Below are 57671 nucleotides of genomic sequence, written 5' to 3' on the forward strand. Positions count from 1 at the left end.
ACTCCCCAAGCACCGGCCGTCCCGCAAATCCCGGGAATGCCCCAGATCCCCGGGATCCCGCAGGCCCCGGCCGCGGCTCCGAAGACCCCGGCCACTCCCCAAGCACCGGCCGTCCCGCAAATCCCGGGAATGCCCCAGATCCCCGGAATCCCGCAGGCCCCGGCCGCGGCTCCGAAGACCCCGGCCACGCCCAAGACCCCGTAGTCCCCGCCTACTCCCCCAACCCCCGAACACCGAACCCGCTCGACCACCCCACCCCCAAGGACCCAAGGACCCCCATGAAGCTCTCCAAGACCGCCTCGCTCGTCGTCGGTTCCGCACTGTGCGGCTCGCTCCTGTTCGGCGCCGTCGGGCCCGCCGCGGCCGCCACCACCACCGCCGACCAGGACGAGCGCGCCGCCGCCGTCACCGCGCTCGTGTACGAGGACATCGACGCCCTGTACGAGGCCGTGAACCGGTACACCGCGAACCCGGGCGGCGAGGACACCGCCGTACAGGACGCCCTCGACAAGATCCTTGCCGACGCGCAGCTCGACCCGGAGGTGGCCGCCGCCCCCGAGCCGCCCAAGCCCGCGGACCAACTCGCCCAGGCCAAGGTCGAGTTGAAGACGTCCGTGGATTCCCTGCTCGACGCCACGTCCAAGGGTGACTGGAAGCTGGCGACGGGGGCGCTGCTCCAGGTGAGCAACACCGCGGTGAAGGTGCTGCTCGGCGTCAGCCTGCAGAACATCGTCGCGGACCTGGCGAAGGTGCTCGGCCTGGACAAGCTGCCCAAGCTGACGCCCACCCCGCAGACCCCGGCGACGCCCCAGGTGCCCGCCCTGCCGCAGATGCCGGCCATGCCGCAGCTTCCGCAACTGCCCCAGCTCCCCCAGCTGCCGGGCTTCCCGCAGGCGCCGGGCTTCCCCCAGCTGCCCGGGTTCCCGCAGGCCCCGGCGACCCCGCAGCTGCCGGGGCTCCCGAAGATCCCCGGCCTGTTCTGAGCGATCGCGCCCGCAGTCTGCCCCCGGAGCCCGTCGGCGCCGGGGGCAGTCGGCTGCCCGGGCTCAGACCTCCCGGAACGTGATCCCGCCCAGCGCGTCCGTGGCCGCCCGGTCGAGCAGCACCGCCGACTCGATCCCCGCCGGAAGGTCACCGCGCTCCGTCGACGTGACGAGCGCGCCGACCGCCCTGCGGTGCCGCGCGAACGCGTACCGCGACACTCCCCGGCCGCGCTCGCGCTGTCCCTCGACGGCCGTGTCCGGCGGGACGTCGAGCAGCAGCAGATGGACCGAGACGCCGCGCCGCCTGGCGGTGCGCGCGACCCAGCGCCGCACCCAGGCCTGGGTGCCGCAGTCGTGCACGACGACGCTGACGCCGGAGCGCATCGCCCGGCGCAGACCCAGGTAGTGGGAGACGCGGACCAGCGGGCGGTAGAGCGCGTACGGCAGGAAGCGCGGCACTCTCGCCGCCCAGCGCTCCCGGGTGTCCTGGGAGTCGATCCGCACGGCGGGGCCCACGGCGACGGCCCGCCGCATCAGCGTGGACTTGCCGCTGCCGGGCAGCCCCGAGAGCACCACGAGGTCACCCGCCGCGAACCCGATCCTGCGCGGCGTGCGTCCGCCGCGACCGCGCAGGTCCCGCACCGAGCGCTGCCGCGGGATCCGCACGCTGCCGAGCACCCCTGGGTACGCCGTCGCCACTGCCTTTTGCACCGTGATCGTCCTCCCCGCTCCGGTCACGCCACTCTTGCCCGCCAAGTGTAAAGAGAAGGTAATGCCCTGCGAGGGGTTTTCCCGTTCGGCGGGCATGCAATGATGTGCGCGCAAACTGCATACCGGCCGCTTGAATCCGCGCGGGAGAGTTCCGGACCCCACCAGCACGACGGGTACCCGGACGCCGAAGGAGCAAGTTCCTCCCTTGAATCTCTCAGGCCCCGTACCGCGCGGGCGAGGCAGATCTGAAAAGCGGGCCGCCCTGTGACGTACGGCGGCCCCACCCAAGGTGCAAGCCCCTCGGGGCGAACCTCTCAGGTTCCGATGACAGATGGGGAGGACTACCTCGCCATCTGCCATGCCCGGGAGCGCCAGCCATGACTCGTACGACAGCACTCGACGCCCTGCACCGTTCGCTCGGCGCGACGATGACCGACTTCGCCGGCTGGGACATGCCGCTGCGCTACGCCAGCGAGCGCGACGAGCACAACGCCGTACGTACGAAGGCCGGGCTCTTCGACCTGTCCCACATGGGTGAAATCACCGTCAGCGGCCCCGAGGCCGTCGACTTCCTGAACTTCTCGCTGGTCGGCAACATCGGCTCGGTCGGCGTCGGCCGCGCCCGCTACACGATGATCGTCGCCGAGGACGGCGGCATCCTGGACGACCTGATCGTCTACCGGCTCGGCGAGACGGAGTACATGGTCGTCGCCAACGCCTCCAACGCCCAGAACGTCCTGAACGAGCTGAGCAACCGCGCCGAGGAGTTCGACGCCGAGGTGCGCGACGACCGCGAGGCGTACGCACTGATCGCCGTGCAGGGCCCGAACTCCCCCGCCATCGTGAAGTCCGTCACGGACGCCGACCTGGACGGGCTCAAGTACTACGCGGGCCTGCCGGGCACCGTCGCGGGCGTCGAGGCGCTCATCGCCCGCACCGGCTACACCGGCGAGGACGGCTTCGAGCTGTTCGTCGCCCCCGCCGACGCGGAGAAGCTGTGGCAGGCGCTGACCGAGGCGGGCGCCGCGTACGGCCTCGTCCCCTGCGGTCTGTCCTGCCGTGACACGCTGCGCCTGGAGGCGGGCATGCCGCTGTACGGGCACGAGCTGACCACCGCGCTCACCCCCTTCGACGCCGGGCTCGGCCGGGTCGTCAAGTTCGACAAGACCTCGCACGGGGACGACTTCGTGGGCCACGACGCCCTCGTCGCCGCTGCCGGGCGCGCCGAGTCGAACCCGCCCCGCAAGCTCGTCGGCCTGATCGCCGAAGGCCGCCGCGTCCCGCGCGCCGGGATGCAGGTCGTGCGCGACGGCCAGGTGATCGGCGAGGTCACCTCCGGCGCCCCGTCCCCGACCCTGGGCAAGCCGATCGCCATGGCGTACGTCGACGCCGCGCACGCCGAGGCGGGCACCACCGGCGTCGGCGTGGACATCCGCGGCACGCACGAGCCGTACGAAGTCGTCGCCCTGCCGTTCTACAAGCGACAGAAGTAACAGTCGTAGCAGTCGTCAGCATCGGGTCCGCCCCGTCGTCACCCGGCACCGTCACCCGCCCCGTCACCAGCACCGTCCCGCGTACAGGAGAATTCGCATCATGAGCAACCCCCAGCAGCTGCGTTACAGCAAGGAGCACGAGTGGCTGTCGGCCGTCGAGGACGGCGTCGCCACGGTCGGCATCACGGAGCACGCGGCCAACGCGCTCGGTGACATCGTGTTCGTCCAGCTTCCCGAGGTCGGCGACACCATCACCGCGGGCGAGACCTGCGGCGAGCTGGAGTCCACCAAGTCGGTCTCCGACCTGTACTCCCCCGTCACCGGCGAGGTCACCGAGGCCAACCAGGACGTCGTCGACGACCCGTCCCTGGTCAACTCGGCCCCGTTCGAGGGCGGTTGGCTGTTCAAGGTCCGCATCGCCGAGGAGCCGAAGGACCTGCTGACCGCCGACGAGTACACCGAGTTCTCCGGGAGCTGACCCTCATGACCGAACAGACCGTACTGAACGAGTCCCTGCACGAGCTCGACCCCGAGGTCGCGGCCGCGGTCGACGCCGAGCTCAAGCGCCAGCAGTCGACCCTGGAAATGATCGCGTCGGAGAACTTCGCGCCGGTCGCCGTCATGGAGGCCCAGGGCTCCGTCCTCACCAACAAGTATGCCGAGGGCTACCCGGGCCGCCGCTACTACGGCGGCTGCGAGCACGTCGACGTCACCGAGCAGATCGCGATCGACCGCGTGAAGGCGCTCTTCGGCGCCGAGTACGCGAACGTGCAGCCGCACTCCGGCGCCTCCGCGAACCAGGCCGCCCTGTTCGCGATCGCCCAGCCCGGCGACACGATCCTCGGCCTCGACCTGGCGCACGGCGGCCACCTCACGCACGGCATGCGCCTGAACTTCTCCGGCAAGCAGTTCAACGTGGTTCCGTACCACGTGGACGACGCCGGCCTGGTCGACATGGCCGAGGTCGAGCGGCTCGCCAAGGAGCACCGGCCGAAGGTGATCATCGCCGGCTGGTCGGCGTACCCGCGCCACCTGGACTTCGCCGAGTTCCGTCGCATCGCCGACGAGGTCGAGGCGTACCTGTGGGTCGACATGGCGCACTTCGCGGGCCTCGTGGCCGCGGGCCTGCACCCGAACCCGGTGCCGCACGCCGACGTGGTCACCTCCACGACGCACAAGACGCTCGGCGGTCCGCGCGGCGGCATCATCCTCGCCCGCAACAAGGACTTCGCGAAGAAGCTGAACTCGGCGGTCTTCCCGGGCTTCCAGGGCGGTCCCCTGGAGCACGTGATCGCGGCCAAGGCCGTCTCCTTCAAGGTCGCCGCCTCGGAGGGCTTCAAGGAGCGCCAGGCCCGCACGATCGAGGGTGCCCGCATCCTCGCCGAGCGTCTGACCTCCGAGGACACCCGCGCCCACGGCGTCAACGTGCTCTCCGGCGGCACGGACGTGCACCTGGTCCTCGTCGACCTGCGCGAGAGCGAGCTCGACGGGCAGCAGGCCGAGGACCGCCTCCACGAGGTCGGCATCACGGTCAACCGCAACGCCGTCCCGAACGACCCGCGCCCCCCGATGACCACCTCGGGCCTGCGGATCGGCACGCCGGCGCTCGCCACCCGCGGCTTCGACGCCGAGGACTTCCGCGAGGTCTCGGACGTCATCGCCGAGGCGCTCAAGCCGTCCTACGACGCCGCCGCGCTCAAGGCCCGGGTGACCGCTCTCGCGGAGAAGCACCCGCTGTACCCCGGCCTGTAGCAATTCCGTACGCTTTGAGACGTACGAACTTTCGGGGCACCCCGCACACTGGGAAGTGAGCGGGGTGCCCCGTGTCACGCCACACCTCTCACGTCCCACCCGCTTGTCCCGGCAGACAACGGCGTCTACCACCACCATTGGAGTCCCACCGTGGCCATCTCGGTCTTCGACCTGTTCTCGATCGGCATCGGCCCGTCCAGCTCCCATACGGTCGGCCCCATGCGCGCGGCGCGGATGTTCGCGCGGCGCCTGAAGAACGAGGGCCTGCTGGCCCACACCGCCTCGATACGCGCGGAGCTGTACGGCTCGCTCGGCGCGACGGGCCACGGCCACGGCACCCCGAAGGCGGTGCTGCTCGGCCTGGAGGGCGAGTCGCCGCGCACCGTCGACGTGGAGCACGCCGACGAGCGGGTGGAGACGATCAAGGAGTCGGGACGCCTCAGCCTGCTCGGCGTGCACGAGATCCCGTTCTCCTTCGACGACGACCTGGTCCTGCACCGCCGCAAGGCCCTGCCGTACCACGCGAACGGCATGACCCTGTGGGCGTACGACGCCGAGGGCGCCGAGCTGCTGTCGAAGACGTACTACTCGGTGGGCGGCGGCTTCGTCGTCGACGAGACCGTGATTTCTCAGGAGGGCGCGGCCGGCGAGAGCCCGATCGTGCCGGACGACACCGTCCTGAAGTACCCCTTCCGCACCGGCGACGAGCTGCTGCGCCTCACCCGCGAGACCGGCCTGTCCATCCCGGCGCTGATGCTGGAGAACGAGAAGGCCTGGCGCACCGAGGACGAGATCCGCGCGGGCCTGCTGGAGCTCTGGCGCGTGATGCAGGCCTGCGTGTCCCGCGGCATGTCCCGCGAGGGCATCCTGCCGGGCGGCCTCAAGGTCCGCCGCCGGGCGGCGAGTTCGGCCCGCAAGCTGCGCGCCGAGGGCGAGCCGCTCGCCCACGCCATGGAGTGGATCACGCTCTACGCGATGGCCGTGAACGAGGAGAACGCGGCGGGCGGCCGCGTCGTCACCGCGCCGACGAACGGCGCGGCGGGCATCATCCCGGCGGTGCTCCACTACTACATGAACTTCGTGCCCGGCGGCTCCTCCCAGGAAAAGGAGGAGGGCGTGGTCCGCTTCCTCCTCTCCGCGGGCGCCATCGGCATGCTCTTCAAGGAGAACGCCTCGATCTCCGGCGCCGAGGTCGGCTGCCAGGGCGAGGTCGGCTCGGCCTGCTCGATGGCGGCGGGCGCCCTCGCCGAGGTCCTCGGCGGTTCCCCCGAGCAGGTGGAGAACGCGGCGGAGATCGGCATGGAGCACAACCTCGGCCTGACCTGCGACCCGGTCGGCGGCCTCGTGCAGATCCCCTGCATCGAGCGCAACGGCATGGCGGCGGTCAAGGCCGTCACGGCGGCGAAGATGGCGATGCGCGGCGACGGCTCGCACAAGGTGTCCCTCGACAAGGTCATCAAGACCATGAAGGACACCGGCGCGGACATGAGCGTGAAGTACAAGGAGACGGCGCGGGGCGGGCTCGCGGTGAACATCATCGAGTGCTGAGGGACTGCTTCACGGGCCCGTTCCTAGGGCCTGTCCCTCGGTGAGATCAGGCCCGTCTCGTACGCCAGGACGACGGCCTGGACGCGGTCGCGCAGGTCCAGTTTGGACAGGATGTGGCCGATGTGCGTCTTGACCGTGGTCGGGCTGAGGAACAGGCGCTCCGCGAGTTCGGTGTTGCTCAGGCCCGTCGCGAGCAGCCGGAGCACCTCGATCTCGCGCGGGGTCAGGCCCGACAGGTCGCGGTGCAGCGTGGCGGTGTCCGCCTCGGCGTGCTGGGCGAAGCGCTCGATCAGGCGGCGGGTGATCGCCGGCGCGAGCAGCGCGTCGCCGGAGCGGACCAGGCGGACGGCCGCCACCAGGTGCTCGGGGGTGACGTCCTTGAGCAGGAAGCCGCTGGCGCCCGCGGTGAGCGCGGCGTAGACGTAGTGGTCGAGGTCGTAGGTGGTCAGGATGATGACCCGGGTGCCGGCGTCCGGGCCGCCGCCCGCACCGGCCGGGTCGGCCAGGATCTGTCGCGTCGCCTCGATGCCGTCCAGCTGCGGCATGCGGATGTCCATGAGCACCACGTCGGGGCGGGTCCTGCGGACCGCGGCGACCGCCTCGGCCCCGTCGGCCGCCTCGGCCGTCACCTCGATCCCGTCGGCGGCGAGGATCATCCCGAATCCGGTGCGTACGAGCGCCTGGTCGTCGGCGATGACGGCGCGCAGGGGCGGTCTGCTCATGCGGTCCGCCAGGGGGCCCTGGCCGTGACGCGGTAGCCGCCGGTGAGGGTCGGTCCCGCGGTCAGTTCGCCCTGGTACACCGCGAGGCGCTCGCGCAGGCCGATGAGACCGCGGCCGCTGCCGTCCGCCGGCCCGGCCTCGCGCGCGCCGCCGGTGTCGGTCACCTCGATCTCCAGGCAGTCCTCGGTGTAGCCGATCAGGACGGCGGCGTCGGCGCCGGGCGCGTGCTTGATCGTGTTGGTCAGTGCTTCCTGGACGACGCGGTACGCCGTGAGGTCGACGCCGGGCGGCAGCGGATCCGGCGGCAGGGACACCGCGAGGCGCACCGGGGTCCCCGCGGCCCGCACCCGCTCGACCAGGGTGGGCAACAGGCCGAGTCCCGGCTGGGGTTCGAGGCCGTCGGGGCGCTCGTGGTCGGGGGCGGCGAGCAGGCCCATCACGTGGCGCAGGTCGGCCATGGCGGCACGGCCCGAGGCCTCGACCGCGAGCAGCGCCCCCTTGGACCGCTCGGGCGCCGCGTCCATCACCTTGCGGGCCGCGCCCGCCTGGATCACCATCACGCTCACATTGTGGGTGACGATGTCGTGGAGTTCGGCGGCGATGCGGGACCTCTCCTCGTCGACGGCGCGGCGGGTGGCCGCGTCCTGTTCCTGCTGGAGTCTCGCGAACCGGGCCCGGCTGGCCGCGAGTTGGCGCCGCCAGATCCGGACGAGCCCGGCCAGGACACCGACGACGAGCAGCACGACCGCCGGGCTCGACCAGCCCGGCAGGACGGGTTCCGTCTCCCGGAACGCGAACCCCGCGAGGACGGCGGCGACGAGCATCGCCACCATCGCCCAGGTGCGGTGACGGCTGTGGGTGACGGCGCTGTAGGCGCCGATGACGCAGGTCGCCACGTTCATCCAGGTCGCGTCGTCGACCATGGCCAGCGTCGCGCACATCACGACCGTGAACGCGGCCAGCGGGAACCTGCGCCGCACCGCAAGCGGCAGCGCCGACAGCACGATCAGCGGCCACAAGCGCGCCGCGGACTCGGACTCCTCCACCGTGATGACCGCCGGCGGCCGCGGGGGCGCCACCCCGCGCGGGGCCTGGACGTCGCTCGCGGTCTGGAACGGTCCGCTGTCGGGATAGCGCGCCGCCACGACCAGCGCGACGACGGTCAGGACGACCGCCAGCAGCACGTCGAGGAGCACCGCGCGGCGCGACAGGGGCGCGGGCCGCGGCTCCGGGCGTATCGCCTCGCGGAGTTGCTGCTGCCATCCGGGCCGGTCGTCCGTGTCCACCGGCTCATTGTGCGGTCCGCCCGCCCGGGCCCGCATCGGCCTGCGCGACAAGAGGGACGAGGCAGTTGCCCGTGAGGAGTACGTCGCAGGGATGACCCCGCGGCCGGATCGTCCGCGGGGAGGGCCCGAAGTCGGTGCCGTGGCCGACGCGGCCGGGGGGCGGCCGCCCCTACCTTCGCCGAAGTCGGCACGCGGCCATGCCTCTTCGACCGCCCGGCTCCCGCCCGCTCGACCTCCGCTCGACTCCGCTAAGAACGGACACCGCCATGACTCACGTGATCCAACTGGAAGCCGTGGCCAAGCGCTACGGGACCACCGGCGCGCCCGCACTCGGCCCGCTCACGCTCACCGTCCGGCAGGGCGAGGCGCTCGCCGTGACCGGGCCCTCCGGCAGCGGCAAGTCCACGCTGCTCAACCTCGTCGCCGGTCTCGACAAGCCGACCGAGGGCGCCGTGACGGTCGACGGGCAGCGCATCGACCAGCTGAGCGAGCACGCCCTGGCCCGGTTCCGGCGCGAACGCATCGGCATGGTCTTCCAGTTCTTCAATCTGCTCGACGACCTCACCGTCGCCGACAACATCCAGCTGCCCGCGCAGCTGACCGGGACCGCGCGGCGCACGGCGGCGGCCCGCGCCGGGGAGCTCATGGAAGTCCTCGGCATCGCCCGGCACGCCCGCGCCTACCCGGGCCGCCTGTCCGGCGGCGAGCGCCAACGGGTCGCCGTGGCAAGGGCGTTGGTCAACCGGCCCGCGCTGCTCCTCGCCGACGAACCGACCGGCGCCCTCGACACCGCCTCGGGCCACGACGTACGGGAACTGCTCGTGGACCTGCACCGCGGCGGCCAGACCATCGTCCTGGTCACGCACGACATGGCCCTGGCCAGGTCGTGCGCGAGCCGCACCATTCAGCTGGTCGACGGGCACCTCGCCCTCGACACCCCTGCGGAGGCCGTGCGATGAGCCTGTTCGGTACGGGCGCACTCACCCGCGTCGTGCGCTCCGGAGTGGCCAGGCGCCGGGTGCAGACGCTCGTCATCGCCGTGGCCACCATGATGGCCGTCGCCGCGGCCGTGGTCGCCGGGTCCCTCATCGTCGCCTCGAACGCGCCCTTCGACCACGCCTTCGCCAAGCAGCACGGGCCGCACCTCACCGCGCAGTTCGACCCGGCCAAGGTGACCCCGGCCCAGCTGAAGGAGACCGGGCGGCTCGACGGCGTCACCGCGAGCGCGGGGCCGTACCCCGCCATGAGCATCCGCCCGGTGGAGGAGCGGGGCGGACACCTCCCGGCGCTGACCCTGGTCGGGCGGGCGGGTCCGGGCGCCGACGTGGACGACCTGGACCTGAAGTCCGGCCGGTGGGCGAGGAAGCCGGGCGAGGTCGTGCTCTCCGCGTCGTTCACCGGACCCGGCATCCGGCTCGGCTCCACCCTGAGGGCCTCGGAGGCCGACGGCAGTGCGACCCTGACCGTCGTCGGCTTCGCGGTGTCGGCCGGCCGCACCGCCGACGCCTGGGCGACGCCCGCACAGGTCGACTCCCTTGCCACGAAGGACAGTCCGGTCACCAGCCAGATGCTCTACCGCTTCGGCTCCGCGGGCACGAAGGGGCAGCTCGCCGCCGACCGCAGGACGCTCGCCGCCGCCGTGCCGTCCGGGTCCCTGATGGGCACCCAGTCCTATCTGGACACCAAGCTCGCCGCCGACCGGGGCGCGGCGCCGATCATCCCGTTCCTGATCGCCTTCGGCGTGCTCGGCATCGTCATGTCGGTGATCATCGTCAGCAGCGTGATCAGCGGCACGGTCGGCACCAGCCTGCGCAGGATCGGCATCCTCAAGGCCATCGGCTTCACCCCGCGCGAGGTCGTACGGGCCTATCTGGCCCAGGCGTTGATCCCGGCCGGCGTCGGCATCGGGCTCGGCGTCCTCCTCGGCAACCTGCTGGCGATCCCGCTGCTCGCGGACACCGAGCAGGTGTACGGCGCCGCCTCGCTGACCGTGGCCTGGTGGGTGGACGTCGTCGTGCCGGCCCTCGCGCTGCTGATCGTCGCCGTCGCCGCACTGGTCCCCGCGCTGCGGGCCGGGCGGCTGCGGACGGTCGAGGCCATCGCGGTGGGCCGGGCACCCCGCACGGGGCGCGGGCAGTGGGCGCACCGCGCGGCCGGGCGGCTGCCGCTGCCCCGCGCCGTGACCTACGGCCTCGCCAGCCCCTTCGCCCATCCGGTCCGCGCGGCGGCGATGCTGCTCGCGGTGGCCTTCGGCACGGTCGCGGCGACCTTCGCGCTCGGCCTGACGTCCTCCCTGAACGCGGTCGGCGCCGCGCAGGACCCCGAGGACAGCGCCGCGGTCACCGCCATCACCGGCGTCCACGGCGTCGAACGCTCCGACGGGGGCGGCCCCGGTCCCGCGTCCGCCGACCCGGCGAAGATCGGCGCCGCCATCAAGGCGCAGTCGGGCACCGCCTCGTACTACGGCCTGACCCAGACCGACGCCACCGTGACCGGGCTCTCCGGCGCCGTCAGGGCCACCCTCTACCAGGGCAACTCACGATCGGGCCGTTACGAGATGATCTCCGGGGACTGGCTCACCGGCGCGGGCCAGGTCGTCGTACCCACCCATTTCCTGGACCGCACCGGAACCAGGATCGGCGACTCGGTCCGGGTGACCCTCGGCAAGGACACCGAGACCCTGCGGATCGTCGGCGAGGCCTTCGACACCGACAACGACGGCCTGTCGCTCCACGCGGACCTCGCGAGCTTCCCGGGGGCGAAGCCCGAGGTCTTCCAGATCGACGTGGAGCCGGGCGTCTCCGCGGCCGCGTACGCGCAGAAGCTGGCCGCGGTGGTGCGGCCGCTGGGCGGCGACGTCATCGCCAACTCCCCGTCGCAAACGGAGAACATGATCATTGTCCTGGACGCGATGGCGGTGCTGCTCACCCTCATGCTGGTGTCCGTGGCCGGCCTCGGCGTCCTCAACTCCGTCGTCCTCGACACCCGCGAGCGCGTCCACGACCTCGGCGTCTGCAAGGCGCTCGGCATGACACCGCGGCAGACCGTGGCCCTCGTACTCGCCTCGGTGACCGGGATCGGCGTACTCGGCGGGCTGATCGGACTGCCCGCCGGGTACGCCCTGCACGCGTTCGTCCTGCCGGTGATGGGACACGCGGCGGGCACCAACCTCCCGCCGTCGGTCCTCGACGTGTACGACGCTCCCGAGCTGGTGCTCCTCGGGTGCGCCGGACTCGTCATCGCCGTACTCGGCGCGATGCTCCCGGCAGGCTGGGCGGCCAAGGCCCGTACGGCGACGGCACTGCGCACCGAATAGCACCTGACAGCGCCTGACAGCACCGCCCGGCACGACCGGCTCACGGCCGCGGCCTCACAGGGTCGCGGTCGTGCCCTCCCCCGACCCGCTGCCCGCGAGCCACTCGTCCCAGCTCAGGTTGAAGGACGCGTACCCGTTGTCCGCCGGGGCCTTGGCGCGCGGGGAGCCGGTGATGGTGACCGGGTCGCCCTGCTTGACCTGGTCGTAGAACCACTTGGCGTCGCCGATGGACAGGTGCACGCAGCCGTGGGAGCCGCGGGCGGAGCCGCTGCCCGGGTTCGGGTCGCCGGTCGAGTAGTGCACGTACGTGCCGGACTGGGTGAGGTGGACGTCCCAGGGCAGCGTCAGGTCGTAGTAGTTGGCGCTGCCCTTGGTGCAGCTGATGCCGACGCTGCAGGAGGTCATGTGGACCTTCTCCTGCTTGTCGATGACGGCCATCGTGCCGTTCCACGTGGGGTATTCGGCGCTGCCCGCGTTGATCGACAGGTTGCGGACGAACTGCCCGTTCTTGGTGACCTTCAGGGTGTGTCCGGTGACGGACACGTCCGCGCGCACGTCGTCGCCGACCTTGAAGGAGTGGGTGTAACTGTGCGTGCCGTAGCGCCCGTTGCCGTTGCTGACGCCTTCCATGTCGGCGACGACCTTCACCTGCGTCCCCGACGGCCAGTACTCCTTGGGCCGCCAGTCGGCGCGCTTGTCGCCGAACCAGTGCCAGGCCCCCGCGACCGGCTTCGACGCGCTGACCTTCATGTGCTTCTCGACCGATGCGCGCGCCTTGGCCGCCACCGGGTTGGTGAAGACCACCGAGATCGGCATCGCGACGCCGACCGTCGCACCCGACTGCGGCATGATCGTCTCGAGGAGCATCGGCGGCCCCTTGGGCTTGGTCGGCGACGGCGAGGCACTCGCGCTCGGCTTGCCGCCTGCCTTCCCGTCGTCCGCCCCCTTCGCCCCGTTGTCACTGCTGCCGCCCCCGCCGCACGCACTAGCCCCCACCAGCACCGCGGCCGTCACCAATGCGATCCCTATGCCGCCGCCCTTGCGCCGTCCCACGACCTGCCCCACTCTCTGAACACCCCGCGCGCCTCCTGATGAGGCCCAACTCCCTGTCAGACAGCCCGGAGGCCGCTGGTAGTTGCACGGCTTCGTGTAAAGCGTCTTCCAAGACTGCGGCCGCGCAAACAACCGACTGCCGATTCCCGGGCGATCGTGGACCATGGGATTCCGACCTCGTCGCCCCACCGACCGGGAGGCCCGCATGATCCGCGGCATCGACGTCAGCGCGTACCAGTCGTCCACGTTCGACACGGACGGCCTGTCGTTCGTCTTCATCAAGGCCACGGAGGGGCGTTCGTACGTCAACCCACGCCTGACCGCCCAGACGAAGCACGCACGGGACGCCGGGTGCGTGGTCGGCTTCTACCACTTCCTGTGGCCGGGGAACCTCACGGCACAGGCCGAGTACTTCGTGAGCAAGGCCCCGGAGAAGGCGGGGGACCTGCTGGCCGTGGACTGGGAGACGACCGGGGAAGGCACGCGGGCGTCGAACGCGGAGAAGGACAGGTTCATCCGCGAGGTGAAGCGGCTGCGGCCGCAGCACCGGGTGGCCCTCTACACGAACCGCGATTTCTGGCTGAACGTGGACACGACGTCGTACGCCGGTGACGCTCTGTGGATCGCCGACTACGTGACCGCGGGCAAGCCCCGCATCAAGGCGAAGTGGCGCTTCCACCAGTACACCGACACCCCCCACGACAAGGACGTGGCCGACTTCGCGAGCGAGGATGCGCTGCGCGAGTGGGCCACGCCCTGACGGGAGTGGACGCGGCAGTCGCTCAGGCGCGCCACTCCGCCGTGCGCTCCGGCGACGCCTCGGCCAGGGCCTTGCGGACGGCGGTGGCGTCGGAGGCCAGGCCGTAGACCGGGGTGCCGGGCTGCTGGCGCCAGGAGTCGTCCTGGCCGCCGTTGTCCACGGCGTCGAAGCCGATCTCGTCGAGCAGGGCCGTGACGACCTGCTTGGCGGCCGTGTCGTCGCCGGAGATGGGCAGCGCCACGCGCTCGGGGTCGCCGGCCGGGCGCGGCTTGTCGAGGATGTCCTGGGCGTACGTGCCGTTGAACACCTTCACGACCTCGTGGCCGAGCTGCTGCTCGGTCCAGCGGCTCTCGGTCAGGCCGTCGTCCTCGATCCCGGCGATCTTCCCGTCGCGCTGCTGCGGGTAGTAGTTGCCGGTGTCGATGACGGCGACGTCTGCGGCCGCGGTGTCCAGGATGCCCTTGGGCAGGTTCGCCACGGCCTTGAGCGGGATGGTGACGACCACGACCTGCGCGTCGCGCACCGCGTCCTCGATGGTGGCGGGCGTGGCCCCCGTCTCCTCGGCGAGCGCGGTGAGGGTCTGGGGGCCGCGCGAGTTCGCGACGTGCACGTCGTGGCCGACGGCGGTGAAACGCCGGGTGAGGTTGCCGCCGATGTTGCCCGCGCCGATGATGCCGATCTTCATGTCGTGCCCTTCGAGAGGGATCCGGGAGGGATCCGCAGAGATACATGCATGTGCATGGAGTGCGAACCTCGAGGGGCCCGGGCCTATTCCTGGTGGCCGCCGAACGAGTGACGGCGCGGCGCTTCAGACAGTGACCACGATCTTTCCGGTGTGCGTGTTGGACTCCATGAGGCGGTGGGCGTCCTGGATGCGGTCGAGGCCGTCGAAGACCTCGGCGACCGGCGGGCGGAAGCCGCCGTCGCGCAGGCCCGCGTTCAGGAAGGCGGTGGAGCGGCGGCGGCCGTCCGGTGTGTCGGTGAGGGCCATGTTGGCGTACGTGTGGATGGTCTGGGGCCAGTTCATCGGGAAGGCGATGGCGCCGTTCAGCGAGCCGTAGATCACGATCGTGCCGTGTTCCCTCAACGCGGCGGCATGTTGCGGCAGTTCGGGCCCGCCGATCGCGTCGAAGAGGACGTCGGCACCGGGGCCGTCCGTGACCCGTCGGACCTCCGTCGCCACGTCGCCGCCGCCGTCCGTCACCACGACGTGCTCCGCACCCAGGGCGAGGAGCGCCTTCCGCTTGGCCTCGGTGCGGGTCGTCGCGATCGGCACCGCCCCGATGCGGCGGGCCACCTGGATCGCTGCGGTGCCGACGCCGCTGGAGGCTCCGGTGATCAGGACGTGGTCGCCGGGGCGCATCCCGGCCGTCTCGATCAGGCCGCCGTACGCGGTGGTGTACGTGAGCCAGGCCGCGGCCCCCGTGACCGCGTCGACCCCGTCGGGGCGGGGCAGGACCGCGGACTCGGGCAGCACGATCCGGTCGCCGTAGACGCCCTGCGCACCCATCTCGATGCCGGGGCCCGTCATCACGAGGTCGCCGGACGTGAAGGCGGTGACGTCGGCGCCGACGGCCTCGACGACGCCGGAGGCCTCGTAGCCGAGCCGGGATCCGGGGAGGGTCGGCTGGTAGTAGTAGCCGCCCGCGCGGAAGAGGGCCTCGGCCCGGTTGAGGCCCAACGCCTCGACCCGGATGAGGAGTTCGGTGGGGCCCGGGGCAAGCAGGGGCACGTCTTCGATGTGCAGGACGTCGGGGCCGCCGAGTTCGTGGAAGAGGACGGCGCGGGCGGTGCCGGGAAGCGCGGTGTTCGTCATGCGTCGACCGTATGGAAGGCGTCCGAGACGATCCATGCCTGCCAGTCTCGCTTTCATGTCCGTACGTCTCATCGCCCTCGACTCCCGCGCTACGGTGGGCTCATGGACGTACTCAGTGATGCGATCGCCGCGATGCGGCTCGGGCGGCCGCACTCTGCACTGCGGGACAAGTTCGCCCCGTGGGGCAATCGGTTCGACGCGCACGACGGCGCCGGGTTCCACGTGCTGCTGCGCGGCTCGGCATGGCTGCTGCCGGAGGGGGACGCGGCGCGGGCGACGGCGCTCGCCCCGGGCGACGTGGTGTTCCTCGCGCACGGGCGCGGGCACACACTGGTGAGTGAACTCGGCGTGGAACCGGAGGAGTTCAGGCTGAACTTGGACGGTACGTGGCCCGCCCCGCCGCCCCGGCCCCGCGTCGGCCCGACCCCCGACGCGGTGATGCTGTGCGGCGCGTACCTCCTTGACCGGGCGCGCGCCCACCCCCTGCTCGACGAATTGCCGGACGTGGTGCACCTGCCGGCGCGGGTCGGCACCCACCGTTCGCTGCGGGCGGCGGTCGAGTTGCTCGGCGAGGAGCTGGACGAGCCGCGCCCCGGCTCGGACACGATCGTCTCGGCACTCCTCGACACGCTGTTGCTGTACATCTTGCGGGCCTGGTGGCTGGGCCGGGACAGCCCGGGCGCGCACGCCTCCGGCTGGTCCTCCGCGCTCACCGAGCCCCCGCTCGCCGCCGCCCTCGCAGCGATCCACGCGGACCCCGCGCACCCGTGGACGGTGGCGGAACTGGCCGCGCTCGGGGGTCTGTCGCGGGCGGCGTTCGCGCGGCGGTTCGCGGCGGCGGTGGGGACGCCTCCGCTGGCGTATCTGACGTGGTGGCGGATGACGACGGCCGGGCGGCTGCTGCGCGAGGCGAACGTGCCGCTGCGCGTCATCGCCCAACGGGCGGGCTACACCTCGGAGTTCGCGTTCGCCAAGGCGTTCAAGCGGGAGTTCGGGGTGGCGCCGGGGCAGTACCGCAGGGCGGCCTGACGTCACGTCAGCACCGGGTGCGGTCGAGGGCGCGCCAGGCCGGGACCGGGACGAACTCCAGGCGTACGGAGTCGGAGCGCGGCAGGACGACGGCGACGCCGGTGGCGGGCGTCCAGCTCCTGGGCACGAGGACGTACTGGTTCGCCGACTGGAGGATCAGGACGAGTCCGTCGTAGCGGTAGCGGTACGCCGATGAGGCGCCGTCGCACCGCAGTTCGCGTACTCCGGGTTCGTCGAGGGAGAGGTCGCGTTCGCTGTAGAGGACGGCGGCGGGCTGGGACGCGAGGTGTGCCCCGTAGTGGACGGCGCGGCCGTGTCCCACGGATGCCGCGTAGTCGTTGGCGGCCCAGAAGAGGCTCAGGCCGAGCACGACGAAGAGGGCTCCCCATTCGGCGACGGCCGCCCATTCGCGCCGAAGGGGCGCGGGCGCCGGGGTGGTAGGCGCCGGTGCGGGGGGTTCCGGTGCGGCGTCCGAGGTGTCCGGGTCGGCGGGTGGCGCGGGTGGCGGCCGCGGCGGGTCCGGGGCAACGGTCGCGGCCAGCGCGCGGCGCAGGTTCAGGGCGTACGACATGAGGATCACGCCCGAGGCCAGGCTGAGCGGGTCGAGCACGACGTACGGGGTCAGGAACGTGTGCCCGAGCACACTCCAGAATCCGGCGAGGCCCAGCAGGAAGCCGACGCCGGCGAGCACCGGCACCGCCCGGCGCAGCACCTGTGGCCGGTAGCCCGCGGCGAGCCGGGTGCGGAGCACGTCGTGGCCCCAGAACGCCAGCAGGGCGGACGCGGCGATCACCATCATCGGCACGAACAGCGCGTCCAGGCTGCGCATCAGGTAGTCGACGGTGCCGAGGCCGAGCAGGGTCGAGTTCACGCCGTAGTACTCGAAGAACCAGTACGCGTGGTGCCAGCCGAAGTAGTAGAGCAGCGCGGTGACAAAGCTGGTCGGCGCGGCGACGGCCCCGAACAGCGCGCCCAGGCGGCGGATTTCGCTGGTGTCGGGCGTGCCCGGCCGGGGTGGCCGGGCCGGCGGGGTGGCGCCGGACGGCGGTTCGGAGGTCACGGTCCGGCGGGCGGGCAGGGCGCGCCGCCGACGACCTTGACGGTGGTGTCGTCCTCGATGCGGGTGCCCTGCGCGGGGCGGGTGAGGCCCGCGTAGCCGCAGGGGTCCACTCCGGCGATGGTCTCGTAGACGCGCTCCAGCGTGACGCAGAGTTGCCCGCCCGGGCACGCGGCCTCGAACTTCGCCTGGATGTCGGGCCAGACGCTGGGCTTGGCCGGGCCGAGGCCCGCGTCGTTGATCGGGCGGTTCTTCAGGTCGGCGCCGAGTTCCGGGACGACCGGGGGGCAGGGCTTGGCGCCGACGACCTCGATCCGGTCGCCCTTGTGCATCTCCTGACCCGCACCCGGGCGGGTGAAGCCGAGGTAGGCGCAGGGGCCCATGTCGGGGTCGGTCACGTCCTCGTAGACGCGGACGAGTTCGACGCAGAGCTTCTTCTGGGGGCACTGGTCCGCGAAGCCCTGCTGGATCTGCGTCCAGGCGTTGTTCTCGTCGTCCGTGTAGTCGAGGGGGCGTCCCTTCTGCTGGAAGTCGGGGATGTGCATGGGCGAGCCGGGCACACCGCCGCCTCCGCCGCCGTTGCCGCCACCGCCGTTGCCTCCGCCGCCGCTGGGGTAGCCGGGGGCGCCGCCGTTCCCGCCCCCATTTCCGCCGCCGTTCCCGCCGCCGTTCCCGCCGCCGTTCCCGCCGCCGTTCCCGCCCCCATTTCCGCCGCCGACCGTCGACCCTCCCCCGGAGCCCGATGTCGACCCTCCGGAGTTCGACGAGCCGCCCGAACCCGACGAGCCGCCTCCGCCGTTCGTCCCGCCGCCGGATCCCGTGCCTCCCCCGGACCCGCCGCCGCCCGAACTGCCGCCTCCCGTACCCCCGTTGTCGGACCCGCCCGTACCGGACCCGCCCGTACCGCCGGACACCGCTCCCCCGTCGCCCCCGTCGCCCCCGTCGTCAGCGCCGCCCGACGTCATGTGCTCGGACGAGCCCGTGGCGCCGCCCGAGCCGTCGGACGCGTCGGGGCCGCCCTTGGCGCACCCCGCCGCGGGCAGAGCCAGCACCAGGGCGACTCCGATTCCCGTGATCCATCCCCGTTCGGCCATGTCGCACCCGCTGCGTCGAATTCGCCCCCCGTGGGCGTGAGCAGATGGAGGATGGCACCGCGGGCGGCCCGGGTCGAGGGGCCGACCGGGGCAACGCGGCCGGGTCAATCGGCCTCCGGAACCCCCAACTTCCCCTGGATCGCCGCCAGTTCCTCCCGTGCGGCCCGCCCGGCTCCCTCGGCGTCCCCGGCCGCGACGGCCTCCACGAGCTGCGTGTGCGCCGCGTCCCCGTGATCGTCCTCCGCCTGCCGTACGTCGACGAGGCCGAGCAGGGCGATCAGGCCCTGCCGCAGCGCCGGGGCGAACTCCCCGAAGAGATCGGTCAGTACGGGATTGTGTGCCGCGGCGACGACCGCCGCGTGCAGCGCGATGTCGGCGTCCACGAAAGCGTCACCGAGTACGCGCGCGCCGTACAGGAAGCGACCGACGACAGCGGCCGCGAGGCGTCGGCGGACGAGCTGTACGCGCTGTTCCGTGACGCCTATCTGGACGCCGAGGGGCCCGTGGTGCTGCGGGAGTGGTCGACGCGGCAGGACGGCGTCGACGTGCACCACTTCAGCTGCGTACTCGAAATCGACGGCGGAGTACGGGAGTTGGAGGGCAAGGGCAATGGTCCGCTGGCGGCCTTCGCGGACGCCCTCGGGGCGGCGGGTGTCGACGTGGACATCCTGTCCTTCGCCCAGCACGGACTGACCGCGGGACCCGACAGCGAGGCCGTCGCCTACGTACACTGCCGCGTCGGCGCCGGACAGGCGTGGGGCGCGGGCCGGGACACCTCGGTCCTCACGGCGTCCGTACGGGCCGTGCTGTCCGCGGTGAACCGGGCCGCGCCCGGAGCCTGAGAGCCCGAGTGCTCAGGCCTTGTTGAGGTTGGCCCAGAACTCGTCGAAGGAGAGGACCTTGTCGCCGTTGGCGTCCTGCCGGGCGATGAGGGCCTCGGCCACCGACTCGGTGACGTTGAAGTCGCCCATCTGCGCCATCGCGCTCTTGTACTCGGCCGCCGTGATGAAACCGTCGCCGTCCGCGTCGAACCGCTCGAACGCCTTGCGTGCCGCCTCGATGTCCGCCACCGGGACCACCCCTCGTTTACGTACTGCTGTCTTGACGGGGGCCAGATTAGCTGGCCGGGTGAGCGCGCAGTGCGGCGAGTACCCAGGCGAACTCCTCACGGTGCTGGGACTGGACCGGAACGCCCTTGAGGACGGTGAGCAGCTCGCGGTAGCGGTTGACCTTGTTGTCCATCGTGGTCAGCAGGCGGTCCAGGACCGCGGGCCGGTCGGCGTCCGGGCCGAGCAGCTCGCGCAGCACGACGTCGGCCTGCGGGGACTCGGGGGCGATGCCGTCGCGCACCGCGTCACCGGCCACGGCGACGAGCTTCTGCAGGAACCGCATGGAGGCCCCGGCCGCCTCCTCGGGGGCCCTGTCGGCCGCGTTGTACTCGGAGGCCCGGCGCATCTTCGCCTTGAACTCCGGGTCCTGGAGCAGCTCGGCGAGCTCCACCCAGGCGTCGACCTGCTCGGGCGTCGGGTCGTCGGGCAGCCCGGCGCTCATGCCGCGCATCCGCTCCTGGATCACCGGATCGACGTTGTCCAGGCCGTGCAGCATCTCCTCGGCGAAATCGTCCATGATCCGCTTGCGTTCGGCGGCTGACTGGCGTGCCAGGTTGTTCATCAGAGCCATCTCCTCGGCGCTCGATTTCCTCTTCGCGACGGTCGACAGGACGGCCCGGTTGAGCCGGAGCACCTTGATCTGCGCGTCGAGCGCCGCGACGTGCGCGGCGGCGACGGCAGCGATGTCCGCCTCCCCGGCCAGCACCTTGCGCACGTCGTCCAGGCCGAACCCGAGCTCCCGCAGGGTGCGGATCAGCTCGAGGCGGGCCACGGACTCCGCGTCGTACAGCCGGTAGCCGCCGCCGCTGCGGGTCACGGGGTGCAGGACGCCCTCGTCTGACCAGTAGCGGATGGTGCGCACCGTGAGGCCGGTACGGCGGGCCAGCTGTCCGATCGTGAGCAGGGTCGGGCCGTCGTCGATCATGTCTGGGAGTCTGGGCCTTCCAGTGGGTGGAGACTCAAGCGAGGAGCCGAAGTGAATCTGCGGGACATTCTGGACGCCGTGGCCAAGGGAGTCTTCCCCGCGCCGGACGGAACGCTGACGGTCGTGCCGCAGACGAACGCCCGGGACGCCGGGATCCTCGCGTTCACCGCGCACACCGTGGTCGTCACGGACGAGCCCGAGGCGTGGGTGCGCGAGGCGCTGGCGGCGGTGGACTGCGACCCGTTCTCGGCGCCCATGAACGCCCGGTTCCTGACGGCGTTCATGGACCGTACGGGCCGTACGCACGAGACGATCGACCTGGTGACCGTGGCTCCCGCACTGGCCGGGCCGGCGCCGCTCGCGCTGCGCGAGATCCGGGACCGCGAGCATCCGCGGGTGGCGCGGGCGCTGTCGCACCGGGACGAGGTCCGGGTGTGGGAGGCGGACGGCGGGGTGCTGGCGATCGGCCGGGGGCTCGGCGGGCGCTGGGAGGCGTCGATCGAGGTGGACGAGTCCGTACGCCACCGGGGGCTCGGGCGGCAACTGGCCGTTGCCGCCCGGCATCTGGTGCCGTCGGAGCACGTCTGGGCCCAGCAGTCGCCCGGCAACGCGCGGAGCGTCCGGGTCTTCCAGGCGGCCGGGTACCGGGCCGTGGGGTCGGAGGCCTTGATGCTGGAGCTGTAGCCGGGCGGCCGAAGGGCTAGCGGAAGATGCCGGTGTGGCCGAGGGAGTAGCGGCCGGGCTGCGGGTACACCGCGAGGCCGTGCGGGCCCGTGCCCACCGGGATGCGGGCGATCTGGACGCCGGTGCGGGTGTCGATGGCGTAGACCTCGGAGTCGTAACGGCCGGACAGCCACAGGGTGTTGCCGTCCGCGGAGACGCCGCCCATGTCGGGGCTGCCGCCCTGGGGCAGCTTCCACTTCTTGGTCACGCGGTCCCGGGCGAAGTCGAAGACGGAGATGGTGCCCTCGCCGCGGTTGGAGACGTACATCTCCTTGGAGTCGCGGCTGACGTACAGGCCGTGCGTGCCCTTGCCGGTGGGCAGCAGGGTCGGCTTGGAGAAGGTGTCGCCGTCCAGGACCCACATGCCGTCGGCCATCATGTCGGCGACGTAGAACTTCTTGCCGTCCGGGGACATCTTCACGTCCTGCGGCATCGCCCCGTCGAAGGGCAGCTTCTGCTGCCCGACGACCTTCATCTTCGCCGTGTCGACCTTGAGCAGTTCGCCGCTGAACTCGCAGCTGACGATGAAGTAGCGGCCGTCGAGCGAGAAGTCGGCGTGGTTGACGCCGTAGCAGGTGACCGGCTCGGTGTGGTCGATCTTCATGGTGTGCGGGTCGCGGAAGACCAGTTCGCGGTCGAGCGAGGCCATCACGACGGCGTGCTTGCCGTCGGGCGTGAAGTAGAGGTTGTACGGGTCGTGGACGTCGACCGTCTTGCCCGTCCTGCCGGTCTTGGGGTCGATGGGCGTGAGGCTGTTGCCCTTGTCGTTGTTGACCCAGAGCGTCTTCATGTCCCAGGAGGGGACGACGTGTTGGGGCTCACGGCCGACCGGGATCGTCTCGATGACCTCGAACGTCTTGGGGTCGATGACGGAGACGGTGTCGGACTCGGTGTTGGGGACGTAGACCCGGGACGGGAAGTCCTTCACCACCGGGGACAGCTTGCCCGGGCGGTCAGCGGCGTAGACGTCCTTGGAGTCGAGGACCGGCGGCATGCCCGGCAGCCCGTACACGACCTTCTTCTCGGGCACGGCAGGCTTGACCGGCTTGACCGGCTTGGTGATGTCCGCCTGCTCGGCACCGCAGCCCGCGAGCGCGGCGACGACGGCGGTGGCGGCAGCGGCGAGCAGGACTCCGGTGCGGTGAGAGGTGCGGCGGGAGGTGCGGCGGGAGGTGATGTTCACGTGAGCAGCTCCGTGCAGGTCACCGCGGACAGGCCGCGGCGGTCGAGGTGGTCCAGGAGGGCGGGCAGGGCGGCGACCGTGTCCGCGTAGCCGAAGTGCAGGCTGACGACCGAGCCGGGGCGCACCGCGGAGGTGACGTTGTCGACGACCGCGGCCGGGCCCGGCGAGGTGAAGTCGAGCGAGTCGACGTCGTACGACAGGACGTGCGGATAGCCGGCGCGCTGCGCGAGGCGGGCGACGAGCGGTGTCGCGCTCTGGGTGCGGGAGGGCCGGAACCAGGTGCCGATGGACCCGGTGAGGCGGCGGATGCGGTCGGCGCAGCCGGTGATCTCGGCGTACGCGTCGGCCTCGGACATGGCGTTGATGTCGCGGTGGTGGAGGGTGTGGTTGCCCAGGTCGTGACCGCCGTCGAGGATGCGCCGGGCGGCGTCCGGGTGCTCGTCGAGCCAGCTGCCGACGGCGAGGACGGTGACGTGGGCGCGGGCCCGCTCGGCCTCTTCCAGGACCGCGTACGCGATCGCGGGATCGCCCTGGCCGTGGAAGGTGAGGGCGACGCGGTTCCCGGTGCGCGGCCCGTGGTCGATCTGCTCGGGCAGCCCCGGCAGGCGGCGGGGTGCGGGCGCGGCGCGCGCGGCGGCGGGTGGCGAGGTGGTGGGGTGCGCCTTGGGGGCGGGGGTGGTGGCGGCCTGCTCGTCCGTGGCGCAGCCGGTGGCGAGTGCGGCGGTGAGCCCGGCGCCGACACGCAGGGCCGAGCGGCGTCGGATCGGTTCTGCCTTGGTCACCCGCCTATTTAAGGGGGATCAGGGACAAAAGCCGCCTACCGACCCGGGTCCCTTAACGTTTACTGGATGTCAGGTGTACTTATTCTTCATTTACTAGGCCAGTGGGCCACGTCACCAACGATTCATTTGATCGCCCGTGGTGTTGTCTGCCATGATCGGTGCATCGACCCCCATTGACCCGGGCCAGGTCGTCACAGACGCCGCGGACTTCACCCCCCACCGTTCGCGGCGCATCACACGAAAGCCCCCGCGGCGCCGCACAACGGCGAGAACGGGGGCTTTCGTGCGTCTTCCCGCCATCAGCGGTCGGCGATCAGCGGTCAGCGGTCGGCGACCCGCATCTCGAACCAGGTCGTCTTGCCGCGCGGCAGCAGATCCACGCCCCAGCGGTCGGAGAGCTTGTCGACGAGGAAGAGGCCGCGGCCCGAGATGTCGAACTCCTGCACCGGCATCAGACACGGCAGCCCGCGGGAGGGGTCGCGCACCTCTACGCGGATCCAGCCGCGGCGGCGCAGCATGCGCAGGCCGAAGATGCGGGCGCCGGTGTGCCGGACCGCGTTGCCCACCAGCTCGGAGACGAGCAGGACGGCGTCCTCGGTCATCTTCGGGGACAGGCCCCACTGACGCAGGACGACCACCTGGGCGAGCCGCCGGGCGGTCGCCGCCGATTCCGGACGCGACGGCAGCGGCACCTCCGCCTCGGTCGGATTTCCGAACAACTCCAGCGCCCGCAGCGCGTATTCGTCCTCGACCGCGGGAGACCAGCGCGCCGCGGTCGCACTCCCGTGCCGCCGCGGTTGTTCGACACCCTCAAGCCCCGCCATGCCCCCATGATGGCCGTACCGAGGGGTCCGTGGGGCCGTTCCGGCTGAATAAGCCCCCCGGAACGCCTCATTCCGGGGGGCTGTTTTGGCATATGCCAGCGGCAGTTAAGGGTCTGGTACGCACCGCCTGACCTGCGATGACTTACCGTGCGCGACCGGCTCTTGATCGTCACGGACAAGGTTTGCTTAAGGTTGTCTTAAGGTCAGGATAATGCGCTCCAACGGGGGACGTGATCAACTCGCCTTGCCTCCAAGGGAGTTGACCGACTCGCCTGAGCCTCCGTCAGGCGAACGTCGCCTTGCCGGGACCTTCCTCCACAAAGCTGCGCATACCGGTCTCCCGGTCCGCCGTCGCGAACAGACCCGCGAACCAGTTCCGTTCGATGGTGAGCCCCGTCTCGAGGTCCGTCTCCAGGCCCGCGTCGACCGACTCCTTCGCGGCACGCAGCGCGATCGACGGGCCCTGCGCCAGCTTCGCGGCGTACGCGTGCGCGGCGGTGAACACCTCGTCCGCCGGGACCACCTGGTCGACCAGGCCGATGGTGAGCGCCTCGTCCGCCCGGACGTGGCGGCCCGTGAAGATCAGGTCCTTCGCCTTCGAGGGGCCCACCAGACGGGCCAGGCGCTGGGTGCCGCCCGCGCCGGGGATCAGGCCGAGCAGGATCTCCGGCTGGCCGAGCTTGGCGTTGTCGGCGGCGATCCGGATGTCGGCGCACAGGGCCAACTCGCAGCCGCCGCCCAGCGCGTAGCCGCTGACCGCGGCGATGACGGGCTTCGGGATGCGGGCCACTGCCGTGAAGGAGTCCTGCAGGGCGCGGGCCCGGACGACCATGGCCGCGTGGTCCATGGCCTGCATCTCCTTGATGTCCGCGCCGGCCGCGAACACCTTCTCGCTGCCGCGGACGACCACGGCCCGGATGTCGTCCCGGGCCGTGGCCTCCTGTGCCAGCTCCTTGATGCGGTCCTGGGTGGCGACATCCAGGGCGTTCATCGGGGGGCGGTCCAGGCGGATCGTCCCTACGGCGTCGGCTACTTCGAGGTGAACGGTCATGCTCCGCAGGTTAGCGGCCGTTCACCCCTGTCCCCCAGCCCCTACTTCTTCCACTGGTCCCAGGACATGTTCCAGCCGTTGTACCCGTTGTCCGGGGCCACCGTCTTGTCGTGCGAGTTCTTGACGATCACCACGTCGCCGATCATCGACCGGTCGAAGAACCACGCGGCCGAGACCTTGCTGTCGTAGCCGCCGCGGACGTCGCGCAGGCCGATGCAGCCGTGGCTGGCGTTGTAGTTGCCGAAGGCGTCGCCGCCCCAGTAGTTGCCGTGGATGAACGTGCCCGAGTTGGTCAGGCGCATGGCGTGCGGGACGTCCTTGATGTCGTACTCGCCGCCGTAGCCGACCGTCTCCCCGTTCATCCGGGTCACGGCGAGCTTCTCGCTGATGACCATCTGGCCGTTCCAGGTGTCGTAACCCGGCTTGCCCGTGGTGATGGGGATCTTCTTGTAGAACTTGCCGTCACGCATGACCGTCATCTCGTGGGTCTTCGAGTCGACCGTGGAGACCTGGCTGCGGCCGATGGTGAACTTCACCGTGCGGACCTGCTTGCCGTAGACGCCGGGGCGGCCCTCGACGCCGTCCAGGTTCAGCTTGACCGTGACCTTGGTGCCCGCGGCCCAGTACTTCTCGGGGCGGAAGTCCAGGCGGTCGTTGCCGAACCAGTGGCCCTCGACCGGGACGGACGGCTCCGTCGTGACGGTGATCGCCTTCTCGACGTCCTCGGGGTGCGTGATGCCCCGCGTGAAGCGGACCGAGAACGGCATGCCGACGCCGACCTTCGAGCCGTCCTCCGGGGTGAACGTGCCGACGAAGGTGTTCTTCGGGGTGAGCGTGGTGAAGCTGGTGTCCTTGGCCGACGCGCGACCGTCCTCGTCCTTGGCGACCGCGTGCACCTTGTACGTGGTCGACGCCGCCAGGTGGTGCGCGGGGGTCCAGCTGGTGCCGCCGGTGATCTCGCCCGCGACCGCGTTGCCCTTGGAGTCGGAGACCTTGACCTCCGTCAACTTGCCCTTGTCCGCGGTGATTTTGAGCGCCCCGCTGGTGGCCACGTCGCCCGCGCCGTCCTTCGGCGCGACGGTCACGACGGCCACCGACGGCTTGTTCGCATCGGCCGCGCTCGACTCCTTGCCGGAGCCGCCCTTGCCGTCGTGACCCGAGTCCGATCCACCCCCGCCGCACGCGGTGACCAGCAGCAGTGCCGCCCCCAGCAGAGCCGCCGATATCGGTCGTCGCCCGTTCAAGATGTTCTTCTCCCCTCGCACGGCCCCGGTCAGGGCCCGCACCCCCGCGCGCCCCGCGCGCACTGGCGAAAGATAACCACACGACCTGCGGAAACGGATCCCCGCTTATGTCACTGTTTGGTCCCAACGCCCCACCCCCCTGGGGTTTCCCCGCCTGCGACGGAGCCGGAACGGGGCTACGGCGTCTCGGCCGCGCCCTCCTTCCAAGCCTTCCAGTCCATGTTCCAGCCTCCGAGCCCGTTGTCAGGAGCCACTTTCTTGTCAGCGCTGCCCCGCACCTCGACGACGTCCCCGATGAGCGTGCGGTCGAAGAACCAGCCGGCCGGGGTGAGCGAACTGCCGCCCTTCACGTCGCGCAGACCGACGCAGCCGTGGCTCACGTTCGTGGACCCGAAGGCACTGCCCGACCAGTAGTTGCCGTGCAGGAACGTGCCGGAGTCGGTGAGCCGGATCGCGTGCGGCACGTCCGGGATGTCGTACTCGCCGCCGAAGCCGACGGTGCGGCTGTTCATCCGGGTCACGTCGAGCATCTCGGTGACGACCATCTTCCCGTTGTACGTCGTCGAGCGCGGCGCCCCGGCCGTGATCGGCAGGGTGTCCACCAACTCGCCGTCCCTGCGCACCTCCATGGTGTGCTCCGCCGCGTCGACCACGCTGACCTGGCTGCGGCCGACGGTGAAGGAGAACGTCTTGTACTGCAGCCCGTAGACGCCGGGGGCGGCCTCCACGTCGCGCAGCTTCAGGGCGACGGTCACCTTCGTGCCGGGCTTCCAGTACTTCTCGGGCCGGATGTCCAGACGGCTCTTGCCGAACCAGTGCGGGGCCACCTCGACGGGCGGCTGCGCGGTGACCTCGACGGCGCGCTCGACGGCGGCGCGGTTCTCGATGTCCCGGTTGAACTCCAGCTTCACGATCATGCCGGTGCCGACCGTGGCCCGGTTCTCCGGCGTCACGTAGCCGATGAACCGCTCGTCGGGCACGTACGTCGTGAAGGTGGTGTGACGGGCCATCCGGCGGCCGTGGCCGTCGACGGCAACCGCGTCGACCGTGTACTTCGCGGCGAGCGTCAGCCGGTCCGCGCCAGGGCCCGTGGGGCGCCAGAGCGTCCCGTCGTCCTCGAGCCGCCCGGGGACCGGCTCCTCCTGCGCGTCCTGGATCCGCACGACCTTGACGGACTCCAACCGCCCGTCGGGCACCTCGACTTGGAGCTTCCCCTCCGCCCGCACGTCCTTGCTCGCGTCGTCCGGTGTGACCCGGATCTGGTCCTCGGGCGAGCGTGGCTTGCCGAACACCCCGCCCGAGTCGCATCCGGCGAGCCCGCCGACCAGTCCTGCCCATGTCAGTACGGCGGCCAGTGTCGCCCCTGCGCGCCGCGCGCGCCTCACAGCTGTTCTCACGTCAGGGAAACGACGCCGCCCCCTCTGGGGAAACGTGAGTGCGACCCAAGCTCTGGGCAGAACAGTGAGGAGGGGACGGGGCAGGCCCCGGGGGACAGGGCGGCAGGGACGCCGTCGCCCCCGGCGCCCAGCCGGTCGTGGAGCCGCGGGAGGCTGACAGGTGTCGAGCGCACCCGAGCAGGAGGCCGTGCAGGCCGGCCAGGAGACGCGCGCCCCGGGCCGGACGGGGAACGGGCACGGGAGGCCGCCCGTCCGCCTGCCGGTGCCGTACGTCCAGGAACACGGGCCCGTCGCGCGGGCGGAGCCCCTGTGGCCCGGCGCGCCCATGCCGCTCGGTGCCCGGTTCCGGGTCGGCCCGGACGGGGTCGCGGGCACGAACTTCGCGCTGTGGGCGGGTGGCGCCGAGTCCGTCGAGCTGTGCCTGTTCGACGAGGAGGGGCGTGAACGGCGGGCGCCGCTCGCCGAGTTGACCCATGAGATCTGGCACGGCTTCGCGCCTGGCGTACTGCCCGGGCAGCGCTACGGCTTCAGGGTGCACGGCCGCTGGGACCCGTGGACGGGCGCCCGCTGGAACCCGGCGAAGCTGCTGCTCGACCCGTACGCGCGGGCGGTGGACGGGGAGTTCCGGCTGCCTCCGGAGGTCTACGGCCACGTACGGGACTGGCCGGAGCAGCACGTGGCCGACACCGTGCGCGACGACCGGGACTCGGCGCCGTACGTCCCGAAGGGCGTCGTGGTCCACGACGACGCACCCGACGACGAGTGGGTCGACGACCGGCGGCCGAAGACGCCGTGGGCGGACTCCGTCATCTACGAGCTGCACGTACGCGGCTTCACCCGGCAACACCCGGGTATCCCCGAGGAGTTGAGGGGTACGTACGCGGGCCTGGCGCACCCGGCGGCGATCGAGCACCTGACGCGGCTCGGCGTGACCGCGGTCGAACTGCTCCCCGTGCACCAATTCGCCCACGAGGACCACCTGTTGCGGCGCGGCCTGCAGAACTACTGGGGCTACAACTCGATCGGCTACTTCGCGCCGCACGCGGGCTACGCGGCGTCCGGCACGGCCGGGCAGCAGGTCGGCGAGTTCAAGCGGATGGTGCGGGCGCTGCACGACGCGGGCATCGAGGTCATCCTCGACGTGGTCTACAACCACACGGCGGAGGCCGGGGAGTTGGGCCCGATGCTGTCCCTGAAGGGCATCGACAACCGGGGCTACTACCGGCTCCAGGACGACGCGCGCCGGTACGCCGACTACACCGGCTGCGGCAACACGCTGCACGTGGTCCAGCCCCACGTCCTGCGCCTGATCACCGACTCACTGCGGTACTGGGTGACGGAGATGGGCGTCGACGGCTTCCGCTTCGACCTGGCGGCGGCGCTCGCCCGCTCCATGCACGACGTCGACATGCTGTCGCCGTTCCTCGCCGTCATCGCGCAGGACCCGGTGCTGCGGCGCGTGAAGCTGATCGCGGAGCCGTGGGACGTGGGGTCGGGCGGCTATCAGGTGGGGGCCTTCCCGCCCCTGTGGACGGAGTGGAACGACCGGTACCGCAATGCCGTACGGGACTTCTGGCGGGGCGCGCTGCCGGACGTGCGGGACCTGGGCTACCGGCTCTCCGGCTCCAGCGACCTGTACGCGTGGGGCGGGCGGCGGCCGTACGCCTCGGTCAACTTCATCACCGCGCACGACGGCTTCACGCTGCGCGACCTGGTGAGTTACGAGCGCAAGCACAACGAGGCCAACGGGGAGGGCAACCGGGACGGGACGAACGACAACCGGTCGTGGAACTGCGGGACCGAGGGCGAGAGCGACGATGCCGCCGTACTCGCCCTGCGCAAGCGGCAGTTGAGGAACCTGCTCACGACGCTGCTGCTGTCGACGGGCGTGCCGATGCTGGTCGCGGGCGACGAGTTCGGGCGCACGCAGCGCGGCAACAACAACGCGTACTGCCAGGACAACGAGATCAGCTGGGTCGACTGGGGGCTGTTGGAGGACCCCGGGTGGCGGGCGCTCTTCGACCTCACGTCACGGCTGATCGCACTGCGCCACGCCCACCCCGTGCTGCGCCGCCGTGCGTTCTTCTCGGGCCGGGCGCACTCGGCCGACGGGCTGCGGGACCTGGCCTGGTTCACGGCGCGCGGCACGGAGATGACGGAGCGGGACTGGTACGCCCCGGCGGCGACCCTCGGGATGTATCTGTCGGGCCGCGACATCCCCGGCCGGGACGCGCGGGGTCTGCCGGTGGAGGACGACAGCTTCCTGGCGGTGCTGCACGCGGGTGACCGGGCCGAGTCGTTCGTGCTGCCGGGTGAGCCGTGGGCCCGGTCGTACGAGGTGGTCGTCGACACGGGTGAGGAGGAACAGGAGGTCGCGCCGCCGGGGGTGGTCCATGCGGCGGGCTCCGCGGTGGTGGTGGGGGCGCGATCGGTGCTGTTGCTTCGCGTGCGGGGATAGCTACGCGTCTGCCGGGTGCGCTTTCGTCGACGGCCGCGGCCCGGTGGGGGCTGGTCGCGCGGTTCCCACCGGACCGCACCCGGCGACCGGACCGGCGAAGCTACGGCGAGAGCCGTCAAGGACGCGGCTCGCCCCTGTACGTGCCGAAGGACCACTTGTTGCCCTCGGGGTCGAGGATCGCGAACTCGCGGCTGCCGTACGGCTGGTCCTCGATCTCGCGGAGGATCTTGACGTCCGCGGCGACGAGGCGGGCGTACAACTCGTCGACCCGGTCGGTGACGACGTACGCGCCGAACGTGCCGGGCCGCAGGCACCACGTCGCGGGGTCGGCGTCCGGGTCGTGGGAGCCGAGCATGATGCCGCCGCCCTCGGGCCAGTCGAGCTGGGCGTGGGCGACGCGGCCCGCGTCCTCGTAGACGGCGGTGCGCAGGAAGCCGACCGTGCCGACGAGGAAGTCGATCAGGGCGGGGGCGTCGTCCGCCTGGAGGGACGGCCAGACGGCGGGTTCGCGGAGGGTGTTCTCGCTGGTGTTCTCGTGGGTGTTCATGGTGGTGATTCTTCGCCGTTCAGGTGGCCCCCGGCTTGGATGTTCCGGCACTCCTCGGCGAGCCACCCGGTCGGGCTCAGGCCCGTGTACTGCTGGAACGCGCGGACCAGGTGGGAGTGGTCGCAGTAGCCGTGGTCCGTGGCGATCCGGGCGAGGTGGGGCGGGGCCCCGGAGGTGACCGCGCGGACCAGCGCCGCCTTCGCGTGCTGGAAGCGCATCAGGTGCGCGGCCTGCATCGGGCTCAGGCCCGTCTCCGCGCGGAACAGGGTCGTCAGGCGGCGTTCGCTCAGTGCCACGTGCGCCGCGAGGCCCGGCAGGGAGCCCGCGCCGCGGTGCCGGGCCAGCCACGTCCAGGCCTCGGCGACCTCGGGACGTACGCCCGCGTAGGGATCGTCCACGTTCCGCAGGAGGTACCCGGACAGGCGGGTGAAGCGGGACTGCCAGTCGGCCGACTCGGCCAGTTCTTCGCGCAGGCGCGCCGCCTGCCGGCCCAGGACGGCCGTGCCGTCCGTGACCAGCTCGTCGCTCAGGGCCGCCGCGGGGACGCCGAGGACCGCACGGGCCGCCAACGGGTGCACGGCCAGCTGGACGCCCGCCTCGCGCTCGGGCTGCACGATGAAGGCGGGGCTGCGGTGCAGGCCGCCCACGACCACGTCGGTGCGCTGCGCGTCCGGGCCCTGCGCCTGCTCGGGGGTGGCGCCGCTGACGACCGGGCCGTCGAGGGTGAAGATCACCGTGAGGTACGGGGAGGGCAGGCCGCGGTGGAGCGCGGGCCGCTGCCCCTGCGAGCGGTAGCCGACCGCGGAGACGACGGGGCTGCCGGGGCGCGGCGTCGCGTGCACGAACTCGTACGAGCTGATGCTGCCCATGCCTCCAGTATGCAAAGGCGGACCTACCCGCGCGCGGGTGTCGCATGCCGGTCACCCGCGGTGAGTTCGATCATGGTGCGGGGCGCGAGCGCCCCCTAGCCTTGCGCGCCGTGACCCTCCTGAAGAAGAAGCCCCTCCTCGCCGGTGCCGTGGGCGCCGCCGCCCTCGCCACGCTCGCCACCACCGTGCTCTGGCCGCGCGCCGAGGCGACCGCGGCCGACGACCGGGGCGCGGGCGCACGCGCCGTGACCGCGGAGCTTGCGCACTGGCCGAAGGCGCAGGCCCGGCAGCTCGCCCGGGTCGTCACGGAGCACGAACACCGCGGCAACTACGCGGTGTTCGACGCGGACAACACCACGTACCGCAACGATCTGGAGGAGTCCCTGCTGCCGTTCATGGAGCAGAAGGGCGTCCTCACGCGGGAGACGATGGACCCGTCGCTGACGGTCGTGCCGTTCAAGGACACCGCGGACCACAAGGAGACCCTGACCGAGTACTACGCCCGGCTGTGCGAGATCGACGACCAGGTCTGCTATCCGTGGGCCGCGCAGATCTTCTCCGGCTTCACCCTGAAGCAACTCAAGGTCTACGTGGATGAGTTGATGGCCCACAAGGGGTCGCTGCCCGGTGGTGCCGAGCCGCCGCGGGTGTCGCCCGGGATGCAGGAGCTCTACCACGTGCTCGCCCGGCACGGGATCCGCGTGTACGTCATCAGCGCCGCGAGCGAGGACCTCGTACGGATGGTGCTCGCCGATCCGCGCTACGGGTACGACGTGCGGCCCGAGAACGTCATCGGCGTGGACGCCCTGCTCGAGGACCGCGCCACCGGCGACGTGACCAGCTCGCGCAAGGAGATCGCCGCCGGGACGTACGACCAGAAGGCTCTGGCGGGGCGGGAGTTGACGCCGACCCTGTGGGCGCCGCTGACCTGGTACGAGGGCAAGCCCGCGGCCATCAGCACGTACGTCGACGCCTGGAAGAAGCCGGTCATCGGCGCCGGGGACACGCCCAAGAGCGACGGGCCGATGCTCTTCCGGTCGGTGGACGTGGCGCGCGGCGGGGTGCGCGTGTGGGTCAACCGCAAGGACGGCTACATGAAGGAGATCGACCGGATGAAGGCCGACGGGGTGCGGCGGCAGAAGGAGCTGGGGCAGAAGGTGACGGCGGACAAGCGGTGGGTGACGGTCACGCCCGACGAGCTGGGCTGAGCCCGGCTAGCCGAGGATCTTGCGGTCGTACGCCACCGCCACCGCCGCCGCGCGGTCCTTCACGCCCAACTTGCCGTAGATGTGCGTGAGATGGGTCTTGACGGTCGCCTCGCTGATGAACAGCTCGCGGGCGATCTCCTTGTTCGAGGTGCCCTTGGCGACCAGGACGAGGACCTCGCGTTCGCGGGACGAGAGCGTCTCGTCGGCCTGGGCGGGGGTGCGGACCGCCGTGACCAGGCGGGAGGCGACCGCCGGGGAGAGGACCGTGCGGCCTTCGGCGGCGGCGCGTACGGCCGTGAAGAGTTCCTCGCGCGGGGCGTCCTTGAGGAGGTAGCCCGTGGCGCCCGCCTCGATCGCGGGCAGCGTGTCGGAGTCCGTGTCGTAGGTGGTGAGGACGAGGACCCGGGCGCGGGCGCCGAGGCGGGACAGCTCCTTGATGGCGTCGACGCCGCCGCCGCCCGGCATGCGCAGGTCCATGAGGACGACGTCCGGGTCGAGTTCGGCGGTGCGGGTGACGGCCTCCACCCCGTTCGCCGCCTCGCCGAGGACCGTGAAGCCCGCGGCGGACTCGAACATGCCACGGACCCCGTCGCGTACGACGGGGTGGTCGTCGACGATGAGCAGGGTGATGGTCGCGTCACTTGTCATGGGGCACCAACGGTACGCGAGCCGAGATCGCCGTGCCGCCGCCCGGTTCGGACTCGACGGTGACGTCGCCCGCGAGCCGCTCGGCGCGGGCCCGCATGCCGTCCAGGCCGAAGCCGGCGGTGCCGGTGCGGGCGGGCAGGGCGATCGGGTCGAAGCCGCGGCCGTCGTCGCGGACGTCCAGGGTGACCTCGCCCGCCATGAACGAGAGGGTGACGCCGAGGCGGGTGGCGGCCGCGTGCCGGGCCGCGTTCGACAGGGCCTCCTCGGCGATGCGCAGCAGCGTGGCCTCGATCTCGTCGTGCAGGGGTTCCGCGGTGCCGGTGACCGTGAACTCGGCGCGGACGCCCGTGCGTACGGCCCAGTCCGCGACCGTCTTCTTCAGCGCCTCAGGGAGGGTCGCGTCGGCCAGGGCGGCCGGCGCGAGGTTGTGCACGGAGCGGCGGGCCTCGCCGAGGCTGTGCCGGGCCAGGTCGCTGGCGCGGTCGAGATGGGTGCGGGCGGTCTCCAGCGTGGGGGCGTTCGCCACGACTTGGAGCTGCGCGATGATGCCGGTCAGGCCCTGCGCGATCGTGTCGTGGATCTCCGCGGCGAGCCGGCGGCGCTCGTCGGCGACGCCCGCTTCCCTTGCCTGGAGGAGGAGTTGGGCGTGCAGCGCCGCGTTCTCGTCCAGGGCCGCCTGGAGCGCGGCGTTGGTCTCCTCCAGCTCCCGGATGGTCCGGATGCGTGCGCGGGCCTGCTCTGCCTCCTTCTCCTGGAGCTGTCCGGTGACGATCACGAAGACCAGGTTGGCGACGAGAAGCCCGCCGAAGACGGCCCAGCCGAGCGGCCCGTGGGGCGGCAGGCCGCCGGACTGGGAGCCCGCCACGACGACGACGGACGCGATCAGGCCGGGCCGCACCAGGCGGCGCGGCAGCATCCGGTCGGCGTCGAAGTACCCGGCGGCCGCGTAGAAGGCGAAGAACGGGTTGATCCAGGAGACGACGAAGGCGACCGCCCAGCGCGCCGCGTAGCACAGGACACCCGCGGTGGACGGCCCCGGCCGGGTGCGCTCCCGCAGGCTCCACCACAGCTGCAGGACGAGGGCGGTGGCGACGAGGCCCCCGGTGACGTACCACTCGCCGCGGCCCATGCCGACCACTTCGGACGTGGCGGCCACCAGGACGAAGCCGACGCCGAGCAGGACGTAGGGACCGTAGCGGTGGACGATGTCCCAGGGGTCCTCGGCGGCGGGGTCGGCTCCGGCTTCGGTGGTCATGGGGTCAGTCTGCCCGTCCGCCCCGCGGGCCGCGTCGGCCATGGTCACTCCCAGCGGAACCAGCGCGACGCGGCGCCGGTCAGCACCACGGCCCACAGGGCGAGCACGCCCAGGTGTGCCCAGGAGGGCCAGTCGCCGGCCGCTGCCTCGTTCATGGCCTGGGCGGCGGCGCCGAACGGGGTCAGCTCGACGACGGTGGCGAGCGCGTGCGGCATCGCCTGGACCGGGACCCACACCCCGGCGCAGAACATGCTCGGGAAGAACACGGCGGAGCCGATGGCGCTCGCAACCTTCTGGGTGCGGGCCCGGGCGGCGACGAGGGCGCCGAGCGACAGCGCGACGACGATCGCCAGGACCAGCGCGAGGAGGTAGCCGAAGGCCTGCTGCGGCAGCCGCACGTCGAAGGCGATGCGCCCGATGGCCAGGGACAGCAGCGAGGAGGCGAGGGCGGCGACCCCGTGGATGACCATCTGCGCGCCGAGCAGCGCGGGCGGCCGTACCGGCGTCGTCGACATCCGGCGCAGGATGCCGCGCTCCCGGTATCCGGCGATGACCGGCGCCATCGCCTGCAGGCCCGCCACGATCAGCGGCAGCAGCACGGTGACGGGCACGTAGGCGTCGATGAGGCGCAGCCCCGCGGGCCCGGAGCCGGCGTCGCGGAACGCCGGGATCGAGCCGAGGATGACGAGCAGCAGCGGCGGGAAGACCATGATCCCGAACAGGGCGCCCGGCTCCCGCAGGAAGAGGCGGACCTCGGTCCGCAGGACGGCCGAGTGGGTGGCGGGCAGCCGTACGGGACGTACGGGGGCGGGTGCGGTGGCAGTGCTCATGACGGGCCGGCTCCTGTCGTGGCGTGGGCGGTCAGGTCGAGGAAGGCGTCGTCCAACGTGGCGTCGGCGACCCGGAGTTGGTGGGCGGTGACGTGGTTGCGGGCGAGCAGCGAGATGACGGCGTTGACGGTCTCGTCGCTGCCGGTCAGCGTGGTCCTGCCGTCCTTGTGCTCGGTGGAGGAGAGCCCGGGCAGGGCCGCGAGCTCGCGCTCGTCGAGCGGCGCGGACGGCGTGAACGAGATGACGGTGGCGCCCGCGGCCTGCCGGATGAGCCCGGCCGGGGTGTCGAGGGCGGCGACCCGTCCCCGGTCGATGACGGCGATGCGGTCGCACAGCCGCTGCGCCTCTTCCATGAAGTGCGTGACGAGCAGCACGGTCACGCCGCTGTCCCGTACGTCCTCGATGAGCTGCCAGGTGTCGCGCCTGGCACGCGGGTCGAGCCCGGTGGTCAGCTCGTCGAGGACGACGACGCGCGGGTTGCCGACGAGGGCGAGCGCGATGAACAGGCGCTGCTTCTGGCCGCCGCTGAGCTTGGCGAAGCGGGTACCGAGCTTCTCCTCGAGCCGCAGCCGCTCCGCGAGCGGCCGCCAGTCGAGCGGGTCCGGGTAGAAGGACGAGTACAGCTCCAGGGCCTCGCGGACGGTCAACTTGGCCTGGATCTCGCTCTCCTGGAGCTGGGCGCCGAGGATCCGGGTGACCTGCTCGTGATCGCGTACGGGGTCGAGGCCCGCGACCCTGACCCCTCCGGCGTCGGGCACCCGCAGGCCCTCGACGCACTCCACGGTGGTGGTCTTCCCGGCCCCGTTCGGCCCGAGGATCCCGAAGATCTCCCCCTCGCCGACGGTGAAGGAGACGCCGTCGACGACCGGCCGCCCGGCGTACGTCTTGCGCAGCCCGGCGACCTCGATGAGCGGTGCACTGGTGGTGGTCATGGATCCAGATTCGCCGTACGGACCCCGGCCGGGCATCGCCCATCGCGCTCGAAGCGGCATCAACCGATCGGTTGATGGGGCACTACGACCCCGGGGCGCGCCGGGCTCGCGCGGCGTCCGAAACCCAGTGGGCGTTGTCAGTGCCGATCCGTACGCTCACTCCTGATGGCGACTACACATGCACCCACCACGGACCCCGATCAGGCCGAGCAACAGGAGGCGCCCGAGCGGCAGTCGGCCGCGCGGACGCTGCTGCGGCTGTGGCCGTACGTACGTCCGGTGCGGGCCCGCTGGGCGGGCGCGGCCGTGGTGGCGGTGGTCGCCTCGTGCCTCGCCCTGGTGTTCCCGCTGGTCCTGAAGTGGATCGTGGACGGGCCCGTCACGGACCAGGACCCGGGCGGCGTGTGGCTCGGCGCCGGGGTGCTGCTCGCGCTCGGCGTCATGGAGGCGCTGCTGTTCGGGCTGCGGCGCTGGCTCGTGGCCCGGCCGCTCGCGGGCGTCGAGGCGGCGATGCGGGCCGATCTGTACCGGCATCTGCAGCGGCTTCCGGTCGCCTTCCACGACCGGTGGGCGTCGGGCCAGCTGCTGTCGCGCGCGACGACGGACCTGATGGTGGTCCGGATGTTCCTGGCCTTCCCGCTCACGTTCCTGATCGTGAACGGGGTGACGATCACGGCCGGTCTGACCGTGCTCGTCGTGCAGGACTGGAGCCTCGGCCTGGTGCTGCTCGCCCCGGCCGTGCCGCTGATCGCGGTCTGCTACCGCTTCGAGCACGGGTACGCGGAGGCGTCCCGGCGCGCGCAGGACCAGGTCGGCGATCTGACCACGGTCGTCGAGGAGTCGGTGCTCGGCATCCGCATCATCAAGGGGTTCGGACGGCATCGCAGTCAGGCCCGCGCGTTCCGTGACCTGTCGCGCACGCTGCGCGGCACGGAGCTGGTCAAGGCGCGGCTGCTCGCGGGCATCCTCGCGGTGATCACGCTGCTGCCGGAGGTGGCGCTCGGCGCGGCCCTGGTCATCGGCACGGTCCAGGTCGCGGACGGCGACCTGTCGGCGGGCACCCTGGTCGCGTTCCTGTCGACGGCCCTCGCCCTGCGCTGGCCCATCGAGTCGATCGGCTTCCTGCTGGCGATGAGCCAGGAGGCGGCGACGGCGACGCGGCGGTTCTTCGAGGTGATGGACGCCGAGGAGGAGGACCCGGGGGTGCGGCCTTCGGCGGGTGAAGGCGGCGGCGACGGGATGCGGTTCGAGGGGGTCGCGTTCCGCTACCCGGACGCGGCCGACGACTCGGTGCCCACCCTGGCCCGTATCGATCTGCACATACGCTCCGGCGAGACCATGGCCCTGGTCGGCGCGACCGGCAGCGGCAAGACCACGCTGACGGCGCTGGTGCCGCGCCTGTACGACGTGACGGCGGGCCGCATCACGCTCGACGGGCGGGACGTCACGGCGATGGAGCGCGAGGAGCTGCGCGCCCTGGTGTCGATGGCGTTCGAGGAGCCGACCTTGTTCTCGGCGACGGTCGAGGAGAACGTGCTGATGGGCGCGCCCGACGCGGACTGCGCCCAGGTGGAGCGGGCGCTCGACGTCGCGCAGGCCGACTTCGTGCGGCGGCTGCCGGACGGCCTCGGCACGGAGGTCGGCGAGCAGGGCCTGAGCCTGTCGGGCGGCCAGCGCCAGCGGCTCGCCCTGGCGCGCTCGGTCGTGGGCGAGCCGCGCTTCCTGGTCCTGGACGACCCGCTGTCCGCGCTCGACGTGCACACGGAGGCGGCGGTGGAGGCGGCCCTGCGCCGCGTCCTGGCCGACAGCACGGCGCTGGTGGTCGCGCACCGCCCGTCGACCGTGCTGCTCGCGGACCGGGTCGCGCTCCTGTCCGAGGGGCGCATCGCGGCGGTGGGCACGCACCACGAACTGCTGCGGACGAACGCGGAGTACCGGCATCTGATGTCGGGCGACACTGAAGACGCGCAGGACACGGCGGACGGCACAGGAGACGGCACGACCGACGGCACGGGGGAGACGGCGCAGGCATGACGACCACGGATCAGACCCAGACGGATCAGACCCAGACGGACCAGACGCAGACGAAGCAGCCGCCGCAGGCACAGGCGGCACCCGACCCGGCGGAAGAGGTCCAACTCCCCTCCCCCGGCGACCCGTTCGACCAGGACGACCTGCCCACGTCCAAGGGCGCGACGGGCACGCTGCTGCGCTCACTGCTGGCCCCGCACCGCCGCATGGCCGTCTTCACCGTCGTCGCGCTGCTGCTGCAGCAGGCGGCGGTGCAGTCCGGGCCGCTCATCGTCGCGTACGCCATCGACAGCGCGGTGCCCGCGTTCCGCGACCACTCCTACGGGCCGCTGGTCGCGGTCGGCGCCGGGTTCCTGATCACCGCCTGCGCCTCGGCGGCCTTCCAGTACCTGTACATCCAGTGCGCCGCCCGCGTCAGCCAGGACGTGCTGCTCGATCTGCGCGGCCGGATCTTCCGGCACGCGCAGGCGCTGAGCGTCGACTTCCACGACCGGTACACGTCGGGCCGGGTCATCTCCCGGGCCACGACGGACGTGGAGTCGCTGCGCGAGCTGCTCAGCGAGGGCCTGCAGGAACTGGTCAACGTCGTCCTCGCCTCGGTCTACATCACCGCGATGCTGCTCTGGCTCGACCTCGGCATCGGCGCGGTCGCGGCGCTCTCCTTCGCCCCGCTGTACGTCCTGATCCGGCAGTACCGGCGGCGGGCCGCGCGGGCGTACGGGGTGCGGTCGTCGGCGATCGCGGCGGTCATCGTCAAGTTCGTCGAGACGATGAACGGGATCCGGCCGGTGCGCGCGTTCCGCCGCGAACAGGCCAACGACGACGACTTCGCCGTACTGAACCGCCGGCACGAACGGTCCAACGGGGACGCCCTGTTGGAGATGGCCCGCTATGTGGTCGGCTCCCGGCTCACCGCGAACACGGCGGTCGCGGGCATGGTCCTGTGGGGTGCCTACCGGGTCGCGGGCGGCACCCTCGAGCTCGGTGTGCTGGCCGCGGCAATCCTGTTCATCCGGCGCCTGTACGACCCGATCGACCGGCTCGCGATGTTCCTCAACTCGTACGAGTCGGCGGCCGCGTCCCTGAAGAAGATCGCGGGCCTGCTGGAGCAGACCCCGACGGTCCCCGAGCCGGCGTCGCCGCGCCGGCTTCCCGAGCGCGACGGCGAACACCCGGGCAGGGACGTCGAGTTCGCGTCGGTCTCCTTCGGCTACCGCACGGGCGGCGAGGTGCTGCCGCGCTTCGACCTGCGTCTTCCGGCGGGCCAGACGGTGGCCGTCGTCGGCTCCACGGGCGCGGGCAAGTCGACCCTCGCGAAACTCCTCGCGCGTTTCTACGACCCCTCGCACGGCGCGGTGCTGCTCGACGGCGTCGATCTGCGCGAGCTGTCCAACGCGGAGCTGCGGCGCGGGGTGGTGATGGTGACGCAGGAAGCGTTCCTGTTCTCCGGGACGGTCGCGGAGAACATCGCGATCGGCCGCCCGGAGGCCACCCGCGAGGAGATCGAGCACGCCGCGAAGGCGATCGGCGCGCACGACTTCATCACCGCGCTGCCCGACGGCTACGACACGGACGTGCGCAAGCGGGGCGGCCGGATCTCGGCGGGCCAGCGCCAACTGGTCGCCTTCGCCCGGGCGTTGCTGGCCGACCCCGCGGTGCTGATCCTCGACGAGGCGACCAGCTCCCTCGACATCCCCGGCGAGCGGGCGGTGCAGCGGGCGATGCTCACGGTGCTGCGCGGCCGCACGGCCGTGGTGATCGCGCACCGCCTGTCGACGGTGGAGATCGCGGACCGGGTCCTGGTGATGGAGCACGGCCGGGTGGTGGAGGACGGCACCCCGGCCGAACTCATCGCGGGGACGGGCTCGTTCTCCGAGCTGCACCGGGCGTGGCGGGAGAGCGTGGTGGGGTGAGCACGATCGTGTCGAGCTTGCCGCGCAGCACGCGGATCCGCAGGAACAGGGCCCCGGCGGAGCCGCCGCCGCGCGGGCGTGCGACCGGTGAGACCACCACGCGCACGGTGCCGTCGACGCCGAGCGCGTGCAGCCGTCGCCGCACGGTGGCGGGCGCGATCCCCAGCACACCGGCGGCCCGCTCCGCGGTGACCCGCCCGTCGCACTGCAGCGCGGCCACCAACCGCTGATCCGTGGGACTCAGTACGGAATCCGCCAATTCACGGGCCATGAAGGCAAGTTACGCCTGGGACCAGAGGGTCGCGGCCCGGATCGCCCTCCGACTCGGCACGTACCGCCCGGGCCGCCACGCTCCGAGCGGCCCACCGGGCACCGAACTCGCAGGTGCTCCGCCTGCCGGGCAACCACTACGCCCCGTTCACGGAGGCACACGAGCGGGCGGCCCAGGCACAACTCACGTTCCTGCAAGCCAACTTGCTCGGAACCTCAAGCCCCACCTCGAAATCAAGCCCCTCTGGGGGCACCTCCCAGCGTTAGCCGGGGGAGAGCGAGGAGCGGGGTCCGGGGCAGAGCCCCGCGACCTCAGCCCCCAACTCCCCGCACTATCAAGCCCCAGAGACCATTTCCAGCCACACCCGTACTCCGGCCCCCCGAACAAACCACTCCCCACGAGCCCACCCCGCCCCGACCACCCCGCCGGACCCCCACGTTCCGGACACCCCCACCACCCCGCACCCCACCAAGTACCCCGAGGTAAACCCCCACACCACCCCCCGGACACGACAACACCCGCACCCCCCGGAGGGACCCCGCATATCGAACACAATCAACCGCGCACCGAACCATTTCCGGCCAACCTCCTGACGCGCTCCTGACAGACCCGCCCCCCACCTGCCACTCTTCCCATCGGCCGCCGCACAGCTGCCTCTCAGGAGCCGACCAGGCACCGAAAGGGCACCTTGCGCCGGGCCGTTCCACCTGCACCGGATTCATGCTCCAGATCTCGTGCATTGCCGCACTTCCGCACTGCCTGCACTGCGTTCTGCCCGGGACGGCCATCCGCCGTCCCTTCCCCACTGGCCGCGCACCCAAGCGGCCGCGCAGAAGGAGTCAGCGTTGAGAAGCACCTCCACCTCCCACAGACGCCGGGCCACCGCCACCGTCGCGGCCGGCGCCGTCACCGCTCTGCTCGCCCTGGCGTTCCAGTCGGGCCCGGCCGCCGCGGGCGCCGGCTCCGACACCAGCCAGGCCGCAGCGGCGATCACCGCGAACGCCACCCGCGGCGCGGACCCGGGCGCCCTGCCCGCGAAGCTCTCCCCCGCCAAGCGCGCCGAGCTGCTGCGCGCGGCGAACACCACGAAGGCCAAGGCCGACACCGCGAAGAAGCTCGGCCTCGGCTCCCAGGAGAAGCTCGTCGTACGGGACGTGCTGCAGGACCAGGACGGGACGACGCACACCCGCTACGAGCGGACGTACGGCGGACTCCCCGTCCTCGGCGGCGACCTGATCGTCGACAAGGCCAAGTCCGGCGCCCAGGAGGGCGTGACGAAGGCGTCGAAGGCCCAGCTCAAGGGCGTGGACACGACGGCCGACGTGAAGCCGGCCGCCGCCGAGGCGCAGGCGCTCGGCCTGGCGAAGGCCGACGGTTCGAAGAAGACCGAGGCCGACCGGGCCCCGCGCAAGGTCGTGTGGCTGGGGCAGGGCGCGACCAAGGGGCAGCCGACGCTGGCGTACGAGACCGTGGTGGGCGGTCTCCAGGAGGACGGCACGCCGAACCAGCTGCACGTCATCACCGACGCGACCACCGGCAAGAAGCTGCACGAGTGGCAGGCGATCGAGAACGGCACCGGCAACACCATGTACAGCGGTTCCGTCACCCTCGGCACGTCCCAGTCGGGATCGACGTACACCCTCAACGACGCGGCCCGCGGCGGCCACAAGACGTACAACCTGAACCACGGCACGTCGGGCACCGGCACCCTCTACTCGGGCCCCGACGACGTCTGGGGCAACGGCAGCGCCTCCAACACCGAGACGGCCGCGGCCGACGCCCACTACGGCGCCGCGCTGACCTGGGACTACTACAAGAACGTCCAGGGCCGCACGGGCATCAGGGGCGACGGCGTCGGCGCGTACAGCCGCGTGCACTACGGCAACAACTACGTGAACGCGTTCTGGGACGACAGCTGCTTCTGCATGACGTACGGCGACGGCAGCAGCAACACGCACCCGCTGACGTCCATCGACGTGGCCGCGCACGAGATGACGCACGGCGTCACCTCCAACACCGCGGGCCTCAACTACAGCGGTGAGTCCGGCGGCCTGAACGAGGCGACCTCCGACATCTTCGCGGCGGCCGTCGAGTTCTACGCCAACAACTCGACCGACGTGGGCGACTACCTCGTCGGCGAGAAGATCAACATCAACGGCGACGGCACCCCGCTGCGCTACATGGACAAGCCGAGCAAGGACGGCGCGTCCAAGGACAGCTGGTACTCGGGCATCGGCTCGGTCGACGTCCACTACTCGTCGGGCCCGGCCAACCACTTCTTCTACCTGCTCAGCGAGGGCAGCGGGACGAAGACCATCAACGGGGTCACGTACAACTCCCCGACCTCCGACGGTCTCCCGGTCACCGGCATCGGCCGCGACAAGGCCGCGCTGATCTGGTTCAAGGCGCTGACCACGAAGTTCACCTCGACCACCAACTACGCGGCGGCACGCACCGGTGCGCTCGCGGCGGCCGGTGACCTGTACGGGACGACGTCCACCGAGTACAAGGCCGTGCAGGACGCGTTCGCCGCGATCAACGTCGGCGCCCGCTCCGGCGGTGGCGACCCCGGCACCGGCAAGACGTTCACCAACGACACCGACGTGAACATCCCGGACTACCCGGGGGCCGCGGTCACCTCGTCCCTCGCGGTCACCGGCATCACCGGCAACGCGCCCTCGACGCTGAAGGTCGGCGTCGACATCGTCCACACGTGGAGCGGTGACCTGCAGGTCGATCTGATCGGCCCGAGCGGGAAGGCGTACCGCCTGCACTCCTCGGTCTACGACCCGACCCCGAACATCCAGCAGACGTACACGGTCAACGCCTCGACGGAGACCGCGAACGGCACCTGGAAGCTCAAGGTCCAGGACCTCGGCGCGCAGGACACCGGGTACATCAACAGCTTCAAGCTGACCTTCCCGTAGGCCAGTTGCCCCACCTTTGATCTGGGCGCGCCGCACCGGTGGTTCAACTCCCCGGTGCGGCGCGCCTGTTCACGCTGCGTTCGCATTACGTGCGTCAGTTTTCGCTCAACGGACGAATTCCGGCCAACCTGCGATCACGTACATGACACGTACGGTCCTCAACTGTCAAAGTTCTCCCACGGAGTTCGTCCCGCAAGCACCGCCAGCACCACCCGCACGGCAAAGCTCACTCCCCACATCACTCAAGGAGCTTTCTTCGTGAACCCCCACATATCCCGTCGCACGACTCTGTCCATCGCCACGGCCGTCGCCGCCGGCGCCCTGCTGACCGGCACCCTGACCACGACCTCGGCCTCGGCCAAGGCGGACGCCCCCGGAGCCACCCCACTGGCCCTGAGCGCGTCGGCGCGGGCCGACCTCCTCAAGGACGCGAGCGCCAAGTCGGCCGCCACGGCGAAGGAGTTGAAGCTCGACTCCAAGGAGAAGCTCGTCGTACGGGACGTGGTCAAGGACCGCGACGGCGCCACCCACACCCGGTACGAGCGCACGTACGAGGGCCTGCCGGTCCTCGGCGGCGACCTCGTCGTCCACGAGACGAAGTCCGGCACCCGCGAGGGCGTCACCCGCGCCACGTCGAAGTCGATCGACGTCGCCACCACCGGCGTCTCCCTCAAGGCGGCCCCGGCCGGCGCCCGCAAGGTCGTCTGGGCGGCCAGCGGCACGCCGAGACTCGCCTACGAGAAGGTCGTCACCGGCACGCAGAAGGACGGCACGCCGAGCAAGCTGCACGTCATCACGGACGCGGCCACCGGCCAGAAGATCTACGAGTACGACGCGATCCACACCGGCACCGGCGAGTCCCAGTACAGCGGTTCGGTGACCATCGGCACGACGAAGTCCGGCACGTCGTACTCGCTGACGGACGCGACGCGCGGCGGCCACTCGACGTACGACCTCAAGCACGGCTCGTCCGGCAAGGGCACGCTGTTCACCGACGCCGACGACAAGTGGGGCAACGGCACGAACAGTGACGCCGCCACCGCCGGTGTCGACGCCGCGTACGGCGCCCAGGTCACCTGGGACTACTACAAGAACGTGCAGGGCCGCAACGGCATCAAGGGCGACGGCAAGGGCGCCTACTCCCGCGTCCACTACGGCAACGCGTACGTCAACGCGTTCTGGGACGACAGCTGCTTCTGCATGACGTACGGCGACGGCGAGGGCAACGCCAAGCCGCTCACCTCCATCGACGTGGCGGGCCACGAGATGAGCCACGGCGTCACGGCGGCGACCGCGGGCCTCATCTACTCCGGCGAGTCCGGTGGCCTGAACGAGGCGACGTCCGACATCTTCGGCACGTCGGTCGAGTTCTACGCCAACAACTCCAAGGACGTCGGCGACTACCTCATCGGCGAGAAGATCGACATCAACGGCGACGGCTCGCCGCTGCGCTACATGGACAAGCCGAGCAAGGACGGCGCCTCGCTCGACGCCTGGAAGACCGGCGCGGGCAACGTGGACGTCCACTACTCGTCCGGCATCGCGAACCACTTCTTCTACCTGCTCAGCGAGGGCAGCGGCAAGAAGACCATCAACGGCGTCAGCTACGACTCGCCGACCTCCAACGGCTCGACGGTCACCGGCATCGGCCGTGCCAAGGCCGAGAAGATCTGGTTCAAGGCGCTGACGACGTACTTCACGTCGAGCACCAACTACGCGAAGGCCCGCACCGGGACGCTGAGCGCGGCATCGGCCCTGTACGGGGCGAGCTCGGCGGAGTACAAGGCGGTCGCGGCGGCGTGGAGCGCGGTGAACGTCAAGTAACCCACCTGGATTGCTGCTTGAGTTGAGGGCCGGGGGCGGCGCTGCCCCCGGCCCTTCGGCAGGTCAGCGCATGAGCACCCCGGCCCCCTCCCCCGGAGCCTGGGAGGGAACGGTCACGAGCCCCGTCTCGGCGGCGGACGTCAGCAGCCGGTGCGCGGGCAGGATCCGGACGGTGTATCCGTACGGCCCCGTCCGGTCGAGGGCGAGCGGCCCCTCGTACGACCAGCAGCCTTCCTCGTCGGGACCGGCGACCGGCTTCAGCGGGACGGTGGCGGCGTCGGCGATCCGGTCCTCGGCGTCGACCCGCCCCGCGACGGCCTGCACCTCCACGTCGTCGGGCCCCAACTCCCCGAGCGCGACCCGCACATGGAGGGCGAGGGTGGCCCCGAGTTCGGCGGTGGCGGCGGACGCCTCGACGTGGTCGACGGCGACGCGCGGCCAGGCCCTGCGCACCCGCGCCTTCCAGACGGCCAACTCCCGTGCCACGTCCGGGGTCAGCGCACGATCGGCGCGGGCGGCGGGCGCGTACAGCTTCTCGACGTACTCGCGGACCATGCGCCCCGCGAGCACCTTGGGCCCGAGGTGGGTGAGGGTCTGCCGCACCATCTCGATCCACCGGTCGGGCAGGCCGTCGGGCCCGCGCTCGTAGAAGCGGGGGGTGACGCGCCGCTCGAGGAGGTCGTAGAGCGCGGCGGCCTCCAGGTCGTCCCGGCGGTGCTCGTCGGTGGCGGTGCCGTCGGCGGTGGGGATGGCCCACCCGAAGTCGGGCGCGAACCATTCGTCCCACCACCCGTCCAGGACGGACAGGTTGAGGCACCCGTTGAGCGCGGCCTTCATTCCGCTGGTGCCGCACGCCTCGAGGGGCCGCAGGGGGTTGTTCAGCCAGATGTCGCACCCGGGGTAGAGCTTCTGGGCCATGGCCATCCCGTAGTCGGGCAGGAAGACGATCCGGTGCCGCACGCGCGGGTCGTCCGTGAACCGCACCAACTCCTGCACGAGCCGCTTCCCCCCGTCATCGGCGGGATGCGCCTTGCCCGCGACGACGATCTGCACGGGCCGCTCCTCGTCGAGCAGCAGCCGCATCAGCCGGTCCGGATCGCGCAGCATGAGGGTGAGTCGCTTGTACGAGGGCACGCGCCGCGCGAACCCGATGGTCAGCACGTCCGGGTCCAACACCCCGTCCACCCAGCCGAGTTCGGCGGCCCCGGCGCCGCGCTGGCGCCACGACGCGGCGAGCCGCTCGCGCACCTCGTCGACGAGCTGCGCGCGCAGGGTACGCCGCAGGTCCCAGATGTCACGGTCGCCGATCTCCCCCACGGCGTCCCACCGGTCGGACCCGCCCACCGACAGGGCGTCCTCGGTCCGCCGCTCCCCGATCTGCCGGGCGCCGAGCCGGAAGACCTCCGGGGCCACCCAGGTAGGAGCGTGCACCCCGTTGGTCACGGAGGTGATGGGCACCTCTTCCGCGTCGAACCCGGGCCACAGGCCGGAGAACATCTCCCGGCTCACGGCCCCGTGCAGCGTGGACACCCCGTTGGCGCGCTGGGCGAGCCGGAGCCCCATGACGGCCATGTTGAACACGTTGGGGTCCCCGCCCGCATACGTCTCCATGCCGAGCCCGAGTATCCGCTCGACGTCGAGACCGGGCAGTTCGGCGTCGCGCCCGAAGTGCCGGGCGACGAGCTCTCGGTCGAACCGGTCGATGCCTGCCGGAACGGGGGTGTGCGTGGTGAACACGGTCCCGGCCCGCACCGCCTCCAGCGCGGACTCGAAGTCCAGGCCCTCCAGGCCGAGTTCGGCGATCCGCTCGACGCCGAGGAACCCGGCGTGGCCCTCGTTGGTGTGGAACACCTCGGGTGCGGGATGGCCGCTGATCCGGCAGTACGTGCGCACGGCCCGCACCCCGCCGATCCCCAACAGCATCTCCTGCAGCAGCCGGTGCTCGCTCCCGCCCCCGTACAGCCGGTCGGTGACGTCCCGTTCGTGCACGTCGTTCTCCTCGACATCGGAGTCGAGCATGAGCAGCGGCACGCGTCCGACCTGGGCGAGCCAGACGCGGGCGAGCAGGCGCCGCGCACCGGGCAGGGCGAGACAGACGTGCGCGGGGGAACCGTCGGGTTCGCGCAGCAGCGTCACGGGCAGCTCGTTCGGATCGATGACGGGATACGTCTCCTGCTGCCACCCGTCCCGGGACAGCGACTGCCGGAAGTACCCGTGCCGATACAGCAGCCCTACGCCGATGAGGGGCACCCCGAGATCACTGGCGGCCTTCAGATGGTCCCCGGCGAGGATGCCGAGCCCGCCGGAGTACTGGGGCAGGGCGGCGGTGATGCCGAACTCGGGCGAGAAGTAGGCGATGGAGGAGGGCAGTTGGCCCCCAGGAGCCCCTGCCCCCGACACCCCCTGCCCACCCTGAGCCTGCTGCGTCTGCTGCGTCTGCTGCGTCTGATGTGCCTGATACCAACGATCGTCGTGCAGGTACCCCCGCAGATCGTCGGTGACCTCACTGAGCCGGGCCAGAAACCCTTCGTCGGCGGCGAGTTCGGCGAGCCGGCCGGTCGCCACGCTCCCGAGCAGCCGCACCGGATCCCCGTCGGACTCGACCCACCGCTCGGGGTCGACGGAGGCGAACAGTTCACGGGTCCCGGCATGCCATGACCAGCGCAGGTTGCGGGCCAACTCATGGAGCGGGGCGAGCGGTTCGGGCAGGACCGGGCGGACGGTGAATCGACGGATGGCCTTCACGGTGCCTCTTTCCCCGGGCGTGTCGGCGTACGGTCGCGGGGTGCACGGCGTCGTACGGTCCCCTGTTGTTCGTCACCCTCGAAGGTAGTGGGAGGCGGGGGTGACGGCCACGGCGCGTGTGGGGAGGCGGGGGTGTGCGTGGAGTGCGTCGCTCACCGACGTTGGCCTCTTCCTCCCAGGTGGTCGCCCACACCAGGTCGAAGGGGAGCGCGCTCAGCGCCGGTCCGTGATCCGGGTTGAGCCCTGGCCGGCGTCAGGCCACCGCCCCCGCCGTCCCCCGGGCCCCGCCGATGTAGTCCGTGAGCGCCGGGTCGTCGTACACCGAGATGTCGACGCCGGCGCCCTCGGGGATGTCGAAGTCCTTGACCAGCTTGTCGAGGACCGCGGTCGTGCCGGGGGCCGTGTACGTGCCCAGGTTGTGGGTCGTGCCGCCTGCCGTGTACGAGAGGTGGACGTAGAACGCGTCGCCGTCGTTCTTGGTGTCGTAGACCCAGAGCTTCTCGTCGTTCGGGTGGAACTCCACCTTGCCGATGAACGAACCGCCCTGGTTCAGCTCCAACTTGACGGCGTAGCCGCCCGGGTCCTTCGCGAAGTACGTGCCGTCGAACGGGTCGGTGAGCGTGCCGCCGCTGCACGGGCAGTGCGCCGTGTCGCGGTAGTACGCGCTGACCTTCGGGTTCGGGCCGTAGGCCTGGGCGGGTGCGGTGCCGGTGGCGAGCAGGGCGGTCGTCGCGAGGGCGGCGCCCGCGAACAGGGCCCCGAGGCGGCGGCGTGTGGTCCTCATGCGTGTCTCTCCCCCGGTTCGGAACAGGCCCCCGACAGACGCCGGGAGGCCCGTCACGATGCCAGATCGGACCGGCGCATACCGCCCCGCAACGCCCGGAGCACCAGGATCGCCTCAGTCCGCGTGAACCGTCACGAACACCCCGCGCACCCGGTCCTCCCCCTCGCCGCCGCGCCACTCCGCGGTGACCTCGCCCGCGACTCCCGGGGCGGCATCGCCCGGTTCCAGTACGCGCACGAACTCGGGCCGCCCGCCGGCCGCGTCGAGGCGGACGCGCACCGTCGGATCCAGCTCCCCGTCCACGCTCTGCGCGTGCGCCGGCACCTCCCCCTTGAGCAGCGCCTCCACCTGCGCGACCAGGACGGGGTCCTGGGTGCCGTCGTAGACCCAGCGGTCACCGAGCACTCCGTGCACCAGCGTGCCGATCAGCGCCTCCGCCGAACCGTCCGGCAGCGGCGCGCCGCGGTACGTCAGCGGCACGTGGTACGTCACCGGCTGCGGGCCCGAGTCGTCCGTCACGGCCATGAACTCGATGCCGACCTCCCCCGCCGGGTCGTCGAGCCGGAAGCCGCCGACCTTGGTCAGCTCCGGGGTCCCCGCGCCGCCCCGGTACCAGGGCTGCTTCGGGAGCCATTCCGTGAGGAGTTCGAGCTTGGTGGGCTGGAGAGTGGTGTGGTGGATGATCGCCATGGAGACATCCTGACGCGCACCGCGCGACCGGCGCCACGTCATTGACGCGGCCGACGCGGCCGACGCGGCCGGATTCCGACGCAACCTTCCGCAATCTCCATCGCCCCTCCACGGGCGATATGGCCGATTCCGCCCCCTCGTACGACCTTGTGACACTTCACACCGCACGAGAGGCTGCCAACTGGCGTGAGACTGCGCCGAGTTGAGGAGGGGAACTCACACATGGCAGTGACCGTGCCAGTGACGCGAAAGCGGCGGACGCGGTGGGCCGGTGGGCTCACCGCGCTCGCCACGGCCGCGGTGATTTCGGCCATCACACTGCCCGCTCACGCCGCCCCCGCGCAGGGGCGGATACTCGGCGCCGGTGAACCCGGCGCCGTGACGGGCAGCTACATAGTGACGCTGAAGGGGGGAACCAGGGCTCCGTCGGAGGCGGGCAAGGACCTCGCCGAGAAGTACGGGGCGAAAATCCGCCACACCTACAGCAAGGCGCTCAACGGGTACGCGGTGAAGGTCGACGAGGCGCAGGCGAAGCGGCTCGCCGCCGACCCGGACGTCGCCTCCGTCGTGCAGGACACGAAGGTCGCCTTCGACCACCACCAGAAGAACCCGCCCTCGTGGGGCCTGGACCGCATCGACCAGAACGACCTGCCGCTGGACCAGTCGTACACCTGGCCGGAGTCGGCCGGTGCCGGTGTCACCGTGTACGTCATCGACACCGGGATCCGCACCACACACCAGGACTTCGGCGGCCGGGCCGCCTCCGGCTGGGACTTCGTCGACAACGACGCCGTCGCCCAGGACGGCAACGGCCACGGCACGCACGTGGCCGGAACCGTCGCCGGCGAGCAGTACGGCGTCGCCAAGAAGGCGAACGTCGTCGGCGTACGCGTCCTCGACGACGACGGGGCGGGGACCACCGCCCAGGTCATCGCGGGCATCGACTGGGTGACCAAGAACGCCAGGAAGCCCGCGGTGGCCAATATGAGTCTGGGCGGATACGCCAACGCGCAGTTGGATGCTGCCGTACGCAACTCCATCGCATCCGGGGTCACTTACACCGTGGCCGCGGGCAACGACGGGCTCCCGGCGGACTTCTACTCCCCGGCCCGCGTCAAGGAGGCCATCACGGTCGGCGCGACCGACCGGAATGACGCGCGTGCGAGTTTCTCGAACTGGGGTACCCGTATAGACCTGTTCGCACCCGGGGTGGACATCACGTCCGCGTCGTACGCCTCCGACACCGGGAAGGCCACCTTCTCCGGTACGTCGATGGCGTCGCCGCACGCCGCGGGCGCGGCCGCGCTCTACCTCGCCGACCATCCGTGGGCCTCGCCCGCGGACGTGGGCAAGGCGCTCGTCGACCGGGCGGTGCCGGGCAAGGTGACCGGCGCGGGACTCGGCTCACCGAACAAGCTGTTGCAGGTCAACAACCCGTAAGAGAAAGGTGAGTTCATGGGCCGGTTCCGTCGCTCACGGCGGGACCGGCCTTGTGTGTGCGCTTACGCGCCAGTAGTTAACAAAGCACCGGATTGCCCGCCCGCAGAGCGTGGAAGGCTCCCCCGGTACGTCCCACAGCAACGCCGCACGACCCTCTCCCCGAACTCGTCTCCGCAACCCCCGATCCCCGCGGACAGGAGCGGTCATGCCCGCACAGCGCCCCTCTTCCTCGATGCCCTCCCACCCCGACAAGCCGTCGGACCCGGCACCGCAGCGCACACGCAGGAAACCCGCCGCGCAAGAGGCCGCCACGAAGACGCCCTCGGCCAGGACACCCGACACCACGAAGCCGGCCGCCACGAAGCCGGACACCAAAGAGCCGGACACCAAGAAGCCGGACGCCAAGAAGCCCAGCACCAAGAAGCCCGCCGTCAAGAAACCCGGCGCCAAGAAGGTCTCCGCCAGCAGGATCCCGGCGAAGCAGGTCCCGGCGAAGCAAGCCCAGGTCAAGGGGCGGCCCGCCGTCCCCGAGACCCCGGCCCCGCCACCCCCCGTCACCACCATCGGCCGCATCCCCGTCCGCGACGTCGAACCCGCCGTCGACAGGGGCCGCCGCCCCGCCAAGGCCGTCGTCGGCGAGACGTTCCGGGTCACCGCCACCGTCTTCCGCGAGGGCCACGACGCCGTGGCCGCGAACGTGGTGCTGCGCGGGCCCGACGGGCGGACAGGGCCCTGGGCCCCGATGCACGAACTCGCCCCCGGCACCGACCGCTGGGGCGCCGACGTCACCCCGGACGCCCTCGGCTCCTGGACCTTCGCCGTCGAGGCGTGGGGCGACCCCGTGGCCACCTGGCGGCACGCGGCACAGATCAAGATCCCGGCCGGGATCGACACCGAACTCGTCCTGGAGGAAGGGGCGTTGCTGTACGAGCGGGCCGCCGCCTGCGCGGACCCGCCGGCGGCCACGGCCATGCCCGAGCCGCTGCGCGAAACGGTTCTGCAGGCCGCCGCCGCGCTCCGCGACCCGACGCGCACCGCCGCCGCCCGGCTCGCCGCCGCGCTCACCCCGGACGTGGACGCCGCGCTCTCCCGGTACCCGCTGCGCGAACTGGTCACGTCCTCCGAGGAGTTGCCGCTGCTCGTCGAGCGCGAGCGGGCGCTGTACGGCGCGTGGTACGAGTTCTTCCCGCGCTCGGAGGGCGCGGTCGTCGAGGAGGGCAGGCCGCCGGTCAGCGGCACCTTCGCCACGGCCGCCCGGCGCCTTCCGGCCATCGCCGCCATGGGTTTCGACGTCGTCTACCTCCCGCCGGTCCACCCCATCGGCACGACGTACCGCAAGGGCCCGGACAACAGCCTCTCCCCCGGGCCGTACGACGTAGGCGTACCGTGGGCGATCGGCTCCCCCGAGGGCGGCCACGACGCGATCCACCCGGACCTCGGCACCTTCGAAGACTTCGACCAATTCGTCGGCAGGGCAACGGAGTTGGGCCTGGAGATCGCCCTCGACTTCGCCCTGCAGTGCTCCCCCGACCACCCCTGGGTCGACAAGCACCCGGACTGGTTCCACCACCGGCCCGACGGCACGATCGCGTACGCCGAGAACCCGCCGAAGAAGTACCAGGACATCTACCCCGTCGCCTTCGACCGGGACCTGCCGGGCCTGATCGCCGAGACCACCCGGATCCTGCGGCTGTGGATGGACCACGGCGTCCGCATCTTCCGCGTCGACAACCCGCACACCAAGCCGGTCGTCTTCTGGGAGCACGTGATCGCGGACATCAACCGCACCGACCCCGACGTGATCTTCCTGGCCGAGGCGTTCACCCGGCCCGCGATGATGCGCACCCTCGCCGAGATCGGCTTCCAGCAGTCGTACACGTACTTCACCTGGCGCAACACCAAGCAGGAACTCACCGAATACGTACAGGAGTTGGCGGACGAGAAGTCGTCCTCCGTCATGCGGCCCAACTTCTTCGTGAACACCCCCGACATCCTGCACGCCTTCCTCCAGCACGGCGGCAGGCCCGCCTTCGCACTGCGTGCGGTCCTCGCCGCAACCCTCTCCCCCTCCTGGGGCGTCTACAGCGGATACGAACTCTGCGAAAACACACCGCTACGACCCGGTAGCGAGGAGTATCTGCACTCCGAGAAGTACGAACTCAGGCCCCGGGACTGGGAGTCCGCCGCGCGGGAGGGGCGGACCCTGGCTCCGCTGCTCACCGCGTTGAACGACATCCGACGACGCAGTCCGGCCCTGCGCGGGCTGCGCCAGGTGCACTTCCACCACGCCGACCAGGACGCGGTGATCGTGTACTCGAAACACCGGGGCTCGAACACGGTTCTGGTCGTCGTGAACCTCGACCCGCACCACACCCAGGAGGCGACGGTCTCGTTGGACATGCCACAACTAGGGCTCGGCTGGCACGAGTCCGTACCGGTGCGCGACGAACTCACCGGCGAGACCTACCACTGGGGCAGGACGAACTACGTGCGCCTCGAACCGGGCAGCACGCCCGCGCACATCCTCACCGTCCTGCGACCGTCCACGCCGCGATGAATTCTCTGGCAACCCAAGGGACTTCGGAGGGTCACCCACATCATGATCATGAATGAGCCCGTCCAGGACACCTTCGAGGACACCCCACAGAAGGACCGGGACCCGGAGTGGTTCAAGCGCGCAGTCTTCTACGAGGTCCTGGTCCGCTCGTTCCAGGACAGCAACGGGGACGGCGTGGGCGACCTCAAGGGCATCACGGCGAAACTGGACTACCTCCAGTGGCTGGGGGTGGACTGCCTCTGGCTGCCACCCTTCTTCAAGTCCCCACTGCGGGACGGGGGTTACGACGTGTCGGACTACACGTCCGTCCTCCCCGAGTTCGGCGACCTGGCCGACTTCGTCGAGTTCGTCGACGCCGCGCACCAGCGCGGCATGCGCGTCATCATCGACTTCGTCATGAACCACACGAGCGACCAGCACGAGTGGTTCCAGCAGTCGCGCTCGGACCCCGACGGGCCGTACGGCGACTACTACGTCTGGGCCGACGACGACAAGCAGTACCAGGACGCCCGCATCATCTTCGTCGACACGGAAGCCTCCAACTGGACCTTCGACCCGGTCCGCAAGCAGTACTTCTGGCACCGCTTCTTCTCCCACCAGCCGGACCTCAACTACGAGAACCCGGCGGTGCAGCAGGAGATCCTTGCCGCCCTGCGCTTCTGGCTCGACCTCGGCATCGACGGCTTCCGCCTCGACGCGGTCCCGTACCTGTACGCGGAAGAGGGCACCAACTGCGAAAACCTTCCGGCTACGCACGAGTTCCTCAAGCGGGTCCGCAAGGAGATCGACGCGCAGTATCCCGACGTCGTCATCCTCGCCGAGGCCAACCAGTGGCCGGAGGACGTCGTCGACTACTTCGGCGACTACGCGTCGGGCGGCGACGAGTGCCACATGGCGTTCCACTTCCCGGTGATGCCGCGCATCTTCATGGCGGTGCGCCGCGAGTCGCGCTACCCGGTCTCGGAGATCCTCGCCAAGACCCCGGCGATCCCCTCCTCCTGCCAGTGGGGCATCTTCCTGCGCAACCACGACGAGTTGACACTCGAGATGGTCACGGACGAGGAACGCGACTACATGTACGCGGAGTATGCGAAGGATCCCCGCATGCGGGCGAACATCGGCATCCGCCGCCGCCTGGCCCCGCTCCTCGACAACGACCGCAACCAGATCGAACTGTTCACGGCCCTCCTGCTGTCCCTGCCAGGATCGCCGATCCTCTACTACGGCGACGAGATCGGCATGGGCGACAACATCTGGCTGGGCGACCGCGACGCCGTCCGTACGCCCATGCAGTGGACCCCGGACCGCAACGCGGGCTTCTCCTCCTGCGACCCGGGCCGCCTCTTCCTCCCCACGATCATGGACCCGGTCTACGGCTACCAGGTCACGAACGTCGAAGCGTCCATGTCGTCCCCGTCCTCGCTGCTGCACTGGACGCGCCGGATGATCGAGATCCGCAAGCAGAACCCGGCGTTCGGCCTCGGCTCGTACACGGAACTGTCCTCGTCGAACCCGGCGGTGATCGCGTTCCTGCGCGAGTACAAGGACGACCTGGTCCTGTGCGTCCACAACTTCTCGCGCTTTGCCCAGCCGACGGAACTCGACCTTCAGTCGTTCAACGGCCGACACCCGGTGGAACTGATCGGCGGCGTCCGCTTCCCGGCGATCGGCGAACTGCCGTATCTGCTGACGCTGGCGGGGCACGGGTTCTACTGGTTCCGGTTGCGGAAGGGGGACGGGGCTGCCTAGCGTCTCCCCCACGGCCGTCGCCTCTGCCACCGCTGCTCCCTCTCCCACGGGCTCGGGCTGTCGGCGGGGGATTCGATCCGCTTGAGCAGTTCCCGCTCCTCGCTGCCCAGGTCGGCGTCCGTGTCCTGGTCGATGACGGTCGGCAGGAGCCGTGCGACGAAGGAACCGGACAGGACCTGCTGGTCCCGCGCCAGTGCGCGGACCAGCATGCAGCGGATGGGGGCGCGCTCGGCCGCCGAGCGCGCCCGGAGCAGGGCGTCCGCGCACCGCTCGTACAGCTGCTCCAGGCGTACGACCTGTACCGGTGCGGGGCCCAGGCCCCGCGCCAGCGTGAGGAGCGCGGCCATGTCGCGGCCGTCCGACTCGTCGGGCGGCTCGTCCTCGAGCTGCCGTGGCTGGTCCCGGAACGGGTCGGCGGGCCGGAACCAGCCGGCCGAGATCCCCTGGGCGAACAGGTCGCCGTCGGCGCGGCAGCCGAACACGGCGCGCCGGGCCACGGTGTCCGGTTCGAGGCCCGTACGGGAGTACTTGCTCAGCGTCCACTCGGGGAGCAGCACGGAGTGGACGTCCGGCTGCCCTCCTCGGGACAGCCGCAGCAGCATGTCCCGCCGCCCCGTGCCCGTGCCCTCCGGATCCAGCCAGGTGCGTACGGCGTGCAGGTTCCGGGTCAGGTCCTCCCAGCCGGCCGCGTCCAGCTGCGTCTCCCACAGACCGGCCAGGCGCCGCCACGCCGCCGGTACCTCGGCGTCGCCCACCAGCTCGGACGCCAGCGGCTCACCGGCGACCAGGACGTGCACCAGGGCGAGGTTGGCGGTGTAGTGGGCGAGGCGCATCAAGCGCGGCAACTTCCGTGGTGCGTACGGGATTTCCTCGTCCGGTGCCCGACAGTCGAGGCAGCGCGCGAGGAAGCGCGGAAGGGCCGCGCGCAGCGCCTTGCGCAGCTCGGGGTCCGCCGCGTCGACGCACTCCTCGAGCCGTTCCATGACCTGGGCGCGCTCGGTGAGCAGGGCGAACGACAGCAGGGCGGACAGCCGGGCGTCGTCGCCCGTCTCCGCCACCGTCCGCAGTTCCTGCCAGATGGAGCGGGCCACGAGGTACTCGCTGAAGGTGGCGTGCAGGAACTCGTAGGCCCGGCTGCTGCGCCCGTGCCGCACGGCCTGCGCCTCGTGGACGAAGAAGAACCGGCCGAACGCGCGGTCGTCCGTCCAGCCCTGCGCCGTGCCGAGCAGTGCCCCCGCATCCTCGGCCACGTCCGCGCCCCGCACGCTCTGGCGACCGCGGTTGAACATGGCGAGGGCCACGACACCGAGCCGCGCCATCTCGGCCTCGGCCTCCTCCTCGACGGCTTCCGGGGAGCGCCCGTGCCGGTGGTGCTTGCGCACCTGTCGCCGTACGAAGCCCAGCAACAGCTGCTCGTACAGCTGCGCACCGGTCACCGTGGAGCGGCGCAGTCGCGCGAGGTCGTTGTCCGCCGCGTCGTACAGCGCGAGCAGCAGCAACAGCAGGGGCTGGCAGGCGAGTTCGTCGTACGGGGCGAGGGCGCCTGGGGTCAGTTCGCTCAGGCCGTGCGCGGCGAAGTAGCCGCGGTTGACCCTGTTCCACGTGTCCAGCCAGAGGTTCCTGCGGCCGATGTCGAAGGTGCGCAGATAGACGGCCCGGCACCCGACGGGAATCCGGCACCGGTCCACGACGACCGTACGGCTGGTGACGACCACGGCCACCGGGCGCCCGTCGGCCGCCTCCTCCTCCTGGAACTGCTGGACCCGCTCCAGGTAGTCCGAGTGGTCGAACTCCCCCGCCTGGATCAGCTCGTCGAGCCCGTCGAGCAGCACCACCGGCAGGCGGCCCGCGGCGCCGCGCACCACGTCGTGCCAGCTCTGCGGTTCGGGCAGCTGACCGGCGATCGCCTCCTCGATCTGCTCGCGGAGCGGCGCGTCGGCGTCCACCGCGCGCAGTTCGACGCGGACCGGCAGGAAGTCGGATGCGGGAAGCCGCGCCATGAGGATGCGGGTGAGCAGCGACTTGCCGACCCCCGGGTGCCCGAGCACGACCAGGGGTCGGCACACCGCGTCGGCGGAGGTGAAGTGGGCGGCGAGCAGGGCGTGCAGCGGCCCGTGGTCGCCGGACCTGGTGCG

The 57671-nt window shown here is 71.4% G+C and carries 48 protein-coding genes and 1 riboswitch (1 of these 49 running past the window's edge); of the genes, 20 read left to right on the forward strand and 28 right to left on the reverse strand.

Translation table 11 applies throughout. The features are described from left to right. Positions 1–278: 278 nt before the first annotated feature. Entirely contained in the window at positions 279–983 is a 705-nt protein-coding gene (locus ACIBUY_RS40895) for a hypothetical protein (protein ID WP_399155393.1), read from the forward strand. Positions 984–1046: 63 nt separating this feature from the next. Here ACIBUY_RS40895 and ACIBUY_RS40900 read toward each other — a convergent pair whose 3' ends face one another. After that, positions 1047–1694, reverse strand: coding sequence for an ATP-binding protein (locus tag ACIBUY_RS40900; protein ID WP_365570411.1), 648 nt, complete (start codon positions 1692–1694; stop codon positions 1047–1049). 131 nt (positions 1695–1825) lie between these two features. Then, a riboswitch (glycine riboswitch) is annotated at positions 1826–1933 on the forward strand. Positions 1934–2071: 138 nt separating this feature from the next. On the opposite strand from ACIBUY_RS40900, the gene gcvT reads away from it, so the two are divergent. The 4 genes from gcvT (at position 2072) to ACIBUY_RS40920 (ending at position 6487) form a co-directional block, all read left to right on the forward strand. Next, entirely contained in the window at positions 2072–3187 is a 1116-nt protein-coding gene (gene gcvT / locus ACIBUY_RS40905) for a glycine cleavage system aminomethyltransferase GcvT (protein ID WP_399155394.1), read from the forward strand. A 100-nt stretch (positions 3188–3287) separates the two neighbouring features. Then, on the forward strand, positions 3288–3665 hold the full coding sequence (gene gcvH / locus ACIBUY_RS40910; RefSeq protein ID WP_365570417.1) for a glycine cleavage system protein GcvH: 378 nt from the start codon (positions 3288–3290) through the stop codon (positions 3663–3665). A 5-nt stretch (positions 3666–3670) separates the two neighbouring features. Then, positions 3671–4939, forward strand: coding sequence for a serine hydroxymethyltransferase (gene glyA, locus ACIBUY_RS40915; protein ID WP_365570420.1), 1269 nt, complete (start codon positions 3671–3673; stop codon positions 4937–4939). A 150-nt stretch (positions 4940–5089) separates the two neighbouring features. Further along, a complete protein-coding gene (locus tag ACIBUY_RS40920) occupies positions 5090–6487 on the forward strand; it encodes an L-serine ammonia-lyase (protein ID WP_365570423.1) in 1398 nt (465 codons plus the stop codon). A gap of 23 nt (positions 6488–6510) precedes the next feature. On the opposite strand, the gene ACIBUY_RS40925 is transcribed toward ACIBUY_RS40920, so the two are convergent. After that, the gene (locus ACIBUY_RS40925) at positions 6511–7209 is read right to left on the reverse strand and encodes a response regulator transcription factor (protein ID WP_365570426.1); all 699 of its coding nucleotides are present in this window, start codon (positions 7207–7209) and stop codon (positions 6511–6513) included. Next, entirely contained in the window at positions 7206–8495 is a 1290-nt protein-coding gene (locus tag ACIBUY_RS40930; RefSeq protein ID WP_365570429.1) for a histidine kinase, read from the reverse strand. The genes ACIBUY_RS40925 and ACIBUY_RS40930 overlap by 4 nt, the downstream gene beginning before the upstream one ends. A gap of 266 nt (positions 8496–8761) precedes the next feature. Between ACIBUY_RS40930 and ACIBUY_RS40935 the strand changes: the two genes are divergently transcribed. Next, positions 8762–9454, forward strand: coding sequence for an ABC transporter ATP-binding protein (locus tag ACIBUY_RS40935; protein ID WP_365570432.1), 693 nt, complete (start codon positions 8762–8764; stop codon positions 9452–9454). Next, positions 9451–11811: an FtsX-like permease family protein gene (locus ACIBUY_RS40940; RefSeq protein WP_365570435.1), complete on the forward strand. Its 2361-nt coding sequence runs from the start codon at positions 9451–9453 to the stop codon at positions 11809–11811. Before ACIBUY_RS40935 ends, ACIBUY_RS40940 begins: the two co-directional genes overlap by 4 nt. Before the next feature lie 54 nt (positions 11812–11865). Here the strand turns inward: ACIBUY_RS40940 and ACIBUY_RS40945 are convergent, their stop codons facing one another. Next, a complete protein-coding gene (locus ACIBUY_RS40945) occupies positions 11866–12876 on the reverse strand; it encodes a L,D-transpeptidase (protein ID WP_365570438.1) in 1011 nt (336 codons plus the stop codon). 193 nt (positions 12877–13069) lie between these two features. On the opposite strand from ACIBUY_RS40945, the gene ACIBUY_RS40950 reads away from it, so the two are divergent. Further along, a complete protein-coding gene (locus tag ACIBUY_RS40950; protein WP_365570441.1) occupies positions 13070–13624 on the forward strand; it encodes a glycoside hydrolase family 25 protein in 555 nt (184 codons plus the stop codon). A gap of 22 nt (positions 13625–13646) precedes the next feature. Here ACIBUY_RS40950 and ACIBUY_RS40955 read toward each other — a convergent pair whose 3' ends face one another. Both ACIBUY_RS40955 and ACIBUY_RS40960 read right to left on the reverse strand, forming a co-directional pair. Further along, positions 13647–14330 (reverse strand): NADPH-dependent F420 reductase, encoded by a 684-nt coding sequence (locus tag ACIBUY_RS40955; protein ID WP_399155420.1) that lies wholly within the window; start codon positions 14328–14330, stop codon positions 13647–13649. A 102-nt stretch (positions 14331–14432) separates the two neighbouring features. After that, complete coding sequence (locus ACIBUY_RS40960; RefSeq protein ID WP_399155395.1) at positions 14433–15440, reverse strand: zinc-dependent alcohol dehydrogenase family protein; 1008 nt, start codon at positions 15438–15440, stop codon at positions 14433–14435. A 102-nt stretch (positions 15441–15542) separates the two neighbouring features. On the opposite strand from ACIBUY_RS40960, the gene ACIBUY_RS40965 reads away from it, so the two are divergent. Further along, on the forward strand, positions 15543–16469 hold the full coding sequence (locus ACIBUY_RS40965) for an AraC family transcriptional regulator (protein WP_399155396.1): 927 nt from the start codon (positions 15543–15545) through the stop codon (positions 16467–16469). Positions 16470–16476: 7 nt separating this feature from the next. Here ACIBUY_RS40965 and ACIBUY_RS40970 read toward each other — a convergent pair whose 3' ends face one another. From ACIBUY_RS40970 to ACIBUY_RS40980, 3 genes are all read right to left on the reverse strand, one after another. Continuing rightward, complete coding sequence (locus tag ACIBUY_RS40970) at positions 16477–17529, reverse strand: hypothetical protein (protein WP_399155397.1); 1053 nt, start codon at positions 17527–17529, stop codon at positions 16477–16479. After that, complete coding sequence (locus ACIBUY_RS40975) at positions 17526–18620, reverse strand: hypothetical protein (protein WP_399155398.1); 1095 nt, start codon at positions 18618–18620, stop codon at positions 17526–17528. The genes ACIBUY_RS40970 and ACIBUY_RS40975 overlap by 4 nt, the downstream gene beginning before the upstream one ends. Positions 18621–18724: 104 nt before the next feature. Next, positions 18725–19003, reverse strand: a complete 279-nt coding sequence (locus ACIBUY_RS40980) for an FCD domain-containing protein (RefSeq protein ID WP_399155399.1) — start codon at positions 19001–19003, stop codon at positions 18725–18727. Between ACIBUY_RS40980 and ACIBUY_RS40985 the strand changes: the two genes are divergently transcribed. Then, complete coding sequence (locus ACIBUY_RS40985; protein WP_399155400.1) at positions 18980–19462, forward strand: alpha-isopropylmalate synthase regulatory domain-containing protein; 483 nt, start codon at positions 18980–18982, stop codon at positions 19460–19462. The genes ACIBUY_RS40980 and ACIBUY_RS40985 overlap by 24 nt on opposite strands. Before the next feature lie 12 nt (positions 19463–19474). Here ACIBUY_RS40985 and ACIBUY_RS40990 read toward each other — a convergent pair whose 3' ends face one another. Further along, positions 19475–19690, reverse strand: coding sequence for an EF-hand domain-containing protein (locus ACIBUY_RS40990; RefSeq protein WP_365570460.1), 216 nt, complete (start codon positions 19688–19690; stop codon positions 19475–19477). A gap of 46 nt (positions 19691–19736) precedes the next feature. Continuing rightward, positions 19737–20654 carry a MerR family transcriptional regulator gene (locus tag ACIBUY_RS40995; RefSeq protein WP_365570463.1) on the reverse strand — a complete coding sequence of 306 codons (918 nt, stop codon included), beginning with the start codon at positions 20652–20654 and terminating at the stop codon, positions 19737–19739. 51 nt (positions 20655–20705) lie between these two features. On the opposite strand from ACIBUY_RS40995, the gene ACIBUY_RS41000 reads away from it, so the two are divergent. Next, positions 20706–21338: a GNAT family N-acetyltransferase gene (locus ACIBUY_RS41000; protein ID WP_365570466.1), complete on the forward strand. Its 633-nt coding sequence runs from the start codon at positions 20706–20708 to the stop codon at positions 21336–21338. Between the two features lie 16 nt (positions 21339–21354). Here ACIBUY_RS41000 and ACIBUY_RS41005 read toward each other — a convergent pair whose 3' ends face one another. From ACIBUY_RS41005 to ACIBUY_RS41030, 6 genes are all read right to left on the reverse strand, one after another. Continuing rightward, on the reverse strand, positions 21355–22506 hold the full coding sequence (locus ACIBUY_RS41005; RefSeq protein ID WP_399155421.1) for a PQQ-binding-like beta-propeller repeat protein: 1152 nt from the start codon (positions 22504–22506) through the stop codon (positions 21355–21357). A gap of 50 nt (positions 22507–22556) precedes the next feature. Next, positions 22557–23342 (reverse strand): polysaccharide deacetylase family protein, encoded by a 786-nt coding sequence (locus ACIBUY_RS41010; protein ID WP_365570469.1) that lies wholly within the window; start codon positions 23340–23342, stop codon positions 22557–22559. A 320-nt stretch (positions 23343–23662) separates the two neighbouring features. Continuing rightward, entirely contained in the window at positions 23663–24166 is a 504-nt protein-coding gene (locus tag ACIBUY_RS41015; RefSeq protein ID WP_365570472.1) for an ATP-binding protein, read from the reverse strand. Between the two features lie 283 nt (positions 24167–24449). After that, positions 24450–25217 (reverse strand): enoyl-CoA hydratase/isomerase family protein, encoded by a 768-nt coding sequence (locus ACIBUY_RS41020; protein ID WP_399155401.1) that lies wholly within the window; start codon positions 25215–25217, stop codon positions 24450–24452. A gap of 41 nt (positions 25218–25258) precedes the next feature. Further along, positions 25259–26461: an Ig-like domain-containing protein gene (locus ACIBUY_RS41025; RefSeq protein ID WP_399155402.1), complete on the reverse strand. Its 1203-nt coding sequence runs from the start codon at positions 26459–26461 to the stop codon at positions 25259–25261. 176 nt (positions 26462–26637) lie between these two features. Further along, the gene (locus tag ACIBUY_RS41030) at positions 26638–27858 is read right to left on the reverse strand and encodes an Ig-like domain-containing protein (RefSeq protein WP_399155403.1); all 1221 of its coding nucleotides are present in this window, start codon (positions 27856–27858) and stop codon (positions 26638–26640) included. 160 nt (positions 27859–28018) lie between these two features. On the opposite strand from ACIBUY_RS41030, the gene glgX reads away from it, so the two are divergent. Further along, the gene (glgX, locus tag ACIBUY_RS41035) at positions 28019–30316 is read left to right on the forward strand and encodes a glycogen debranching protein GlgX (protein WP_399155404.1); all 2298 of its coding nucleotides are present in this window, start codon (positions 28019–28021) and stop codon (positions 30314–30316) included. Positions 30317–30431: 115 nt separating this feature from the next. On the opposite strand, the gene ACIBUY_RS41040 is transcribed toward glgX, so the two are convergent. After that, on the reverse strand, positions 30432–30863 hold the full coding sequence (locus ACIBUY_RS41040; protein WP_365570487.1) for a VOC family protein: 432 nt from the start codon (positions 30861–30863) through the stop codon (positions 30432–30434). After that, positions 30860–31732 (reverse strand): helix-turn-helix domain-containing protein, encoded by an 873-nt coding sequence (locus tag ACIBUY_RS41045; protein ID WP_365570490.1) that lies wholly within the window; start codon positions 31730–31732, stop codon positions 30860–30862. The genes ACIBUY_RS41040 and ACIBUY_RS41045 overlap by 4 nt, the downstream gene beginning before the upstream one ends. A 110-nt stretch (positions 31733–31842) precedes the next feature. On the opposite strand from ACIBUY_RS41045, the gene ACIBUY_RS41050 reads away from it, so the two are divergent. Continuing rightward, positions 31843–32940 (forward strand): HAD family hydrolase, encoded by a 1098-nt coding sequence (locus ACIBUY_RS41050; RefSeq protein ID WP_365570493.1) that lies wholly within the window; start codon positions 31843–31845, stop codon positions 32938–32940. A gap of 6 nt (positions 32941–32946) precedes the next feature. Here the strand turns inward: ACIBUY_RS41050 and ACIBUY_RS41055 are convergent, their stop codons facing one another. From ACIBUY_RS41055 to ACIBUY_RS41070, 4 genes are read right to left on the reverse strand one after another with little or no spacing between them, the layout of a single operon-like run. Further along, entirely contained in the window at positions 32947–33588 is a 642-nt protein-coding gene (locus ACIBUY_RS41055) for a response regulator transcription factor (RefSeq protein ID WP_365570495.1), read from the reverse strand. Next, on the reverse strand, positions 33578–34843 hold the full coding sequence (locus ACIBUY_RS41060; RefSeq protein WP_365570498.1) for an ATP-binding protein: 1266 nt from the start codon (positions 34841–34843) through the stop codon (positions 33578–33580). Before ACIBUY_RS41060 ends, ACIBUY_RS41055 begins: the two co-directional genes overlap by 11 nt. A gap of 44 nt (positions 34844–34887) precedes the next feature. Beyond that, positions 34888–35673 (reverse strand): ABC transporter permease, encoded by a 786-nt coding sequence (locus ACIBUY_RS41065; protein WP_365570501.1) that lies wholly within the window; start codon positions 35671–35673, stop codon positions 34888–34890. Further along, positions 35670–36605, reverse strand: coding sequence for an ABC transporter ATP-binding protein (locus tag ACIBUY_RS41070; protein WP_365570504.1), 936 nt, complete (start codon positions 36603–36605; stop codon positions 35670–35672). Before ACIBUY_RS41070 ends, ACIBUY_RS41065 begins: the two co-directional genes overlap by 4 nt. A 165-nt stretch (positions 36606–36770) precedes the next feature. Between ACIBUY_RS41070 and ACIBUY_RS41075 the strand changes: the two genes are divergently transcribed. Both ACIBUY_RS41075 and ACIBUY_RS41080 read left to right on the forward strand, forming a co-directional pair. Further along, entirely contained in the window at positions 36771–38639 is a 1869-nt protein-coding gene (locus ACIBUY_RS41075) for an ABC transporter ATP-binding protein (protein ID WP_365570507.1), read from the forward strand. After that, positions 38636–40549 carry an ABC transporter ATP-binding protein gene (locus ACIBUY_RS41080; RefSeq protein WP_399155405.1) on the forward strand — a complete coding sequence of 638 codons (1914 nt, stop codon included), beginning with the start codon at positions 38636–38638 and terminating at the stop codon, positions 40547–40549. The genes ACIBUY_RS41075 and ACIBUY_RS41080 overlap by 4 nt, the downstream gene beginning before the upstream one ends. On the opposite strand, the gene ACIBUY_RS41085 is transcribed toward ACIBUY_RS41080, so the two are convergent. Beyond that, entirely contained in the window at positions 40485–40820 is a 336-nt protein-coding gene (locus ACIBUY_RS41085) for an AsnC family transcriptional regulator (protein ID WP_399155406.1), read from the reverse strand. The two genes, ACIBUY_RS41080 and ACIBUY_RS41085, sit on opposite strands and share 65 nt — an antisense overlap. 845 nt (positions 40821–41665) lie before the next feature. Between ACIBUY_RS41085 and ACIBUY_RS41090 the strand changes: the two genes are divergently transcribed. Both ACIBUY_RS41090 and ACIBUY_RS41095 read left to right on the forward strand, forming a co-directional pair. Next, positions 41666–43747: a M4 family metallopeptidase gene (locus ACIBUY_RS41090; RefSeq protein WP_365570516.1), complete on the forward strand. Its 2082-nt coding sequence runs from the start codon at positions 41666–41668 to the stop codon at positions 43745–43747. A gap of 258 nt (positions 43748–44005) precedes the next feature. Continuing rightward, positions 44006–45571: a M4 family metallopeptidase gene (locus ACIBUY_RS41095; RefSeq protein WP_399155407.1), complete on the forward strand. Its 1566-nt coding sequence runs from the start codon at positions 44006–44008 to the stop codon at positions 45569–45571. Between the two features lie 63 nt (positions 45572–45634). Here the strand turns inward: ACIBUY_RS41095 and glgP are convergent, their stop codons facing one another. From glgP to ACIBUY_RS41110, 3 genes are all read right to left on the reverse strand, one after another. Beyond that, positions 45635–48316, reverse strand: a complete 2682-nt coding sequence (gene glgP, locus ACIBUY_RS41100) for an alpha-glucan family phosphorylase (RefSeq protein WP_399155408.1) — start codon at positions 48314–48316, stop codon at positions 45635–45637. 253 nt (positions 48317–48569) lie between these two features. After that, a complete protein-coding gene (locus ACIBUY_RS41105) occupies positions 48570–49100 on the reverse strand; it encodes a hypothetical protein (RefSeq protein WP_399155409.1) in 531 nt (176 codons plus the stop codon). 114 nt (positions 49101–49214) lie between these two features. Then, positions 49215–49790, reverse strand: coding sequence for a 1,4-alpha-glucan branching protein (locus ACIBUY_RS41110; protein ID WP_399155410.1), 576 nt, complete (start codon positions 49788–49790; stop codon positions 49215–49217). A gap of 222 nt (positions 49791–50012) precedes the next feature. Between ACIBUY_RS41110 and ACIBUY_RS41115 the strand changes: the two genes are divergently transcribed. The 3 genes from ACIBUY_RS41115 (at position 50013) to treS (ending at position 55536) form a co-directional block, all read left to right on the forward strand. Next, positions 50013–51230, forward strand: a complete 1218-nt coding sequence (locus tag ACIBUY_RS41115) for a S8 family peptidase (RefSeq protein ID WP_399155411.1) — start codon at positions 50013–50015, stop codon at positions 51228–51230. A 205-nt stretch (positions 51231–51435) separates the two neighbouring features. Next, positions 51436–53787: a maltotransferase domain-containing protein gene (locus tag ACIBUY_RS41120; RefSeq protein WP_399155412.1), complete on the forward strand. Its 2352-nt coding sequence runs from the start codon at positions 51436–51438 to the stop codon at positions 53785–53787. A gap of 42 nt (positions 53788–53829) precedes the next feature. Then, positions 53830–55536, forward strand: coding sequence for a maltose alpha-D-glucosyltransferase (gene treS, locus ACIBUY_RS41125; RefSeq protein ID WP_365570537.1), 1707 nt, complete (start codon positions 53830–53832; stop codon positions 55534–55536). Here treS and ACIBUY_RS41130 read toward each other — a convergent pair. Then, positions 55533–57671: the 3' portion of a hypothetical protein gene (locus ACIBUY_RS41130; RefSeq protein WP_399155413.1), read on the reverse strand. Its footprint extends 1155 nt past the window's final position; only the last 2139 of its 3294 coding nucleotides appear in the window; the start codon falls outside the window, past its right edge — the gene reads right to left on this strand; its stop codon occupies positions 55533–55535. The genes treS and ACIBUY_RS41130 overlap by 4 nt on opposite strands.

This window comes from Streptomyces sp. NPDC050085, from assembly GCF_044460595.1.
In the GTDB taxonomy this organism is placed as follows: domain Bacteria; phylum Actinomycetota; class Actinomycetes; order Streptomycetales; family Streptomycetaceae; genus Streptomyces.

Coding starts and splice junctions, on each gene's coding strand:
- ACIBUY_RS41020 (WP_399155401.1), bottom strand. CDS start 25,217: ATGACCGTTCACCTCGAAGTAGCCGACGCCGTAGGGACGATCCGCCTG.
- ACIBUY_RS41110 (WP_399155410.1), bottom strand. CDS start 49,790: ATGGCGATCATCCACCACACCACTCTCCAGCCCACCAAGCTCGAACTC.
- ACIBUY_RS41085 (WP_399155406.1), bottom strand. CDS start 40,820: ATGGCCCGTGAATTGGCGGATTCCGTACTGAGTCCCACGGATCAGCGG.
- gcvT (WP_399155394.1), top strand. CDS start 2,072: ATGACTCGTACGACAGCACTCGACGCCCTGCACCGTTCGCTCGGCGCG.
- ACIBUY_RS41080 (WP_399155405.1), top strand. CDS start 38,636: ATGACGACCACGGATCAGACCCAGACGGATCAGACCCAGACGGACCAG.
- glyA (WP_365570420.1), top strand. CDS start 3,671: ATGACCGAACAGACCGTACTGAACGAGTCCCTGCACGAGCTCGACCCC.
- ACIBUY_RS41120 (WP_399155412.1), top strand. CDS start 51,436: ATGCCCGCACAGCGCCCCTCTTCCTCGATGCCCTCCCACCCCGACAAG.
- ACIBUY_RS41075 (WP_365570507.1), top strand. CDS start 36,771: ATGGCGACTACACATGCACCCACCACGGACCCCGATCAGGCCGAGCAA.
- ACIBUY_RS40965 (WP_399155396.1), top strand. CDS start 15,543: ATGGACGTACTCAGTGATGCGATCGCCGCGATGCGGCTCGGGCGGCCG.
- ACIBUY_RS41045 (WP_365570490.1), bottom strand. CDS start 31,732: ATGGGCAGCATCAGCTCGTACGAGTTCGTGCACGCGACGCCGCGCCCC.
- ACIBUY_RS41015 (WP_365570472.1), bottom strand. CDS start 24,166: ATGGCGGGGCTTGAGGGTGTCGAACAACCGCGGCGGCACGGGAGTGCG.
- ACIBUY_RS40995 (WP_365570463.1), bottom strand. CDS start 20,654: ATGATCGACGACGGCCCGACCCTGCTCACGATCGGACAGCTGGCCCGC.
- ACIBUY_RS41055 (WP_365570495.1), bottom strand. CDS start 33,588: ATGACAAGTGACGCGACCATCACCCTGCTCATCGTCGACGACCACCCC.
- ACIBUY_RS40935 (WP_365570432.1), top strand. CDS start 8,762: ATGACTCACGTGATCCAACTGGAAGCCGTGGCCAAGCGCTACGGGACC.
- ACIBUY_RS41065 (WP_365570501.1), bottom strand. CDS start 35,673: ATGAGCACTGCCACCGCACCCGCCCCCGTACGTCCCGTACGGCTGCCC.
- ACIBUY_RS41040 (WP_365570487.1), bottom strand. CDS start 30,863: ATGAACACCCACGAGAACACCAGCGAGAACACCCTCCGCGAACCCGCC.
- ACIBUY_RS40950 (WP_365570441.1), top strand. CDS start 13,070: ATGATCCGCGGCATCGACGTCAGCGCGTACCAGTCGTCCACGTTCGAC.
- ACIBUY_RS40940 (WP_365570435.1), top strand. CDS start 9,451: ATGAGCCTGTTCGGTACGGGCGCACTCACCCGCGTCGTGCGCTCCGGA.
- ACIBUY_RS40960 (WP_399155395.1), bottom strand. CDS start 15,440: ATGACGAACACCGCGCTTCCCGGCACCGCCCGCGCCGTCCTCTTCCAC.
- ACIBUY_RS40925 (WP_365570426.1), bottom strand. CDS start 7,209: ATGAGCAGACCGCCCCTGCGCGCCGTCATCGCCGACGACCAGGCGCTC.
- ACIBUY_RS41105 (WP_399155409.1), bottom strand. CDS start 49,100: ATGAGGACCACACGCCGCCGCCTCGGGGCCCTGTTCGCGGGCGCCGCC.
- gcvH (WP_365570417.1), top strand. CDS start 3,288: ATGAGCAACCCCCAGCAGCTGCGTTACAGCAAGGAGCACGAGTGGCTG.
- ACIBUY_RS40975 (WP_399155398.1), bottom strand. CDS start 18,620: ATGGCCGAACGGGGATGGATCACGGGAATCGGAGTCGCCCTGGTGCTG.
- ACIBUY_RS41060 (WP_365570498.1), bottom strand. CDS start 34,843: ATGACCACCGAAGCCGGAGCCGACCCCGCCGCCGAGGACCCCTGGGAC.
- ACIBUY_RS41070 (WP_365570504.1), bottom strand. CDS start 36,605: ATGACCACCACCAGTGCACCGCTCATCGAGGTCGCCGGGCTGCGCAAG.
- treS (WP_365570537.1), top strand. CDS start 53,830: ATGATCATGAATGAGCCCGTCCAGGACACCTTCGAGGACACCCCACAG.
- ACIBUY_RS40895 (WP_399155393.1), top strand. CDS start 279: ATGAAGCTCTCCAAGACCGCCTCGCTCGTCGTCGGTTCCGCACTGTGC.
- ACIBUY_RS41115 (WP_399155411.1), top strand. CDS start 50,013: ATGGCAGTGACCGTGCCAGTGACGCGAAAGCGGCGGACGCGGTGGGCC.